The following is a 56,753-nucleotide window of genomic DNA, read 5'->3' on the forward strand; positions in this document are numbered from 1 at the left end:
TTCGATATAGTCATCAGAAACATCATCAATTTCATCACGTACGGTACCAAACAGTTCTTCATAAATATCTTTGTCAGTAATTAGTCCAGAAGTACCACCATATTCATCAACAACAATTGCAATAGGAGAACGCTTTATAATCATTTCATCCATGACATCATGTAAATCCATATTTTCTGGAACAGCTGGAATATCACGCATAATTTTGGAAACTGGATCAGATGACTTAATACGTGCTTGTCGTACTAAATCATAATTGAAAACATAGCCCAAAACTTTATCTTTATCGTTATCTGCTACAACGGGAAAACGTGAATATCGTTCTTGTAAGTATAAGTTGAGTCCATCCGCAATTGAGGCCGTAACATCGATGATGGTCATGGATGTACGATCGATCATTATGTCCACAGCGACTTTATCATTCATTTCAAACGCACGTTGCATGAAAGTAAGGTCTTCTTCATCTAGTTCACCAGCTGCTGCTGCATTCTTAGACAACGACAAAATTTCGGTTTGAGAATAAATGTCCTCTTCACCGTCTGTCCGGAAGCCAAGTAAATGGGTAATACCGTTTGACAAGTGATCTAATGTCCAAATCAAAGGAAACAAAGCAATATGGAAGAATCGTACAGGACGTACAATAAAGAGTAACACCTTGACCGGTGACTCAATTGCAATGTTCTTCGGTACTAAGTCGGTAAATACAGCGTGGACAATCGTGAAAATGATCATAGCGGCGACAGAAGCTACCGCGTGAGCATATTCAGCTGGGATAATCCCAGATCCAAGTATGATTTCAGCAACGGTTTCTTCACCAATCCAACCTAAAATCAAACTTGTTAACGTAATTCCGACTTGTGCAGTTGAAAGATATTCAGTTAAATGTGTTGTCATATAAATAGCATTGCTAATGTTACGTGAAGGCTTTTCACGAGTTTCTTGCAATGCCTTTAATGCACTTAAACGTACTTTTACTAATGAATATTCTGTTAAAGTAAACAAAATAGCTAGTAAAAGGACCACCAAAATAATGAAAAAATTGATGATCATAGACGGACCAGAATCCAAATTCGTAAACCTCTTTTCATATTATAACTAATACACATTATAACAAAGATCGTATGAGGACGTTGGATTTTATAACTTTCTTAAGGGTGACTATTGTCAGCATTAGACGTTTCTATGAAGTTAATGGGAAGGGAACAAACATATGGTTCTTGCGAGCAATTCAATATGATTTATAAAAAAAGTATGGTATTATAGAAATCTAAACAACATGCATGCATCAATGGAAATCCTTGATATAATAGGATTCTTTCCTTTTTATTGTCCTTTTATTTTCTAGCAGCCTTTTTTAAATAGGTTATTCAATTCATAAGAACATGCGTTCGCTGAGACAAAATTAGGGCTTGAAGAATTAATTAAAAAGGGTAAACTTAAAGTCAGTAGTTATTAGATTCAAAACAGAGGAAATAAATATAAAAGAGGTCGGTATCATGGAAAAAGTTACAGTATATACAAAATACAATTGTGTGCAATGCAAGATGACCAAAAAGTTTTTAGAAGCGCAAGGTATACCTTTTAAAGAAATTAACATTGAAGAGGAAACACAATTTGTTGAGGAATTGAAGGCTAATGGTCATCGCCAAACACCGGTTGTGGCGGTGGAAGGCCTACCAGCATTTTCCGGATTCCGTCCTGATGTGCTAAAGAAAATTTCTGCTTGATTTTCGTTAACATCGTGCGGTGCAAAGCTTAGCGGTGTTTTTTATTACATTTTTTCTAGTAAGAGTGTTGATAAATTGCAGAAGTTTGTTGTCAATCAAAGGTAGTTCAAAATATAAAGTGTCAACACGGCAATCGATCACATTCAAAACCAAAGGACAATAAACTGATGTCATTAAAAGAGTTAGATTTAGAAAACGTAACATATTTTGATTTAAACAATCAAGTAAATATTCCAAAGAACAATGAAATTCAGCTTGATAAAGATCAAGAGGCATTGAACGCTTTTTTGGATGAGAATGTTTTGCCTAATGTGATGCATTTTGATTCCTTGCAAGAACGTCTGGATTGGATGTTTGATCATCGCTTCTTGGAACGTGAATTTATTCAAAAATACAACATAACATTCATTGAAAAGTTATATACATATTTAGCGGGTGAACATTTTAAGTTTAAATCCTTTATGGCGGCCTTCAAGTTCTATAATCAATATGCGCTTAAAACTAATGATGGTGCATATTATATTGAAACATATGAAGATCGTGTTGCCATGAATGCTTTATATTATGCAGATGGGAATGAGAATTTGGCACTGCGTTTGGCTGATGAAATGATACATCAACGCTATCAACCAGCGACACCATCTTTCTTAAACGCGGGCCGAGCTCGACGCGGAGAATTGGTATCATGCTTTATTATTCAGACTTCAGATGATATGAACTCAATTGGGCGGACCATCAATTCAGCGTTGCAACTATCCAAAATGGGTGGTGGCGTTGGTATCAATCTTTCAAATGTGCGTGAGGCTGGTGCACCAGTCATGGGTATCGATAATGCTGCCGGTGGTGTAGTGCCAATTATGAAATTGTTAGAGGACTCGTTTACATTTTCATCACAAGTTGGTGCTCGTCAAGGAGCCGGCGTCGTTTATTTATCAGTTTTTCACCCTGATATTTTATCTTTCTTATCAACTAAGAAGGAAAACGCTGACGAAAAGATACGAGTAAAAACATTATCTCTTGGGTTGACTGTCCCAGATAAATTTTATGATTTAGTCAAGCAAAATGAGACAATGTACTTGTTTAGCCCAGACGATGTTGAGAAGGTTTATCAACAACCGTTTAATTACGTTGATATCACTGCCGAATATGACAACATGGTCGCTAACGATAAAATCCGCAAGCAACGTATCGACGCGCGATCCCTTGAAGAAGAAATATCTAAGTTACAACAAGAATCGGGTTACCCGTATATCATTAATATTGATACAGCTAATCGAACTAATCCAGTTCCTGGTAAGATTGTATCTTCTAACCTGTGTTCAGAGATATTACAAGTACAAACGCCGTCCGAAATTGACAATGAACAACATTATACAAAATTAGGTTCGGATATTAGTTGTAACTTAGGGTCGATTAATATCGTAAACATGATGAACACGAATGATTTCGGTGGATCTGTGGATACAATGGTCCGGGCACTAACCTTTGTATCCGATTCGTCTAATTTGGATGTTGTTCCTTCAATCGATTTAGGTAACAAAGAAAAACATGCCATCGGCTTGGGTGCTATGGGACTAGCAGCATATTTTGCACAAAATAAGATGTACTATGGAGATGAAGAAGCATTAGACTTTACATCAACATTTTTCATGATGCTGAATTATTATTCTATTAAATCTTCAATGGGCATTGCAAAAGAACGGCATGAAACGTTTTATCAGTTTGATCAATCGGGTTATGCGGATGGAACATACTTTGACAAGTACGTTGAAAAGAATTGGACGCCAAAAACCGAAAAAGTGGCAAAAGCCTTTGCTGGTTTTGATGTGCCAACAGAACAAGACTGGGCACAGTTAAAAGAAGACGTAGCAAAATACGGTATGTATAATGCCTATCGTCATGCAATCGCGCCAACAGGTTCTATTTCTTATGTTAACGATGCAACGGCCTCTTTGTTGCCAATTGTTAACAAAATTGAAGAACGTCAAGAAGGTATGATTGGTAAGGTTTACTATCCAGCACCGGGATTAAGCAATGAAACAATGCCATATTATGTTTCAGCGTACGATACAGATATGCGTAGAGTAATCGATGTATATGCTGCTGCACAAGAACATATTGATCAAGGAATGGCGTTGACATTATTTATGCGTTCTACATTGCCTGAACATTTGTACGAATGGAAAAATAATCGTACAAATAAAATGACGACGCGCGATTTGACCATTTTGCGTAACTATGCCTTTAACAAGGGGATAAAATCGCTTTATTATGTCCGTACGTTCACAGATGACAACCAAGAATCAGGTGTTAATGAATGTGAAAGTTGCTCAATTTAATGTAAAAGAGCGCTTAGCTATGAAATGAAGGAATGAATGACAACTATAAATATTCTTTATGCCTCTACTGAAGGTAATACAAAAGCGTTTATTGAAAAGTTAGCAGCTGTTGCTGAATCTAATGGTGATGGATTTTCCGCGCGTTTAATTGGTGATGAAACAGAATATGCAAATGAAACACAACCCTATGTTGCTTTCGTGCCGACTTATCTAACAGGCGGTACTGGAACAGGACCGGAAGTTAAAGAAATTTTTACAAATGCCTTGGGCGATTATATTGCATTTGGTAATAATGCGCGATACTTAAAAGGTGTGGTTGGTTCAGGAAACCGAAACTTCAACATCCAATTTAACTTGACAGCGATTCGCTATGGAAAAAACTTTGATGTTCCAATGATTGCAGCCTATGAATTGCGAGGTAGCAAGTTTGATGCAGAAAAGATATATAATAAGATAAAACCTTATTTTGGAGAATGACAATGGCACATATAAACAACGGTTCATACACAGCGATTAACTGGAATAACATTGAAGATGAATTAGATAAGGCGACATGGGAAAAGTTAACACAACAGTTTTGGCTAGACACGCGAATTCCTATTTCAAATGATTTACGTACTTGGCGTGGTAACATGTCCGAACAAGAACGCCAAACAATGAACTTGGTCTTTGGCGGCTTAACAACTTTGGATACGTTACAATCACAAGATGGTATGGCGCAATTAAAGTTAGATGCCACGAATCAAAAAGAAGAAGCGGTATTGAATAATATTCAATTCATGGAATCAGTTCATGCCAAGTCATATTCATCAATTTTCGAAACACTAAATGAAAAAGTTGAGATTGAAAAGATTTTTGAATGGGCAGATTCTAACGAGTTTTTACAATATAAGGCGAATAGAATTAACGATATTTACCATAATGGTTCAGCGTTACAGAAAAAAATTGCTTCGGTTTTCTTAGAAACTTTCTTATTCTACTCAGGTTTTTACACACCATTGTATTTCTTGGGGCATAATAAAATGTTAAATGTGGCGGAGATTATTAAACTAATTATTCGTGATGAATCGGTTCACGGTACGTACATTGGCTATAAGTTCCAAATTGGGTTTAATAAAATTTCGGCTGAAGAACGTACAGAACTACAAAGCTGGATGTATGATCTGTTATATGAATTGTACGAAAATGAAGAGAAATATACACACGAGTTATATGATGACTTAGGTTGGACTGAACAAGTGCTCACATTTTTACGGTATAATGCTAATAAAGCTTTGATGAACTTAGGCCAAGAGCCAATGTTCCCTGACGGGGCTGAAGATGTTAACCCGGTTGTTATGAATGGTATTTCAACTTCTACAGCAAATCATGACTTCTTCTCAGGTGTTGGAAATGGTTATTTATTGGGTGAAGTTGAAGCAATGAATGATGATGATTATAATATTGGATTAGACTAAAAAAGAATCGCAATTGCGATTCTTTTTTATTTAAACTTCATCATGTGAGAAGAAGGATAGTGATGTAAGAAGTTTTGCTAATACTGGGTACAACTTCCCAGCAAATATAATCCAAGCGTATGCAAACAAGACAGCAGCTATTGTATCGCTTAAGTAATGTGCGTTAAAGTATATTCGTGACATTAAAGTCATTACGCCAATAACAGTTATTGCCCAAGAAATTAAGAACTGTTTTCGTGGCGATTCGATGTTAGGAATAACAAGCAAGGAAAGGATGAATATGACTGAAAATATACCAAACACATGACTGCTAGGGAATGAGGACCCTTGGTCGCTGAGTAAATGACCAACCGGACGGCTCCTATCGACGCTAAGTCGAATAATGGTATTGAAAATATTTCCTAGAATAATTGTGGTAACCGCCCAAATGGCTGGAATACGCAAATTAGCAAGTAGTAAGATGGCCGCTAGAATCAACACATAAATGACATCAAGGATGGGTGAACCTAGAAAGGAAAATACAGTCATCAAGATATCATTTAGACCAGTTTGAATGCCTGCCATGAATGAATGAATGCTATTATCAATGATGGTTGGAAATATAAACTTTATTTTGACAAAAACACTAATAATAAGGGCAGATATAAAGCAGATAATCGCATAACGCAATTGCTTATTTTTTACGGAAATAATCATTGTACTGATCTCCAGAAAGAGTTTTTTTAACTCCTTCTAGTATAAGGGATTCGCTATAGAAATTACAATACTATCATTTCTGCAATGCACAATCTTTATCTTCCAACGATGGAAAATTAGTTGCCTTTATAATCTGGGGCTAATTTGTTTACGGGTGGAGTGAACTTACGCATCGATTCAGCTAGATGTACAAAATTTGTTACTAAATGTTGGTTAGGTGCATTAACACCGTTTTTATCAGCCAAGTCTGCAATCCAACCGTTAATATAGTCCACTTCAGTTGGGCGTCCCTTGACAAAATCCTGATACATTGATGGGAAATGAAGCGGGTTACCAATATTTGAAACATAATCAACCTGCTTGACCATTTCATCGCGTGTTTCAATTAGTGTAATGCCTGCTGCCTCAGCAGCATCGTAAGCTTCATTAATTAATGGGCGAGCAATACCTTCAAGGAAGTTATCGTAGGCCATTAGCTGACCCATTCGTGACTGAAACATTGTGGCGATGGAATTTTCAACTGCGTTGAAAAATACTTTAGTCAATAGTGTACCCATAAAGTTTTCCGTATAAGAGGGGTTTAAGTGCGCTGCCTTGAAATCTTCTTGGATCTTATCCATAACCGTTGATGGTTTTTCGGTTAGATTAGCATAAACAGAGCTACCCATACTTTCTCCGCCCATGAAATCAACGTCGCCGTAATCATTTAAGACGGTGGCGATCATTGCTGTACCACCAATAATGTGTTCATCATCAAAATATTTTTGCAACTTTTCAATATGACCCATGCCGTTCATTGCACCGAGGGCAGTCTGTCCAGGTTTGAATTTTGGTGAAAGACGATCCAAGGTATCTTGGAGTTGCATTTGCTTCATGAAGAAAATCCAAACATCAGGGCTACCTTCATATTCTTCAGGAGAAAAAATGTTAATTTTAATTTCGTGACGGTCTTTGTGATCACGGGATTTCCAAACTTTATCACCTTGTTCGTGAATCTTATCGAGGCTTGCTTGCGTTGGTTCGACAAAATCAACGGGGACACCGGCATTTTCCTGAAGCAAAATGCCGTAACGAAGACCCATTGCACCGGCACCAACAACTGTGTATTTCATAATTATAATAACCTCCAAAGACTTGATGAGATAATACTAATCCTTTTATCACAAAAAGTCAATGTGATGGATGTATCAAATGGGAACTTTATTGACATCATGATGGCGTTTTTAATTTAAAGTAATCAATTAGCAAATCATATAACGTTCATTTAGCCTAGCTGATATAATATTAATGTATGCATATCGTATACTTAAACAATCAACAATATATCGCTCAAAGTGTTCACGCAACAACAATAGTTTCATTATTGTGTGTGTATATTTTGTTACGTCACACATTAAAGTCACTGCGCAATAAAAGCTTTTCATGGCGGGGTCTACTGGGGCGGGCTATTCTCTCGGTATATGCAACGTTGGTTGCTGCTTTTACACTAACCTTTTATAAATGGCCATCATTTGCAACATATTTGGCAGTGATAAAAGGATATGGCGGTTTTGGTCAGTACTCATTCGTCCATTTATCGCTGTTTAATGCAGATAATGTTGCCCTCAGCTGGTACCAGCTGACTGGTAATTTTATGTTACTGCTGCCGTTAGGGTTTATAGCTCCGTTCTTATTTCCAAAATGGCGGGGATTGCTTCGTATTGTGCCAAGAATATTTTTAACAACGTTAACTATTGAAATCATTCAGGGAACTAGCACATTCTTTTATCTTTCAAATCGTATCTTTGATATGAATGATCTTGCTGTAAACACAGCTGGGGGTGTGGTGGGCTATGTTATCTATCTGATAACAATTTTCGTTATGAAAAAAGATAAAAATTTTGTTCCAAACCATGTTGAGAAAGGCAATTTAAATGAGCACAATCTTTATATTAAGTCTTAATCTTGTATGTATTTATTTTTTCTTTTGGCTAATTAAACCAATAAACTTTGCCAGATTTATGCCATATACACCGCGTCAAGCAGCTTTTTTGAAAGTGGTACTCTCCATCATAGGGGGATATCTTTTGGCTAGCTTTTTTGTTTCAGCAACAAATTGGGTTATTCAAATACCAAGCACAATATTGGGAAATTAGCTTTTTTAAATTATTAAAGATATTTTTAGGTGAGCATCCCACTTGTATGAGAATCAAGCGTAAAAAGGTCTTTACAATATGTTATAATTTAATAGATTGTATATGAAAATAATTAACATTAATAAAAGTTAAAGTCTCGGAGACATGAAATGGCAAAAGATATTGGAATTGATTTAGGAACAGCCAATGTTCTCATTTACGTAGAAGGAAAAGGTATTGTACTAAACGAACCGTCAGTTGTTGCGGTTGATGATAAAACAGATCGAGTTTTGGCTGTGGGATCAGAAGCTTATCGTATGGTAGGACGCACACCAGGTAATATTCGTGCGGTGCGACCACTTAAAGATGGTGTTATTTCGGATTTTGATGTCACAGAAGCAATGCTAACCTATTTTGTTGACAAACTTAACGTTAAAGGATTCATGTCGAAGCCTAACATTATGATTTGCGCACCTACTAATATCACAGAGATTGAACGTAAAGCGATTATACAGGCTGCTGAAAAAGCAGGTGGGGCAAAGGTTTATCTTGAGTATGAACCTAAAGTTGCTGCAGTTGGTGCAGGACTGGATATTTTCAAGCCAATTGGTTCAATGGTGATTGACATGGGTGGTGGTACCTCTGATATTGCCGTATTATCATTAGGAGACATTGTTGTTTCTGAGTCCATTCGAATTGCCGGTGACAAAATGAATTTTGATATTGTTAACTTCTTAAAGCGCCGTCACAATTTAATTGTTGGTGAGCGTACTGCGGAAACAATCAAAATTCAAATCGGTTCTGCGCTGCAGGCTGATGAACCATTAACAATGGAAGTGCGTGGCCGTGATAATTTTGAGGGTATGCCTAAAACTGTAACGATCAACTCAAACGAAGTTGAAGATTCATTACATGATACGTTGCAACAAATTGTTCGTGCTGCACATTCCGTTTTGGCTAAATTACCACCTGAATTAGCATCTGACATTATTGACCGTGGTATCATGCTGACTGGTGGTGGCGCATTACTGCATGGCATGGATCAATTGCTTTCAGATGCACTGGAAGTACCGGTGGTAGTATCAGATTCACCGCTAGATAATGTTGCTAAAGGAGCAGGAGCCCTACTTGAACACATGAAATCAGGGCGCCGAGGATTATAATGAGAAGAAAAAATCAGAACTTTGACGTTGAATTAATTGTAAATGACCAACAAACACAAGTTTTAGTTGATAAGAAACAAATTGGATACATTGAAAAAGCTGATCGTGGTTTTGTTGGATTTTTTGGTCAACAAGCGATTATTAATCAAGCCAAAGACGAAGCCGAAGCCTTGCAAGCTATCTTGGCAAGCTTTAATCTAAATCACTAAAAATAAGGCACGTTGTGACTAATCATGACGTGCTTTGTACATAATTTTTTTAAAGAAATAAAGCGGCTTAACAAAAATTGAATTGATATTTTTTTCTTTCAGTGTGCCGTTTTATATACTGGAGATGCTATGCAACAGACACGACAAACTTCAAGACGAACATCTGGATCAGAGCTTGATTGGGGAATCATTCTAGCTTTGTTGCTATTTATGATTATCGGCTTGAGTTCATTATATGAAGCAGCGACACATATGCAGGGTGCGACAACCTTAAGTGCTGTAAAAGTAGTGATGAACCAGGGCATATTCTGGTTTATAGGCGTATTATTAATTGTTTTTTTAGTCAGGTTTGACGGATCACAATTGTGGAAATTAGCACCTATTACCTATGGATTAGGCATCTTTTTGTTAGTAGCAGTGCTAATATTTTATAATCGAGCAATGTATGATTCTACGGGTGCTAGATCATGGTTTGTAATTGGCCCCTTATCATTCCAACCTTCTGAAGTTGTTAAACCGGCGTTCATTTTGATGCTGAGCCGTGTGGTTGCGCAGCATAATAGAAATTATCCGAATCATGCACTATCAACAGACTGGTTGTTGTTAGGTAAAATGGCGGTTTGTTTTATACCTGTTGCGGCATTAATTGCTTTGCAAAATGATTTGGGAACTTTATTGGTTTTCGTTGCTATTTTTGGTGGTGTTGCACTGGTTTCTGGGGTAACCTGGCGAATCCTTGCTCCGGTAATTATTTTGGGTGCGACCGTGGGCACAACGTTGTTAACTTTGGTTATTTCTTCAGCTGGTCGGACTATATTGAGCAAGTTGGGATTCCAATCTTATCAATTTTCTCGTATTGATACATGGTTAAACCCCGCAAATGATACGTCAGGGAATGGATATCAAACTTATCAAAGTTTAAAAGCTATAGGTTCTGGTCAATTAACAGGCAATGGATGGGGAAGTCTTAAGGTGTATGTACCTGTGCGCGAATCAGACATGATTTTTTCTGTTATTGGGGAAAGTTTTGGCTTTATAGGTGGTGCGTTCCTAATAGCGTTATATTTCGGTTTAATTTATTTATTAATTCGTGCCACTTTTAGAGCACAAAGTGCCTTTTATGCCTACATTGCCACTGGTGTTGTAATGATGGTATTGTTTCACGTCTTTGAAAACATTGGTATGAGTATTGGATTATTACCACTGACAGGTATTCCATTACCGTTTGTTTCACAAGGTGGTTCCTCATTGTTAGGAAACATGATTGGTGTAGGATTGATTCTTTCTATAGGTTACCAGCGTCAAAATAGCACGTTTACAGAAACGACAGGTTTTTTTATTTGATGATAGAATTAGATGAATTAAAAAAAGAATTTATAACATTGCGTCAAAAGGTGCGTAATGGGGATGTGTTCCAATCATTAGGAGAATTAATGAAGGAATCACTACATAAAATGCCCCCGCAATCTTTAACAACTGTGTCGTTGCCTGTTGATGGTGAATTTGCATTAAAACGTATGCAGAACTATACGCAACGGGCAGATCAAATGACCGAATCAGAAACAGCGACGGAAGATTTTGACTTTCAAGTGAAGGACACAGATTTGGCGTTGATTGTTGAACAGTTAGCTAGTCCGTTGCCAAAGTATCGAGATACGGGAGCATTCTTTTTCTTAAGTGATATGATTCAAAATGATTTGCTGTCAGAGGAGCAATTGCGTTGGCTAACAGATTATCTTGTTTCGGATGAGCAATTATTCGCTCATATCTTAGAACCACAGAATGACGCCATTTATCGTCGTTCCTTTAGTGTGTTAGTTTTATCTTTGTTATTATTTTCAAACCGTATAAAGACACCTTTTATGTCTGAGACGCAATTAAATCATGTTATCGATCAAGTTGCATTATATGCCGCTTTGGAACGTGATGGACGTGGCTTTATTGATGAAAATGGTTGGGCGCATGCTTTTACGCATATTGGAAACGCTGTCGCAGAGATCTTCTTAATGCCTGATTTAGTAAGGGCTGATAAGGTATTTGTTCTGGGTGCGGTTCTCGCTGGTTATCATGAATTATCACAGCCGTTGACTTTTGGCGAAACAGAACGTTTGGTAGAAGTGATTACCCATATCTCCAAGCAACATGAGTTGTATGCAGATTATCTATTATTAACTTTAAAAATGTGGCGAAAAGATTTAGTGACCCAAACGCCACCAAAGACACAACAACAATGGCAACAATTGTATAACCGATCACAGTTTTTCCATGAAATTTTGCTACGTGGAAAAAATGAAGTACCAGAGGCGGTATTTGATTATGTGAGCGTTACAAAAAACTATTTAGCATAATAATTTAAAATGTTTATTGCACATACAAGGTGAGGACGGAAAGATGACTAAAAAAAGAGTAGCGCTTATTTTTGGAGGTAATTCCTCTGAGCACGACGTATCAAAGCGTTCAGCGCAAAATTTCTATAATGCAATCGAAGCAACTGGTAAATATGAAATTATTGTTTTTGCAATTGCCCAAAATGGTTTCTTTTTAGATACGGAAAGTTCTAAGAAAATACTTGCGTTAGAAGATGAACAGCCCATTGTGGACGCCTTCATGAAAACTGTCGATGCTAGTGATCCATTGGCGCGCATTCATGCTTTAAAGAGTGCGGGTGACTTTGATATTTTCTTCCCTGTAGTTCATGGTAACTTAGGAGAAGATGGTACACTGCAAGGTTTATTTAAACTATTAGATAAACCATATGTGGGGGCACCGTTACGTGGCCATGCGGTAAGCTTTGACAAAGCTTTGACTAAAGAACTATTGACGGTAAATGGTATTCGCAATACTAAATACATTGTGGTGGACCCTGAGTCAGCAAACAATTGGTCGTGGGATAAGATTGTGGCTGAATTAGGCAACATTGTGTTTGTTAAAGCTGCTAATCAAGGATCTTCAGTGGGAATTTCACGTGTAACCAATGCCGAAGAATATACTGAAGCATTATCAGATTCATTCCAATATGATTATAAAGTTTTGATAGAAGAAGCAGTCAATGGTGCCCGAGAGTTGGAAGTTGGTGTGATTGGTAACGATCAGCCGCTTGTCTCTGAGATTGGCGCACATACAGTGCCAAATCAGGGTAGTGGGGACGGTTGGTATGATTATAATAATAAGTTCGTTGATAATTCCGCTGTTCACTTTGAAATTCCTGCTCAGTTATCCCCAGAAGTAACAAAAGAAGTTAAACAAATGGCTTTAGATGCTTATAAAGTATTGAATTTACGTGGCGAAGCGCGAATGGATTTTTTGTTAGATGAAAATAATGTTCCCTACTTAGGTGAACCAAACACGTTACCAGGGTTCACGAATATGTCGTTATTTAAACGTTTGTGGGATTATTCTGATATTAACAACGCCAAGCTAGTTGATATGTTGATTGACTACGGGTTTGAAGATTTTGCACAAAATAAAAAATTGAGTTACTCATTTGTGTCACTTGGAGAAGAAAAGATAGGGAAGTTTAACTAATAGAATTTAGTATTAGTAGCATTTCCACTTAGATTTATTTAAAAAATTTATTAATAAATACTTTAGCCCTGCAATGGAGAAGTTCATGGTACAAGTAATTTCACAAAATGAACATCGTCGTCAACAGATTATTGAAGCGGCGACAACAATCTTTTTATCAAAGGGTTTTGAGCAAACAACAACGCGAGATATAGCAAAGAAAGTAAACATTAGCCAACCCGCTTTGTATCATCATTTTGGTGATAAGGAGTCATTATTTGTTGAAGTAATTTCACGTGTTGGCGAGTCGACCTATACGGATATGCAAAGTATTTTATCACAAACGTATGCTGAACCAATCGATCAACTGGTTGATTTAACACAGGTTATTGTACTTCGGCATCCACGTGATGTATTTAGATTAATACATGACAGTTTTGATTCATTATCAGCAACGCATCGAAGTAAACTGGGCATGATTTTTGGACGGGATTACGTCGGTCCAATTGCACAATTTTTTGAAAGTATACAGTTGCGTGATAATGTTGATGCACAAATAGCTAGCTCATTTTACATTACTAGCTTATCGCCACTGTTTGGTGAATTTCATTCACTGGGTGAACAAATAACAATGCGTGAAAGAATTCAACAATTGTTGGACCTCATTTTATATGGGGTAGAAAAAAAATAGTATCAATGGTATGATACTAGAAGAATATGGAGGCTGTCCGATGGCTAGTCACAAAGTATCATTAGCGTGCACAGTTTGTGGATCACGCAATTACACAGTAACATTATCAAAAGATCGAACAGAACGTTTGTCAGTAAGTAAGTTTTGTCAACACTGTGGCAAGCATACATTACATCAACAAACAAAATAAGGGATTCAAAATGATTAACTATTTTAAAAACGTTGCACAGGAAATGAAAAATGTCACTTGGTTAACAGGTGAACAGACATCTAAGGAAACAATTACAGTTATTACTGTATCGATTATTTTTGCGTTGTTCTTAGGTGGCGTAGATTGGCTATTGCAACAAGGATTTAACTTCTTACTGGCGAAATAGTTTTTTTTTTGATATACTAATAATTACTGATACCAAGGACTCTGATGGGTTCTTTTTTATTTTGAAAAGGGGTAAACAATGTCTGAAGAAATTGAAAAATCATGGTTCGTTGTGCATACATATTCAGGGTATGAGCACAAGGTTAAGGCTAACCTAGAATCACGTACACAAACAATGGGAATGTCAGAGCAAATATTCCGTATCTTGGTTCCCGAACAAGAAGTTACAACCATCCAAGACGGTGAAGCTAAGCAAACTGTTGAAAACGACTTTCCAGGTTATGTATTAGTAGAAATGGCGACGCCATATGAAGATAATATGACAGACGAGGCGTGGTATGTTGTCCGTAACACACCAGGTGTTACTGGTTTCTTAGGCTCCCATGGTGCCGGATCAAAGCCAAATTCTTTGCTTCCTGAAGAAGTCGATTTGCTTATGAAGCGTATGGGTATGGTTACACGTGAGCAAGTTGATTTGGATGTTGCAGTAGGACAAACAGTTAAGATTATCTCTGGACCGTTTTCTGGTATGGAAGGCGTAGTAACCTCTATTGATCAAGAAAAGCAAACTTTGGAAGCTACTGTAGCAGTGTTTGGACGTGAAACACCAACAGAACTAGACTTTTCAGATGTTGATACAACGTTAGATTCTTTATAATTAGAAAAGACGACTAAAAGCATTGAGTTTTTGGTCGTTTTCTGTTATGATGTTATGGTATGTCATTGACATGCGTGGGAGCAGCACTAAAGCTGTGTTTCACCACAACACGAGGAGGAAAATATCGTGGCTAAAAAAGTTGTAAATGTAGTTAAGCTACAAATTGCCGCCGCTAAAGCAACGCCGGCACCACCAGTTGGACCCGCATTGGGACAAGCTGGTATTAACATTGCGCAATTCACTAAAGAATTTAATGCGCGTACTGCAGACCAAGCTGGATCAATTATTCCAGTTGAAATCTCTGTTTTTGATGACCGTTCATTCGAATTCGTCACAAAGACACCACCTGCAGCTGATCAATTACGTAAGATTGTTGGTAAGGGTTCAGGTGAACCTAACACAAAGAAGGCTGGAAACGTTACTCTTGACCAAATCCGTGCTATTGCGGAAAACAAGATGTCTGACTTGAATGCTAACGATATTACAAACGCTATGCGTATGATCGAAGGTACAGCACGCTCAATGGGTGTAACTGTTGACGGTGTTGACTTGACTGTTGAAGGTACAGCAATCAAGGAGGACGCAGAATAATGACTCAAAAGCATGGTAAAAATTATGTAGCAGCAGTTGCAAAGGTAGAAGCTGAAAAAGCTTATGCTTTAAACGATGCTGTTTCATTGGTAAAAGAAATTGACTTTGCTAAGTTCGATGCTTCTGTTGAAGTAGTTTTCAAGTTGAACGTTGACACACGTCAAGCAGACCAACAATTGCGTGGTGCTGTTGTGTTGCCAAACGGAACAGGTAAAGATAAGACAGTCGTTGTCTTCGCGCAAGGCGATAAGGCTAAAGAAGCCGAAGCTGCTGGTGCCGATGTTGTCGGTGCTGCTGATTTGGTACAACGTATCCAAGGTGGATGGTTAGACTTTGATGTAGCTGTTGCTACACCTGATATGATGGCTCAAGTCGGTCGCGTAGGTCGTGCATTGGGTCCTAAGGGATTGATGCCAAACCCTAAGACTGGCACAGTTACAATGGACGTTACTAAGGCTGTTTCAGATGCCAAGGGCGGACAAGTAACATACCGTACAGATCGTGACGGAAACGTCGCAGTTCCTGTTGGTCGTGTATCATTTGAAGAAGGTAAGTTGGCTGAAAACATTAAGTCAATCGCCGAAACAGTTCTTAAGGCTCGTCCTGCTGCTGTTAAGGGTACTTATGTACAACACGTGTCAATTTCATCAACATTTGGTCCAGCCGTAACGTTGGATATTAATACATTGTAATTTGACATTATCAACTTCGTTTGGTAAAATTTATTAAGTAATTGAATCCATTTTGCCTAAGACTCAGGTGATGCTTGCATCTTAATATCCTGCCGAGGAAGTTTAAAAAAACTTTTCCCGTGTGTCTTCTAGCGCACGGGATTTCTTTTGCAAAATAAATTTAAAGAAAGGAGATATATCATTATGAGTGAAAAAGCTATTGCAGTTAAAGCACAAAAAGTTGAAGAAATTGCTGACCAATTTAAGGCAGCTGCTTCTGCCGTTGTTGTTGATCCTCGTGGATTGACAGTTGCTCAATCTACTGAATTACGTCATCAATTGCGTGAAGAAGGTGTTGTTCTTGAAGTTATCAAGAACAAAGTTTTGACACGTGCTGCTGAGAAAGCTGGTTACGCTGAATTGAACGACATTTTTGCCGGACCATCAGCAGTTGCCTTTTCAAACGATGATGCAGTTGCACCAGCACGTATCTTGAAAAAGTTTGCTGATGAAAACGAAGCCTTGGAAATCAAGGGTGGTGTCGTTGACGGCACTATCGCTAATATCGATGACATTAACAAGTATGCATCATTGCCTTCACGTGAAGGTTTGCTTGGTCAATTGATGGCAGAATTCCAATTCTCAATTCGTTCATTTGCATATGCTGTTAAGGCAGTGCAAGACAAGTTGGAAGAGGAATCTGCAGCTCCTGCTGCAGAAGCATCAACGGATGCTGAATAATATTTAACTAAAAAACATAAAAAATCATTTGGAGGATTTAGATCATGGCTTTTGATAAAGACGCGATCATCGCATCATTGAAGGATGCAACGATCTTGGACTTGGCTGACTTGGTTTCAGCTATCGAAGAAGAATTTAACGTTTCAGCAGCAGCTCCAGTAGCAGCTGCTGGTGCTGCTGACGGTGCTGCCGCAGCAAAGTCAGAATTTGACGTAGAATTGACTTCAGCAGGTACTGCTAAGGTTAAGGTTATCAAGGCAGTTCGTGAAGCAACTGGCTTGGGCTTGAAGGAAGCTAAAGACTTAGTTGACAACGCACCTTCAGTTGTTAAAGAAGGCTTGAGTGAAGACGATGCCAACGCATTGAAGGAATCTTTGGAAGCAACTGGTGCTTCAGTTACTGTGAAGTAATCTTTCTCAACATAAAAAAAGGAGTACTTTTGTACTTCTTTTTTTGTACATAATACATATTATAGGCAGCTATTATTTTAATCTAAAGGAGCTAGTACAATGACAGAAAAGAACATTTCTGGAGAACAGTATTTTACAGCTAATCCCAACGCAGAACATCATTATCAAAATTTTGATTTTGACTTGCTAGGGCATGAATTGCATTTTACAACGGATAGTGGCGTGTTTTCAAAATCTACCGTTGATTTTGGGACAAGAACAATGTTGGATGCTTTAGAAAAAACAAGTATACCTATTGGGAAGGTACTGGATTTAGGAACAGGCTATGGTCCTGTAGGTCTTACTGTGGCAAAAGCATATCAGCGTCATGTAGATATGGTTGATGTTAATGAAAGAGCGTTAGATTTAGCACGCAAAAATGCCCAACAAAACGGTGTTGCTCAACGAGTGAATATTTTTAAGTCGGATGTTTACGCAAGTATTAGTGATAAATATGCACTGATTTTGGTTAATCCACCAATTCGCGCTGGAAAGCAAGTTGTGACTGCAATGCTTCAAGAAGCAGCTAACTATTTACAAGATGGCGGAAAGCTAATTGCGGTGTTGCAAAAGAAGCAAGGCGCACCTTCGGCTCAAAAAAATATGTCACTTGCTTTTGGTAATGCTAAGGTGATTCATAAAAACAAGGGATATTACATTTTGGAGAGCACTTATGGCACAAATACCAGCATTTAGTGACGAACAAATTGATTATTTCATGCAAGAGGCGTTGAACGAAGCTAAAATTGCTCAAAGTGAAGGTGAAGTGCCAATTGGTGCTGTTATAGTTTATGAAAACCAGATGATTGCGTGTGCGCACAATCATCGGGAGGCGGATCAGTTAGCCACTGCCCATGCAGAATTACTAGCAATCGAGTCTGCCAATACAAAGCTTAAGTCTTGGCGGTTAGAAAACACAGCATTATTTGTGACGTTAGAACCTTGCATCATGTGTGCTGGCGCAATTATTAATGCACGCATTCCGGTTGTTTATTATGGTGCTAATGACCCTAAAGGTGGTGCTACGCGCTCCCTATATTCTCTATTAGAGGATAATCGGTTGAATCATATGGTTAAAGTGTACGAAGGCATACGTGGTGAAGAATCTGGTCTATTATTGCAGCGTTTCTTTAGCAACATCCGTGCGAAACGTAAAATTCGTAAAGCAATTGCAAAGTAAATAATTGCTATTTAACATAAAAAAAGTTTATAATAGCATGTAGAAAATAAAAGAGGCAAATGAATGCAAAATCCGAACGCATGGCGTACTGATAAGGACTATATAAATATTATTGATGATTTGTTACAGCATGAAGAAGTGCAACAACTGGCACTCTATACACAACATCATTTTTCTAACCGTTTAACTCATTCAATTTCTGTATCATACCAATCATATTTAATCGCAAAGAAGATTGGTGCTGATGAAGTGGCAACTGCACGAGCAGGTTTACTTCATGATTTGTTTTACTATGATTGGCGCGTAACAAAGTTTGACGAGGGATCACATGCTTATGTTCATCCACGTATTGCGTTGAAAAATGCGCGTAAAATTACAAATATCAGCGATAAAGAAGCTGATATTATTGTAAAACACATGTTTGGTGCAACAATTGCCTTACCAAAGTATCGGGAAAGTTGGATTGTTTCATTGGTTGATGATTTTGCGGCAGTTAATGAATACCTAATTCCTAAAACTTATCTGACTTATTTTAAGTGGCAAGAAAAATTGGCAACGAAATTTGTATCTGTATTTGCTTAAAGTCACAAAATTAGATATAATATAAAAGCAGGCAAATGTCGGCTCTCGAACCGGGTCAGGACAGGAATGTAGCAGCCCTAAGGTTGTTCGATGTTGTGCTTGTGTACATAAGTGGCCGCTTAGCGGTCTTTTTTTATAAAAACAAATGTTATAAATCGGTGGTTTTATGCAAACTAAGAACCCCAATATGATATAAAACATATAGCCGACAAGTAGCACCAAACATGTTTACCAATGATATATGGAGGTGATGAAATTGGCATATCAAGCATTGTATCGCGTCTATCGACCACGTTCTTTTGATGACATGGTTGGTCAAAAAATCATTACACAGACGCTAAAAAATGCAATAGCGACGCAACAAACAGGACATGCGTATCTATTTAGTGGTCCTCGTGGAACTGGTAAGACATCAGCTGCTAAAATTTTTGCACGTGAAGTTAATGGTATAGCGCCGGAAACTGATGATTCACAAATTCCTGATATTATTGAAATAGACGCTGCCTCAAATAACGGTGTTGACGAAATTCGAAACATTCGAGACGGGGCAAATTATGCGCCAATAGAATCTGAATATAAAATTTATATTATTGACGAGGTTCACATGTTATCCTCGGGCGCTTTTAATGCACTATTGAAAACATTAGAAGAACCGCCAGCTAACGTTAAGTTTATTTTAGCAACGACGGAGCCACAAAAAATACCAGCAACTATTTTATCTCGGACGCAGAGATTTGAATTTAAACGCATTGATAATGACACTATTCAAGCTAGGATGGCTGAAATTCTGCAAAAAGAGGGCATCTCGTTTGACGATGATGCGCTCCATATTATTGCAAATGTTGCAGAAGGTGGGATGCGTGACGCTTTGTCAATTTTGGACCAAGTGTTAGCTTTTGGCGCTGATCATGTAACGCTTGAAAATGCTTTGCAAGTTACCGGATCCACAACAGCATCACAGTTAGTGACCTATTTGCAGCAAGTAAGTAATTACGATACAGAATCTGCCCTTCAGACACTACACGATATATTGTTAGAAGGAAAAGATGCAGTACGTTTTGTAGCAGATTTGTTAGGTGTGTTGCGTGATGTGATGTTAGCGGAAGTTGCCCCAAATTTAATTAAAACGACGGCACCATTGGCTGATTTGAAGGCCTTAACAATCAAGTTGGGTACTTCCCGTATTCAGCAAATGATGGTCACTTTGGATGATATTCAAAAACAGTTGTTACAGACTATGCAGAGTGATGTATATTTGGAGCTACTCACTGTTAAACTGTCTATGCCAGAACCCGAACAAACTGTACCCGCAAAACAATCCTCCAATGTGATTAAAGAAAAACCTCAAAATATTGATGATATTGTTAAAGCGTCAAAAAATACAGAAGTTCATGAGGAACAAGTTGTTGAACCAGCAATAGAAAAAACACCCGTAGAAGTGCCTGCTGTAGAGAATGCTGAATACGAGGATTTGTTAGTGCGTACTGGACAAAATGCAGTATTTGCAGTCTTAATTGCTGCGAAACGTGATGCCTTAGCACGAGTTAAAAACGCTTGGTCCGACTTATTGCGACAATTTAATGTTACGCAACAGGCAATGCTGACCATAGCCGAACCCGTTGCAGCAAGTGAACAGGCTGTAGTCTTGGCTTTTGATTATCCTGTGTTATTAGAACAGGCGCTACACGATGCTACATTACAAAACCACTTGGTGCAGCAACTACAATCACAGAATTTACCAAGCGAACTAGTGTTTATTTCACAAGACGAATGGACCTCTGATCGTGCATCGTATGTGAATAAATTAAAAACTGGCGAAACACCTCAAATTCAATTAGAAGATGTGCCTCGAGTGAAAGCTGCCAATTTATCAGCGATTCCTACAAAAACTCCGCAAGAATCAAGCAATAAGGAGTTAAAAATTGTTAGTGAGGCTAAAGAATTATTCGGCGAGGATCTCGTGAATATCGTTGACTGATTAATATAGGAAGGAAATATGTTTAACGCAGTGCGCGTGAGGCATTTTGAAAATATGCAATACCCTGAACCTATCGCTAAATTAATAGATAGTTACACGAAGTTACCTGGCATTGGTCCCAAAACGGCCACAAGGTTAGCTTTTTATACATTAGGTATGAATGAAGAAGATGTGCAGGATTTTTCTAAGGCATTGATTTCCGCAAAAACTGATTTAACTTTCTGCTCTATTTGTGGTAATATTACTGCAACTGATACCGATCCATGCGTTATTTGTCGCGATCAATCACGTGATCAGTCAACTGTTTTTGTTGTCGAAAATTCACGTGATGTAATGGCGATGGAGAATACGCGAGATTATCACGGCCTATATCATGTTTTAAATGGTGTTATTTCTCCTAGTGCAGGAACAGGACCAGAGGATATTAATTTACCAAGTTTGATTCGACGTTTGTCTGAGCATGAAGAAATTAAAGAAGTAATTGTCGGCACTAACGCGAATGCTGAAGGAGAAGCTACTGCTATGTATTTAGCACGTTTACTGAAACCGGCTGGTATCGCAGTTACCCGTTTAGCACATGGTTTAGCTGTTGGATCTGATATTGATTATGCTGATGAACTAACACTCATTAAAGCAGTACAAGGACGGACAAAATTATGATATTTGGCAAGAAAAAAACTGGATTGCGCAAAGAGTATGATAGAGCACTTGTATTTCAAATTGATAAAGCAAAAATTGACTGGGATACGGCAAGAAACTCTGAAGCAGCATTACTTGATGGACAAGTAAATTTACGGCTCATACAAGCGCAAACGGCACTGGCACGTGCTAAATTTAATTATTTATATCGTGAAGCACGTCGTCGTAAAACAGTTGGGCACATGCAAACCCATGTTTTAAAAACAGATCGTATTTAATCATTAGACAAATTACTCATAAGGACTGTTATGCCAAAACCAATATTTATATCATTCGAAGGACCTGAGGGCGCTGGAAAAACAAGTGTTCTTGAGGCATTGATTTCAGAACTAAAAACTAAACTTGGCGATGATTTGGTAACTACACGTGAGCCAGGTGGAAATCCAATTTCTGAAGCAATTAGATCGATTTTACAGCCAGAAGAAGATAATGGCATGGATAAAAGAACTGAGGCGCTCTTATATACAGCTGCTCGACGTCAACATCTCGTGGAAAATATTAAACCAGCATTAGATCAAAACAAAATTGTGATATCTGACCGCTATGTTGACAGCTCACTTGCTTATCAAGGGGGCGGTCGTGGACTTGGGATTGACAATATTTGGGAAATTAATCAATTCGCAATTGATGGTCTATTGCCCGACATGACAATTTATCTTGATGTGCCTGTTGAAATTGGTTTGGCACGCGTAAATGAGAATCGTCAGGGTAAAATTGATCGACTAGATAAAGAGAGTATTTCCTTTCATCAGAAGGTTCGAGAGACATATTTAAAACTTCAAAGTGAATTTTCTGATAGAATTAAGATAGTAGATGCTACGCAACCACTTAACAAAGTCATTGATGACACGCGGATACTCATCAACCAAATTCTGGAGGACAAATCATGAAATTAGTTACAGCAATTGTGCAAGATAAAGATACAACAAAACTCAGTAATGCTTTTGTGAAGGCAAATATTCGTGCGACACGTTTAGCCACATCAGGTGGTTTCTTAAGATCAGGAAACACAACGTTTATGATTGCCATTGAAGATGAACGAGTACCAGATGTTATGGAAATTATTAAAAAGGTTTCACAGAAACGTAAGCAATTTATGGTGCCACCTATCAGCCTGGATGCTAGTGGTGACCACGCGGGTGCTTATCCAATTGAAATTGAAGTTGGTGGTGCGACGGTATTTACTCAGAGTATTGATTCATTTGAACAGTTCTGATGTTACCAGATTTTGCAACAATTGCACAAAAAAATTATCCAGCGCAACTCGCTCATTTTAATGATTTACTGCAACAAGATAAGTTGAGTCATTTATATTTGTTTGTTGGTCCAAGCCAGTCCGCAAAACTGGCTTTTTCGCGTTATATAGCTTGGCAAGTTGTTCATGCTGATGAACGCAATGCCTTACGAATTACTGAGAATGAACATCCAGACGTACATATCACAGCGCCTATTCCGCCAGCTACTTCACTAAAAGTGGCTCAAATTCGTGATTTAACACCTGAATTTGTAACAACAGCCACTGAAAGTCCACGGAAAATATTTATTTTAGATGCGGTTGAAACACTCACAGCAAGCGCAGCAAATTCCTTGTTAAAATTCATTGAGGAGCCTGCTGGACCACAATTAATTATGATGCTTACGGAAAACATGTCCGATGTTTTACCGACGATTAGATCGCGCGCGCAAGTAGTTCAGTTAGCATCAGCTATTGCCAGTGATGATGATGGTTTAATGGACGGTGATTGGCAAAAGCAGACCCAATTAGTATTGTTTAAGTGGTTTGAGCTTATGATGCAGAGACGAATTGAAGCATTTGCATTTGTGCAGACAAAGATTATTAGTCAATTAAACGACACGAAGCAACAGCAGTTATTTTTAAATTGGTTACATGAGTTGGCCAGAGATACAATTGTTTATGGCCAGATTCCCGATGATCGATTAGCTTTTCCCAATCTAATTGGGCTATATAAAACATTACGACAGCGCTATGATATGTATCGATTGGTTAAAGCAAGTGATGAAGTATTTGCTGACGATAAATTGCGCAAAGTGAACCTATCGTTACAAGCACGGTTAGAAAAAATGACACTAGACGTCATAATCGCTCTGGGGGAATAAAATGCAGCAACAAAAAAGTTTTGAAAATCAAGAGACAGGAACACTTTTTTTAGTTCCAACACCTATTGGTAATTTGCAAGATATGTCGCCAAGAGCTATTGATACATTGCGCGATGTAGATATAATTGCTGCTGAAGATACACGCCACACACAACAGTTACTAAATCATTTTGCAATCACGACAAAACAAACTAGTTTCCATGAACACAACTGGCAGGCGAAAATCCCTGGCCTTATTGCAGATTTACGAAATGGGAAAAATGTAGCACAAGTTAGTGATGCGGGGATGCCTTCTATTTCTGACCCAGGTAAAGAATTAGTTGCGGCAGCTGTGGCTGAAAACTTAGCCGTCGTACCGATTCCTGGTGCAACGGCTGGTGTGACAGCATTGATTGCCAGTGGTTTAGTGCCGCAACCGTTTTATTTTTATGGGTTCTTACAACGTAAAAATAGTGAACAATTGGCAGAATTACAGCAGTTATCCACAATGCGGGATACAGTCATTTTTTATGAATCACCACATCGATTAAAGCAAACTCTAGTAAATATCCAAAAAGTAATGGGTGATGAGCGTCGTATTGTTTTAGCACGAGAGCTAACAAAACGCTATGAAGAATTTATTCGTGGAACTATTGATGAACTAGTTTCGTGGTCGCAATCAAATGAAATTCGTGGTGAGTTTGTAGTAATGATTGATGGCTTTCATGGAGAAATTTCTGAACCAGATAACAGTATTGCACTGACTGTCCAAGAAGCAGTATCAGCACTGATTAAAAAGGGCTTAAAGCCTAACGCAGCAATAAAACAAATAGCAAAGGAACGAGGCCTTGATAGACAAGCAGTATATGCGGACTATCACGAGATAGAGTAGTATGAAAAAGTATGAAATAAAAAGACGTGTTGAATATTATGAAGCTGATACAACACAAAAATTATCTTTACCAATGATTTTAAATTATGCTGTCTTAGCGTCTAAATGTCAGAGTGATGAACTTGGCGTGGGGCAGGACTTCCATTTAGGTCGTGGCCTTGGCTGGATCATCTTACAATATGAAGTAATAATTAAGCGACGTCCTAAAATTGGTGAAATAATTCGTATTCAGACCTTTGCTACACAATACAATCCTTTTTTTGTTCGTCGACCATTCGTCTTTTTAGATGAAAATGATAATGAAATTATTCGTGTTGATTCTATTTGGACTATGATAGATATGACAAATCGTCGCATGGCACGTTTACCACAAGATATAATTGATCAGTATGATGCCAAAAGAGTTAAGCAAATTTCACGAATCCCTAATCCTGAGAAGTTTTCAGATGATGATCAATATACTGAAAGGGACTATCATGTGCGATACTTAGATATTGATGGTAATAAGCATGTGAACAACTCGAAGTATTTTGAATGGATGCAGGACGTTATCGCACCAGAGTATTTGTTAACCCATGAAATCACGTACATTAATCTAAAATTCGAAAATGAAATTCGGCTTGGACACACGATTTTATCGCAAGTAGTTCAAAATGATAATAAATCCAAACATCGCATTATGATGGAAAATGTAATAAGTGCAGAAGCAGAGTTCAAGTGGCGGAAAATTTGATATAATAGTGTGTAGAGGAAAAAAAGATATGGCTATTTTAGTTCTTGGTGGAGCCGGTTATATCGGTTCACACATGGTTAAGCGTTTGATAGAAGCGGATCGCGACGTCGTTGTTGTTGATGCATTGTTTACGGGGCACCGCGAAGCGGTTAATCCAAAAGCAAAATTTTATCAAGTTGATATTCGTGATAAGACAGCATTGTCGGAAGTGTTTGACAAAGAAAATATCGAACAAGTTGTTCACTTTGCAGCCTTTTCAATTGTTCCAGAATCTGTAGCAAACCCACTAAAGTACTTTGATAATAATACTAGTGGTATGATTACTTTGCTAGAAGTGATGAAAGAACACGATGTTAAACAAATTGTGTTCTCGTCAACGGCAGCTACTTATGGTAATCCTGTTAATATTCCTATTAAAGAAACAGATCCGCAACGACCAATTAATCCTTATGGTGAGTCAAAGTTAATGATGGAAAAAATCATGGCTTGGTCTGATCAAGCGGATGGTGTTAAGTGGGTTGCATTGCGCTACTTTAACGTAGCTGGTGCTGCCGAAGATGGTACAATTGGAGAAGATCACGCGCCTGAAACACATTTAGTACCAATTATTTTGCAAGCCGGTTTAGGTCAACGTGAATATATTGAGATGTTTGGTGATGATTACAATACTCCTGACGGTTTCAATGTTCGTGATTATGTCCATGTGTTGGATTTGGCTGATGCTCATATTTTGGCATTGAAGTATTTAGCCGATGGAAACGATTCAAACCAATTTAACTTGGGATCTGCTACTGGATTCTCTGTTAAAGAAATGGTAGAAGCAGCTAGATCAGCTACTGGTGTTGATATTCCCGCCAAGATTGGTCCCCGCCGAGCTGGTGACCCTGATATTCTGATTGCTAATTCAGACAAAGCACGTGATGTGCTTGGCTGGGCTCCTAAGTATGATAATGTACAAGATATTATCAAAACAGCCTGGAATTGGCACAAAAACCATCCATCAGGATATAATGACAAGTAACATAATTCTTAAATATAATCCTATCAAGAGAAGTGATTCTAAGTTATTTAGAATCTTCCTTGATAGGATTTTTTTATTTATTCGAAAATAAGATGAGTTTATTGTAATTTAAAATTAATGATTGATTAATCTAAAGGGAAGTAATATACTTGTAAGTACGTAAAAAATTACAATTTAAAGATAAACGAGAAATAAATATGCAAATGTTATCTGAAATAGCTGGAAAAGGGACTTACATCATTAGAGAATTGACTGGTAGCCGGCGCTTAACCAAACGACTAGCAGAGATAGGGATTAAAGCGGGGAAAAGTATTGAAGTAATTTCTTTGCCTGATCATACTTCAGGGCTGATTATCTATTTTCAAGGGCAACGTTTAGCGGTGAGCAATGATATTGCTAGTCAAATTAGTGTAGCACCAGTCAGTGAAATTACCACGGATCATTTTAAAACGTTATCCGATATGCCCATCAATAAACCAGGCGTAGTAGCCAAAATACTTGGTAATAAAGCACTGCGTAAGCGCTTGATGGATATGGGCATTACAAAAAATACCGTTGTTAGAATTGACCGTGTAGCGCCTTTAGGAGACCCGATAGAGTTGGTTGTCAGGGGCTATAAGTTAAGCTTAAGAAAAAGCGACGCACAACTAGTAGTATTAACAGAGATTTAGTCTATGAATAAACAATGTACAGTAGCCTTAGCAGGTAACCCAAACAGTGGGAAAACAACACTCTTTAATTTATTAACAGGTTCGCATCAACACATTGGAAATTGGCCAGGCGTTACTGTTGAAAAAAAGTCAGGTCGTTTAAAAAATAATCCTGACATCATTATTCAAGATTTACCTGGAACTTATTCCTTATCAGCATATAGTCCAGAGGAAGTAATCACTCGTAACTTTTTAATTAATGATAAACCTGAACAGATCATCAATGTGCTCGATGCTACAAATATTGAACGTAATCTTTATTTTAGTTTGCAATTAATGGAAACTGGTGTACCAATTATTTTGGCTTTGAATATGTTGGATTTACTAGTAAAGCAAAGGCAATATCGAATTGATACCAAAAAATTATCTTATTTGCTTAATGTACCGGTTGTTAGTATTAGTGCGTTAAAAAAGAAAAATATCAATCAGCTGACTAAACAGGTTATTGCTAACACTGACCAGCCACAAACCTATCCACATCCAGTTTATGATAAGCGGTTGGAATCGGCATTATCCATGATTGAAGAACAGATTGATGGCATTATCGAAGCAGATCAGTTGCGATGGTATGCGATTAAGCTCTTTGAGCGTGATGAAGCAGTTGGACATTTAAAATTAACGGCACAGCAGCAAACTGAAATTGACAATATAATTGATACAGCAGAAAAATTATTTAATGATGACAGTGATAGCATAGTTGTTAATGCACGCTATGACTATATAGAACGCATCATAAACATGTGTGTAGTACGAACAAGTGATTTTTCAATGAGCATGAGTGATCGTGTTGATATGGTAGTCACTAACCGGATTCTTGCATTACCTATTTTTATATTTGTCATGTGGATTGTGTATTTCTTATCGATCCAAACCATTGGAACAATAGGAAGTGATTGGGTGAATGATGTATTATTCGGGGACTTTATTCCGAATAGTGCTAATGCAATTTTAACGTATTTGCATGTTTCAGTATGGTTGAAGAGTTTAATTATTGACGGTCTTATTAATGGTATTGGGTCTGTGTTAGGTTTCTTACCACAAATTATGATGCTCTTTTTGTGCTTAAGTATTCTAGAAGACTGTGGTTACATGGCGCGAATTGCGTTTGTTATGGACCGCATTTTTCATCGTTTTAATCTTTCAGGGAAATCATTCATCCCCATGTTAATTTCAACAGGCTGTGGTGTACCAGGCATCATGTCGACACGAACGATTGAAAGTAAAAGTGATCGCCGTATGACAATTATGTTAACGACTTTTATGCCATGTTCAGCTAAGTTAACCGTTATTGCGCTGGTCAGTGGGACATTTTTTCCAGAAAATTCATGGGTTGCACCAACATCATATTTTATTAGTATTTTGACAGTTGTTGGCTCAGGTATTTTTTTGAAAAAAACAAAGCTCTTTTCAGAACCGCCAACGCCATTTGTAATGGAACTGCCTGCTTATCATTTGCCTAGTATTGGTAACGTTAGCCACAGTGTGTGGATTAAAGCACATGCCTTTATCAAAAAAGCAGGGACTATAATTTTTGCGTCATGTGTTGCCATCTGGTTTTTGTCCAATTTCAATTTTCACTTTCAAATGGTCGATCAAAACGACAGTATCTTAAGAGACATAGGTATGGTTATAGCACCTATTTTTGCACCATTAGGATTTGGTGACTGGCATGCGACCGTTGCAGTGATTGCTGGTCTAATTGCTAAGGAAAATTGTGTTAGCACATTAAACATTACTTTTGGTTCATCAAGCACTGCCTCATTTATGAGCACCTTAAGACAAACTTATTCCCCTATGGCGGGTTATTCGTTTCTTGTCTTTAACTTATTATGTGCACCTTGTTTTGCTGCCATCGGTGCTATGTATAAAGAATTTGGTGATGCACTTTGGACTTGGCGCGCGGTAATCTATCAAACCGTTGTGGCTTATATGTGTGCGCTCAGTATTTTTCAAGTGAGTGAAATCATTCAAGGTAATGTTTCGGGGTACTTTGTTGCGTTATCGTTCATCGCTATTGGGTTGATGCTATATGGTATTTTTATCAAACGTGAGCGCCCGCAACAACTAGAATTGTATTAGAAAGGTCAGTCAATATGTCAACATTTATCATAGCTGCTATTATTTTTATCTTGTTTGCGTTGGTCATATACAATAAATTTTTTAAGAAAAATGCTAGTGGTAGTTGTCATGATTGTGTCGACATTGGTTGTCCGCTTGCCGATCAATCAAAAATGTTAAAAAACAAAAAAAGCCATCATTAAAACACGAAACCCCGATGAACTAACGCGTTCATCGGGGATTTTTTATTATGAGAGAATATTTGAGAGAGAAGAGAATAGTATATTCGGGAGAGAATATAAGTTTGTTTATAGTCGCGGGGAGAGCGCGACTTGGCTCCCTTTTACCATGGGGTTTCGTGTTTCTGATGTGATTGCCATCAGTCATACTGCTTATGTTTTTCAGTCCTCCAAAAATTTAGATTTTTTATTTGTTATATTTTAATTCAACTAGGCTTGTTGTTTGAGATAACTTGCTTTGTTGATGTTTATAATATAACGTTCTAAAATTAAATTCATGTAAACTGAAGATAAAGTGAACATTAAATGATTATTTCTCTGTTGAATCACGCACAACGAGTTCACCATCTAACACAGTACGTATAGTGTTAGATGGGTTGGTATCGCGTACAGTACAAAACAGTTCATAAATTTTTTTCCCAGTTTGGTAAAAATCATATTCAAAGCTAGTTAAGTTTGGTGTAACGGTCGTACTTAAATCGGATCTACCAAATCCAATATATTGGGCATTTTGTCCAGTTGCTAAACCAGCTTGAAGAGCACCGATTGTGATGCGATCAGTCGCGCCAATAATTAAATCAAAATTTTGGGACTGCATCGCTTGTTGTGCGGCTATTTTTGCTTCTGCTATGCTGAACTTTGAATCAACGACAGTCACCTTGCTAGTTGACAGTTTTTTTCTAATATTGAGAAAACGATCATGACCAATGGCCCAATCCATTGTTTCATCAATTTTTAACAGTAAAGTATTTTGAGGATGCAGTGATGCAGCAAATTCACCGACAACAGTTCCGGCTTGCAGATCGTTCATGACTACGCGATGAAAGTTAGGTTCTTCTTGTCCTTGGATAACTACTGGTGCATCAAATTCAGTTAATGCGTTACGTAACTCGTCGTTTAAATTAGCTGTTAAAACAATCAAGCCACCAACATTTTGTGTACGTAATTTTTCAATAGCAGCGAGCTCACGTTTAGTCGATTGATAGGTATTGACGATCAAGAAAGTATCATTTTCGTTTGCATCATCTAGCCCACGGAGCATTTCAACTTGGGCGGATGAATCGAGCCGAGGCACAATCACACCTATCGTGTGATTGACTTTCTGTTTTAAACTTTGCGCAAAGGTATTGGGCTGGTAATTATTTTCGGTAACAACTTTGTTTATTTTTTCACGTGTTTTAGCACTGACCGGTCCGCCATTCAAATAGCGGGAGACAGTGCTTTTTGCTACTTGAGCCATATTAGCAATATCAGTTATTGTCAATTTTTTTTCCATAGACACATATTACCATGAACGCAATGAAAGCGTTGTCATTAACTTGTAATATTTAACTTAAAAAGGAGGTTGCAATTATTTTTGAAAGCGGTTACAATTAGTTTATAAATAAATGGAAACGGTTCCAAAAAACTTAAAGAAATTTAGAGGAGCAGCAAAATGGATCATAATAAAGTAGCAAAGCGTATTGCCGATGCTGTCGGCAAGGACAATATTGTAGCCGCTGCACATTGTGCTACGCGTTTACGATTGGTGATCAAAGATGTTAAAAAGATCGATCAGGATGCCTTGGACAACGATTCCGATCTTAAAGGAACATTTAACGCTAACGGACAATATCAAATTATTGTTGGACCAGGCGATGTTAATGGTGTTTACGATGAATTTGTTAAAATTACCGGTGTTGAGCAAGCTTCAACTGCTGATTTGAAAAAAATTGCAGCACAATCAGGAAAAAGAAATCCTTTGATGGATTTGGTTAAAGTATTGTCAGATATATTTGTTCCTTTGATTCCAGCTCTGGTTGCCGGCGGTCTATTGATGGCATTGAATAACATTCTAACTGGTGAGGGAATGTTTGGCGCCAAATCTTTGGTTGAAATGTTTCCGCAAATCACAGGTTTAGCAGAAATGATCAATCTGATGGCTTCTGCACCGTTTGCATTCTTGCCGATTTTGATAGGAATTACAGCAACAAGACGTTTTGGAGGAAACGAAATTCTCGGAGCAGCTGCTGGTATGATGTTAGTTATGCCTAGTTTAGTCAACGGATATAATGTTGCCGAAGCGGTTGCCACTGGGAAGATGCCAACATGGGACTTGTTTGGTTTGTCAGTTGCGCAAGCTGGTTATCAAGGTCAAGTGTTACCGGTGATCGGTGTGGCATTCATCTTAGCTAACTTGGAAAAGTTTTTCCATAAGCACTTGAAAGGTGCTATTGACTTTACGTTTACACCGATGTTGTCTATCATATTAACTGGGTTTATCACATTTATTGTTGTGGGTCCGGTATTACGAATTGTCTCTAATGGTATTACTGATAGCTTGACATGGTTGGTTACGACGTTTGGCTTTATTGGTTACGGGGTCTTTGGTACATTCTACTCTGCTATTGTTATTACTGGTTTACATCAGAGTTTTCCGGCAATCGAAACACAGTTGTTGGCAGATGTTGCTAAAACAGGTGGTGATTTCATTTTCCCTATTGCCGCTGCATCTAACGTGGCACAAGGAGCTGCAACATTTGCTATTTATTTCTTAAGCAAAGGGGATGAAAAAGTACGGGCATTGGCTTCATCATCAGGTGCTTCAGCCATGCTGGGTATTACTGAACCAGCAATGTTTGGTGTTAACTTAAAATATAAGTTTCCATTTTTCATCGCTCTGGGATCAGCAGGAATTTCAAGCTTAGTAATGGGATTGTTCCAAGTGATGTCATCGTCGCTGGGACCAGCTGGTATAATTGGCTTTATTGCTATTCCAGCTAACAAATGGGTAGGATTCTTCATCGCCATTGCGTTATCATTCGTGATTGCTTTTACAGCAACCCTAGCTTACGGTCGTTCACACATGCCAGTTTCTAAGTCAGGTAATAGACTAGCAAATCCAGTAGTTACTGAACATGAAGCAGGTTTTGAGGTCGATGCACCTGTTTCAGGTCATTTAATACCGTTAGCTGATGTCCCAGATAATGTTTTCTCAACTGGAATGATGGGCAAGGGTGTAGCAATCGAACCGAGTGATGGTACGATTTACGCGCCGGCCGATGGTGAAATTACAGTAGCTTATCAAACAAAACATGCCTATGGATTGACGACGGATGATGGGGTTGAGATATTAATTCATATTGGCTTAGATACGGTTAATCTTGAAGGTCAGGGATTTGAAAGCTTTGTAACGCAAGGACAAAAAGTTAAAAAAGGTGATAAATTAGGTACCTTTGATACGAATACTATCAAAAAAGCTGGATATCCTGTTACAACTATGGTCATTATCACGAACACAAAAGCATTTAATGATGTTGCGGTAGATGAAGCTTTCGATAATGATATCCAAGCAGGCCATCAGATTATAACGGCCATACCAAAAACTAGTGATTCAGCTGTTGGTGCGCCAGCATAAATACAAAAAAGGGGAAAACGTATTTATCAAGAATACGCAACTAAAATAATTCATGTTTATTAAAGATGACATCAATCATTTTGAAAAATATCATTTATATCCAACACAAGGATTATTGAATGATCCAAATGGACTTATATATTTTAAAGGACAATATCATGTGTTTTTCCAATGGAATCCACATGCTTGTAACCACAAATATAAGGAATGGGGACATTTTGTTTCAAACGACTTGAAAACATGGACTCGTTTAGAAACAGCTTTAAAGCCTTCACTTCCAGACATGGACTCAGCTGGAATATATTCTGGTACAGCATTTGTTAAAGATGATAAGTTATATGTCTTCTATACAGGTAATGTTCGCGATGAATCTGGCCGGAGTGTGGCGTCTCATCAAATGTGGGCCGTTAGTGAGGATGGGATTCACTTTGAAAAACTTGGTGAACTATTCCCTCATCCAGAAGGTTTTACAAAAGATGTTAGAGATCCTAAAGTTTGGCAGGGGAGAAACGGGCGATACTATTTGATGGTAGGTGCACGATCAAATGAAAATATAGGTGACATTCTTATTTATGAATCGGAAAACTTTAGTCAGTGGCAATTACATGGTTCGTTAATTGAAGGTGAATTAACTGATATTCGTGGCTATATGATTGAATGTCCAGATTTAATTGAGATAGATGGTAAGCAAATTTTAATGTTTTCACCGCAAGGATTACCAGCGGATGAAGAGAACTATCGCTATCAAAACATTCATAACACAGGTTATGTTGTCGGTACTTTTGATGAAGAGACGTTACATTTTAAACCAGAAACTTCCTTTAAGGAAGTTGACAAGGGATTTGAATTTTATGCGCCACAAACCATGCATACCAATGAGGGCCGTAAAATAATGTGGGGATGGGCTGGTATGATGACACCAGAACGTGAAGCTTCGACTCCAACGATTGCTAGCAACAATTGGGTTCATGTGTTAACGATTCCACGCGAATTACACGTGACGTCGGACAATCTTTTGACACAGACACCTATTTCAGAAATTTTGCATACAAAACCTTTGACGAACTTTGGTGCTATTAATGTAGGTCAATATACAATTGATTCTCACGACAATTGGACATTATCTTTTGGTGAAAATATGACTTTAGTTCGAAACAAAAATCAACTTATATTATCACGTCGGCAGTGGGAAAATGGTGAAATTGAAAAAAGGCTGGTTGTAGGAGATATTAATCACACATTATTAATTGTTGACACAGATATTATTGAAGTGTTTACAAACAATAATCAATCAGTCATGACGGCACGTTATTTTTAAGCATTGAAAATATTTGTGTAAACGATTACAATGTAATTGTAGTAACTGGTTAACGTCTAACACAAACACGATAATTTCGTGAAGAAGGAGCAATTAAATCATGGGTTTATTAGGAGCAATTGAAGCAGGTGGAACGAAGTTTGTGGTCGCTGTTGCGGATCACGATTATAATATTGTTGAGAGAACATCATTCCCTACACTTGATGGTCAAAAAACAGTAGAGCAAGTCATCGCTTTTTTTGATAAGTTTGACGACATCGACGCAATTGGTATTGCAGCTTTTGGACCAATTGACATTGTAGAGGGATCAACAACATATGGTCACGTTCTAGATACACCAAAACGCGGGTGGTCAGGATATGATTTTCTGGGTGCAATGAAAGACTGGCGTGATATTCCTTACTATTGGACTACTGACGTTAATGGCGCAGGATGGGCTGAGTTTGAAACTGGTGCAGCTAAAGATGTTAATAACATGGTTTATTTGACAGTTGGTACTGGTGTAGGTGCAGGAATTGTCTCTGGTGGCAAGTTAGTTGCTGGATATGGACATCCTGAAGCAGGACATATTTTCTTACAAAAGCATCCTCTTGATAAATATGAAGGTCATTGCCCATTCCATGGCGATAATTGTTTGGAAGGCTTAGCTGCTGGTCCAGCAATTGAAGAGCGTTGGGGACGTAGTGCGAAGGAAATTCCAGATGATGATGTTGCCTGGAAGATTGAAGCCTTCTATCTTGCGCAAGCAGCCCTTGATTATACAATGATTTTACGCCCTGAAAAAATTGTTTTTGGTGGCGGTGTACCTCATCGTGAAATCTTATTCCCATTAATTCGCGAAAGTTTTGCTGAGCAAATGAGTGATTATTTAGCAGTTCCTGATTTGGATGAATACATCGTACCCGTTGCTAATGGCGATAATGCCGGCATCTTGGGTTGCTTCTATTTGGCAAAAACATTACTTTAATTTTCAATTTATCCTCAGTTTACGTGAGTTTAATTTTAGAACGTTATATTATAAACATCAACAAAGCAAGTTATCTCAAACAACAAGCCTAGTTGAATTAAAATGTAACATTCGATAAATTTATGATCTGGAGGATTGGACAGTATAAGCGGTATAACTGATGAGCATCACATCAGAAACACGAAGCCTCACGGCAAAAGGGAGCCAAGTCGCGTTCTCCCGCGCGACTATAAATAACTCATATTCTCTCCCGAATATACTATTCTCTTCTCTCTCAAATATTCTCTCTCATAATAAATATCCCCGGTGAACGCGTTAGTTCATCGGGGCTTCGTGTTTCTAGTAGAATTTTTATGATAATTAGATATTATGTTGCACGATATTTAAAAATATGATAATATATTTTATGTTGTGAAATACGAAAAATGGTCAGCTAGCTCAGTTGGTAGAGCAACGGACTCTTAATCCGTGGGTCCAGGGTTCGAGCCCCTGGCTGACCACTATATGAAACCAGCAAACTTTGTTTGCTGGTTTTTATTTTAATTTTAAATATCGAGGAGAGGAAGAATGCAACGGAATGTCGGGAAGAAGCTTAAAAAGCATCTGCTTTTAATTGTGTTGGTTATTATGCTGATTGTTGTGGTTGTTATTTGTTTTTTTAATACTAAACAACCAATCAAGAACACTGGAAAGATCGCTAAAACGTCTTCTGTAAAAAAAGTAGATGATTTACCAAAAGGTGTAAAAACGACAGATTGGAATTTAGTATTAGTCAATAAAAATCATTCCTATCAGACAGAATTGAACTTTACGAAGGTTACTGTCGATAGTAAACAAATTGATCAACGAATCGCACAAGCCCTTGCAAATTTTCGTTCAGCAGCTCAAAAGGCTGGTTACGCGACAACCTTAGTATCGGGATATCGTTCCATTGCATATCAAACCACTGTGTATAACAATTCAATTAGTCAATATGAATCAAATGGGATGAGCGCGACAGAGGCCAAAAGACTGACTGAGTCCGTAATTCAGGTACCAGGATCCTCGGAACACCAAACGGGACAAGCAGTTGATTTAGCAGGTAATGACGCCTTGGCTGCATATCCCTCTTTAGAAGCAGGTATGGATAAATTCAAATCACAGCAGTGGTTGATGAAACACGCACCGGAATATGGATTTATCCTACGTTATCCGAGTGATAGTCAGTCTATAAAGGAGACGGGGATTGACTATGAATCTTGGCACTTTAGATACGTTGGTGTGTCCAATGCAACATATATTACTAATCATCACCTCACGCTAGAAAAATATATTCAAACTTTGAAAAAGGCGGGTAGATGATACAATATTTGACCATCAAAACAATTGCTCAGCAGGAATAATGTAATTTTGATATACTATATTAGTAATATTTTTATTTGAAACTAAGGAGAAATGGCATGATTGTACTATCAGGCACCATCGGCGCTGGCAAAACGAGTTTAACGAAAATGTTGGCAAAACATTTAGATTCACAGGCGTTTTATGAAAGTGTTGATGATAATCCAATTTTGCCATTATTTTACCAAAACCCTAAAAAATATGGTTTTTTGCTGCAAATTTATTTTTTAAACAAAAGGCTAGAACAAATAAAAAGAGCCCAAGTGGATGCCAAAAATATTTTAGATCGTTCTATTTTTGAAGATGCTTTACTATTCCAATTGACAGCTGATTTGAATCGCGCAACGCAAACTGAGGTAGATATATATCAGTCATTGGTTAATAATATGATGGCTGAAATTCCTGGTAGTGCAACGTCTAAGGATCCTGATTTATTAATTCATGTTCGTGTTAGTTTTGATACTATGCTCGCAAGAATCAAAAAGCGTGGTCGTTCATTTGAGCAAGTTGAAGCAAATCCGGGATTATATGACTACTACAAAGAACTTAATTCACGTTATGATGATTGGTTTGCGGCGTACGACCGATCACCAAAAATCCAGATTGATGGTGACCATTTTGATTTTGTGGAAAATGAAGAGTCAGGTGCAAAAGTCTTGGACATGATTGATGCTAAACTAGCACAAACTGGTGTACTATCATTTTGAGAAATCCCGAAACTTTTGAAGTTAGGGATTTTTTTGATATAATAATTAAAATTAACTAAGGAACATATAATGAATAGTTGGCATAGAATTGTTGTTAAAGTCGGCACGAGCACAATTGTTAATCGTGATGGGCAAATTAATTACCCAGTCGTTAATCGGTTGGCACAAACACTTTCCAGTTTACAAAAATCTGGTCACGAAATTTTATTAGTTACATCCGGGGCAATTGGTGTGGCATTGGATCAGATGAATCTAGAAAAACGACCACAAGAAATTCCACAACAGCAAGCATTAGCTGCCATTGGTCAGGGATACTTGATGTCATTGTACAATCAAAGTTTTGCATTCTATCAACAATTAATTGGACAAGTTTTATTGACGTATGATGTGTTCGACAATAAAGCGATGCTTGAAAACACAATGAATGCCATTGAAATGATGTTTTCACAGCACATCATTCCCATTGTTAATGAAAATGATGTGATTGCAGTTGATGAGCTTGACCATCAACATTCATTTGGCGATAATGACCGCTTAGCTGCTATTGTGACACGTGAAATTGGTGCCGATGGATTAATTATTTTGAGCGATGTCGACGCGTTGTATACGGCTAATCCTAATATTGATGAATTTGCACAAGCCATTGATAAGGTAACGAAAATTACCGATGATATTCGTATGAGCGCCACCGGATCAACTTCTGGTTTAGGAACAGGTGGGATGAGCACAAAACTTGCTGCTGGTGAATTTGTGATGAAAAATGGTGGTAAAATGGTGTTAATTAATGGTAATAATCCAGCCTTGATTTTAGAAGTAATAGCTGGTAAAACGGTGGGAACATTATTTCAAGGAGAATGAGTCTATGAACGCAGTGGAAGAAATTGGTAAGCGTGCCAAATTAGTGACTTCTGATGTCGCTAATTTGGCAGTAGATATTCGTAATCAAATATTATTGGATATGTCGTCAGCCTTGGTAGCTAACTGGCAAGAAATTGTGGCAGCTAATAAAAAAGATTTGGACGCGGCTACGCAGCTCTCGGGGCCAATGCGTAATCGATTGACGCTTGACCAAAAAACAATTGGCGGTATTGCAGCGTCGCTGTCAGCGGTCGCTAAGTTAGCTGATCCTTTGGCAGGTCCATATGACAATTGGAAAAATCATACAGGATTTAAAATTGTTAAAAAAACAGTGCCACTAGGGGTTGTGGCGATGATATTTGAGGCGCGCCCGAATGTGACCGTAGATGCTGCCGCATTAACCTTTAAATCAGGTAATGCAGTTATTTTACGCGGTGGTAAAGAGGCTATCGAGTCAAATATTATCTTAACGAATATTTTGCGTAATGTGTTACGTAAACACAATTTAAACCCAGATATAATACAGTTAATCACGGATACAACACATGATTCAGTCAACACATTACTAAATTTGCGTGACTATGTTGATGTATTAATTCCGCGTGGTTCAGGTCAGTTTATTGATTTTGTTGTAAAAAATGCAACGGTACCGGTTATTGAAACTGGCGCAGGTAACACACATATATTTGTGGACGAGAGTGCCAAGCAGGATGAGGCTATTCGTGTCATTCATAATGCCAAAACACAAAAACCAGCAGTTTGTAATGCTGCCGAAAAACTATTAATTCATGAGGCAATTGCGGGTGAATTTTTACCAAAAATTGTCGATGATTTATTGGCTGCTGGTGTAGAGTTGCGCGGGGACCAAAAAGCCCGTAGTATAGATAGTCGAGTAATTGGCGCAAGTGCTGAAGATTGGGATACTGAGTATAACGATTTAATTATGGCTATAAAAATTGTTCACAATAACGATGAAGCAATTACCTGGATTAATGACCACACAACCCATCACTCAGAAACAATTATCAGTGAAGATCTTAATCATGTTACTGATTTTATGAATACTGTTGATGCTGCTGTTGTTTATCAGAATGTTTCAAGCCGATTTACTGATGGTTTTGAATTTGGATTTGGCGCAGAAATTGGTATCTCTACACAAAAGCTTCATGCGCGTGGCCCAATGGGACTAAGTGCGTTAACCACAATTAAGTATGAAGTATTCGGTGAAGGACAAATTAGAGAATAAGCACAGTATTTTTGACCCAAAAAAATGATCCACGATACGGACAACTAGGTTTGGTGTCGTATCGTGGATCATTTTTATGTTATTGAAGCACAGTTAGCATTAGATTTTGAAAATCATGAACAAATCTTTTTGAATCAACTAAAACAGCAGCTTTAGTAGTTGTTGGGACCAAAAGTTTCTCTTTATCACCGATTGTGCGGCCATAATCGCCACTTTCTTTATCGTATGTTACCCGCATTGCTAAGGCAATTGATGTAACATAGCTAGGATCGATTCCAACAGCAACTGCTAGTGGATCGTGGAGGGCAGCACCATTTTTATTGATGTTTAAGTTAGCATACGCATCAATATAGAAATCCATTAAGTCAGCAAATTTTTCTCCGGCTAAGGTTCCTAGTGTACGCCATGCTGCAGTTTCTTTTTTCGTTAGCAGCGTGCGGAGGGTAACATCAAGGCCAACCATTGTTAGGTTTTGCTGATGAACGAAAGCAAAGTCAGCCGCTTCAGGGTCTTGGTGAATGTTTGCTTCGGTAAAAGGCGTTAGGTTACCTGGTACAGTTAAAGCACCGCCCATTAGCGTTGTATTACCAATCAAGGTAGCCACGTCATTATCTTTTTCAATCGCTGCAGCCAAATTGGTGAGAGGCCCAGTTGGAATAAAAATTAGGTTTTCTTTATATTGATGAGCAGATTCAATTAAAAAATCAACAGCTGATTGGGTTTCGATTTGTCTTGGTGAAGTTTCTAAGGTGATTTCACCTACGCCATTTTTACCGTGAATAAGCTGTGAAATAGGCATAACTTCAAAATTATTGGTTGTACTTGAATGACTAGCACCAATAAATACAGGGACATCGTCAGCACCAAGTAAATGTAATAAATTCAGTGAGTTTTGTGCGGCCGTTTCAACAAGTGTGTTACCATAACTAGAGATAATACCAATCAAATCGACATTTGGATCAGCTACAGCGTAGGCGAGCGCCAGAGCATCATCCACGCCAGTATCCAGATCAAGAATCATTTTTTTAGTAGCCATAAATTGTAATTATGTGCAGACGCACATTTCCTCCAAATTGTAATATATATTAATTATAACGGACGAAAACTATTTTTGTTTTAAATTAACGCAATGTTAGAATGACGTTGCAATAAAGTAAAATCGGAGAATATTTAAATGACAGAGTTATATGATGTAGCAATCATAGGTGGTGGACCAGTTGGTATGTTTACAGCTTTCTATGCCGGATTACGTGATACTAAAGCAGTTCTAGTTGAAAGTTTAGCAACACTCGGCGGACAAGTGACATCGTTATATCCTGAGAAAAAAATTCTTGACGTTGCTGGATTCACAGGAATTAAAGGATCAGCATTGATTGATTCATTGGATGAACAAATGAAGTTATTTCCAATTGATATCAAAACCTCAACAACTGTGACTAATGTGACGAAAACAAACGACTTATTCACAGTGACCATCAACAATGGTTCGTCATTTCAGGCTAAAACAATCATCATCACAACAGGTAAAGGCTCTTTTGAACCACGCAAGATGCAGGTGTCCGGCGTTGATCAATTGGTTGGCCAAGGTATTCACTATTTTGTAACGAATAAACATGATTTTGATAACCATGATGTAGCGATTGCTGGTGGTGGTGATTCAGCTATTGATATGGCTACGATGCTTAATGAATTTACCCATTCTACAAGAATTATTCACCGCCGGGATCAATTTCGTGCAATGGAGCAAAGTGTGAAACAACTGAGCCAATCATCCGTTATCAAAGAAACGCCGAAAAAAGTATCACAGATTGAAAAACAAAGTGATGGTAAATTGAAAATTACGTTAGCGCAAGTGAAGAATGATCAGGTAACTAATGATATTTGTGTTGATGATTTAATTATTAATTATGGTTTTATTTCGGAAAATAAAATTGTGCATGGTTGGGATATACAACCAGAAAATGAAGGACAAGCGTTTTCCGTCGACCAAGCAATGCAGACGACGATACCCGGCGTTTTTGCTATTGGGGATGCTAGCCACTATGAGGGGAAAGCAGATTTAATTGCTGTTGGATTTGGTGAAGCGCCAACAGCAGTTAATGCTGCAATTCGATTTTTTGATCCACAGCGACGTGGCCCCGGCCATTCGAGTTCAATGGTTATTCAAGATGGAAAACTTATATAAGTAAAAAAGTAGTAGATGAGTATATCATCTACTACTTTTTTAAAAGCTACTTAGCGGAATCTAAAACAGTTGCTTCTCCTGTGGCATAATCAATTTGAATGCCTGGCTGTACGTTGAAAATCCAATAGTTTAAGTTCAGTGTTTTGCCGTTGTCTTCAACTGATTTAGCCATATAGTGAACACCACGAGCAAGACGTTCGTTGCCAACATAAAGTGGCGTGACCTGTGCACGGACCGTAATAGTTGGATTGTTTTGGATAGCATTGCGAATATCATTTTCAGGGACGAGCTGACCTGGATAGGCATTTTCAACACGTGTACCCGTAATCATATTTTCTGTGACCATAGTGGGTAACCCGAAAAATTGATAGCCCACAATGTGAGATTTATTCCAAAGCGCTTGCATACCATTGCCCAATTTAACGTTAGGGTTATCATGATAACCACCGACCCACTTAGTACCATCGTAGCGATCGTTAATAAACCAACCGGATGGGCGGACAGTGTAAGGAATACGATCCGGCCGTTTAGTAACTTTTGATATGGCCGACTTACTGGCCACGAAATTTCCTTGTTGCGAACGGCCTAACGAATCAAGAGCTGAGAGGCTTAACCCATCAACTGGATTGAGCTTAGATGCTTGACTTGGGAAAGTTTCTTTCATTTGGTCGTCTGTGAAGGTTGCTTTATTGTTGTTGACATGAACGATGTCACCATCTAGCGTTCCATCCCATTTTAAGTTGAGCAGGGCCTGATCAGATTGGGCAGTTACTGTTGGATGAGATGTTTCAGTAGAAGTATTTGTCGATTCGTAGTTTTGCCACAAATAAAATCCGGCAACAACAACTAGAATCAGAAGGGATAGTATCTTATTTTGTGGTTTGCTTTTGCGTCTATAAGTGCGTTTTCGTGCCATGATTCTCTCTCTTTCAAGTTCTTATATCATAACATTTATGCTACGCCAAAACATCAACAAAAACGATAATAGAAATCAGCGTTCCAGTTCCCACTCGGCTTTGAATTGCGCTAAGAATGATAGCATGAACTGTTGACGACTTTCAGAAATTGTGCGTGCTGTGTCTGTATTTAATTTGTCCTGAATAAGTAATAATTTTTCATAAAAATGGTTAATTGTCGTACTTTTTTGATTGCGATAATCAGTTTTATTTTGTGGTAAATGTGGTTGAATTTCTGGATCATATAATACACGATTTTTTACCGCACCATAAGTAATTGCTCGTGTGATGGCGATAGCTCCCATAGCCTCTAAACGATCAGCATCTTGTACAATTTGTCCATTGATATTGAGCTCTTGAGTACCTTCTAGTGACTTAGACCAAGACATATTGTCGATGATATAGGTGATTTCTTCTATCATTTCTGGATGAACGCCGATAGATAGAAGAAACGAAATCATATTATTTTTTGCTGCAAGAATATCTTCTTGACTATCGTATAATTTATCATCATAGACGTCATGCAGCAATGCGGCAGCACGTACAACAAAAGCATCTGCTTTTTTCTCATGGGCAAGAATCTTGTTAGCTAGTGCAAGGACGCGATTAATGTGATCAATGCTGTGTCCAGTATTATCTTTAGTGAGTGCGTCTTTCATATAACGATTAATCATTTCAAGTTGATCCATTTTAATTTCCTTTAAGTTTTATTTCGATTGCTTATTAATTAGTTTAAACTAATTAATAAGCAATCGCGTTTAAAAGTTGGATTAATTCGTAAAAGTTTCAATATATCATAAATAATAACTTGAGTCTCTATGAAAAATTATTGATTTTAGTTATAATTATTTTAATATAACTTTACCTCATACGGTAAAAATCATGCTTAACGTAGAAAGAGACGATTCTTTTTATTGTGAGTGTTTTAAAGAAAGAGGAAGACTCATATGTCAGAACCAAATAATATTTTGTTTAATACCGGAAATCACACTGATTCGGCTGTCATTTATGACAAGTTTTCAAAGGCAGAACAGCAATTTTCAGTAAAAAAGGATAAGACCTTTTATATTACCACGCCAATTTACTATCCGTCTGGTAAGTTGCAGTTGGGAAACACTTACACAACGGTGCTTGCTGATGCAGCAGCACGATACCACCGCTTACTGGGTGAAGATGTTTATTTTTTAACAGGTACAGATGAACATGGATTGAAAATTCAACAAAAAGCTGAGGCTGCGGGTATATCTGAAATAGATTTTCTTGATGGTATGGCGAAGCAAATTAAAGACTTGTGGAAGCTAATGGATATTTCATATGACGATTTTATTCGCACTACAGAAGATCGCCATGAAAAAGCAGTCGCTAAAATCTTTACGCAATTACTAGAAAATGGGGATATTTATAAAGGTGAGTATGAAGGTTGGTACTCTGTTTCTGATGAAGAGTACTTTACAGAATCTCAATTAGCCGAAGTCTATCGTGATGACGCAGGCAAAGTAATTGGTGGGAAAGCACCATCAGGGCATGAAGTTGAGTTAGTTAAAGAAGAAGCATACTTCTTCAAGATGAGTAAATACGCTGATTGGTTACTTGATTATTACAAAACACATCCAGAGTTTATTCAGCCAGAAGCTCGAATGAATGAGATGATTAATAATTTCATTGCACCAGGTCTGGAAGATTTAGCGGTAACACGTACATCATTTGACTGGGGTATTTCAGTACCAGGGGATGAGAAGCATGTGATTTACGTTTGGATTGACGCATTAGCTAACTATATTACTGCTCTAGGTTATAATTCGGACGATACAACCCTATTTGATAAGTTCTGGCCTGCAAACGTTCAACTTGTTGGAAAAGAAATCGTTCGTTTCCATACTATTTATTGGCCAATTATGTTGCATGCATTGGGATTAGAGTTGCCTAAATCAGTTGTAGGTCATGGTTGGCTTGTGATGAAAGACGGTAAGATGTCTAAATCAAAGGGTAATGTAATCTATCCTGAAGTGCTTGAAGAACGCTATGGTCTAGATGCAGTTCGCTATTATTTATTGCGTTCAATGCCATTTGGTAATGATGGTGTATTTACACCTGAAGATTTTGTGGCGCGTGTTAACTATGATTTAGCTAATGATTTAGGTAATTTGTTGAATCGTACAGTAGCCATGATTAATAAGTATGTGGATGGGGTTATTCCCGAGCTACTAACAGGTAAGACTTCTTTTGATGAAGACTTGGTTCGAACTGTAGAAGATGCCATTGTTGAATACAACAAAAACTTTAAAGAATTACGTACTGCTGACGCACTTGAAAGTGTTTGGAAAATCATCCGTCGTGCAAATAAGTATATTGATGAGACACAACCATGGGTGTTGGCAAAAGATGAAAATGAAAAGGAAGTTTTGTCTAGCGTAATGGCTCATTTAGCTGGTGCATTACGGGTTACTGCTGTTTTGTTACAGCCAGTATTAACACAAGCACCAAAGAAGATTTTTGATCAATTAGGCTTAGATTATTCTGACAAAGGTGTTGCTATTGCAGGTTTGACTTTCAGTAAGTTACCAACTGGCGGTCATGTTGTCAAGAAGGGTGAACCAATTTTCCCACGCCAAGACGTTGAAGAAGAAGTGGCCTTTATTTCAGGACTAGTTTCAAAAGATACCAAAGGTAAAGGGCGTGCGGTTAAAGAGGCAGCAAAAGAAGCAGCTCAGGTGGCGCCATCTAAGGATTTGATTACTTATGATGATTTCGATAAAGTTGAAATCTTGGCTGCTAAAATTACGGCAGGAGAAATTGTTGCTAAATCTGAAAAATTGTTAAAGTTTACGCTTGATGATGGATCAGGGAAGCCACGCCAAATTTTGTCGGGTATTCGTAAATGGTATTCAGACCCTGCTGCTTTGGTGGGTAAAACGGTTGCTATTGTTGCCAATATGAAGCCACGAAAAATGGCTGGTGAACTTTCTGAAGGGATGATTTTGTCGGCTGAGAAGAATGATATTGTTACTGTAACGATATTGCCGGATTCAATTGAACCGGGTTCAGGAATTGAATAATAAAAGAGCAGCTCTTCGGAGTTGTTTTTTTATTTGATTTGACGAAAGGACAATTGTTAACTAAAATTAACTATAAAGTAAACATTGTGATAATAGTGGAGGAAAGTGATGAGTACAGCTGATAAACTGTTAGCTTTGTTGGTTAATACAGCAGGCGATTGGGTGTCTGGTGAAGCAATTGCGCAACAGTTAGGGATTACCCGAACTTCTATATGGAAGTCTGTTAAAAAGCTTGAGTCTCAAGGACATCTCATCGAGAGTGTTCGTGGGCAAGGATATCGATATGTAGAGGGCGCTAAAATTTCTGCTGTTGGCATTAAAAAGTATTTAAAATCAGATGTGGATCTGAAAGTCTTTGACACGATTGACTCGACTAATGTGTATGCTAGAGAGAAGCTTTCTTCTGGCGAAATTACTAAAAATACGGTTATTGTTAGTGAAAGCATGTCGGCGGGAATTGGTCGATTAGGAAGAAAGTTTTTTTCGCCGAAAAATACGGGTATGTACGTCACTTTTGCTTTGCCACTACCTGTGGAGACGATAGTAAACCCCGGCCGATTAACTACTAGTACCGCAGTAGCTGTCTCAAAAATGGTTAAAGAAGTATTTGATATCGATATTCAGTTTAAGTGGGTCAACGACTTATTGTACAACAACAAGAAAGTTGGTGGTATTTTGACCGAAGCCATTACGGACTTTGAAAGTCAACAGTTTTCATCTTTAGCTGTGGGTATTGGTATGAATCTTGCCACGCCTGATGGTGGATTTCCAGATGAAATTTCTCAAAAAGCAGGTGCGCTGACTGATGAAATGGCTGTATCAGGAAATGAAGTTGTCGGTTCTTTAATTAATCACTTTTTTGATATGTACCAGGATTATCAGGACGGGCATTATATACCGCAATATCGCAAAAAGGTGGTTGGTGTTGGACAATCAGTAGAACTAAAGCGTGGTCAGGTGAACTTAACGGGGATAATTAGAGAAATCGATAATGATGGTTGCCTCGTGCTTGATACGAAGCGGGGCATAGAGCGCATTAATTCTGGTGAAATTACTAAATTACTGTTGCCAAATAATGAATACCAGGGTTAGACACTAAAAAAGCAACTACACAGACTGTAGTTGCTTTTTTAGTGGATTCTTTTGATAATTTGTAACTCTACTAAGGTTACAAAAAAGATTAAACCAACATCAATTAAAAAATCAAGTAAACTGGTAAAACCTAGTATACCAGTGACGTTAATTATGTTACCTATGTAAAATTTAATAATAAAACACTTATATGCAAAACCAATTAAATGAACCATAATTAAGCAGAGATAGTTACTGACCAGGGTATTCAAAAATTGGTGATGGCTAAATAGTTTGTTGCCCTTTCTAATGATAGCAGCAAAAAATGGCATTAGTGTAAAAGCGATTAAGAAACCAAACGTTGTCTTGAATATATAGCCTAGTCCGCCACCAGATGCAAATATGGGTAAACCGAGTAATCCGGAAACAAGGTAAAGCACTGTCAACCAAGAACCATACTTGGCACCGAGAATCGGATAAACTAAAAAGATAAAAGCCGTTTGTAGCGAAATGTAGTCGTAAAAAGGAATCGGAATAGCTACTTTGGCAGAAAGCACCAATAGAGCAAAGTAAATACCTATTTTACAGATAGTTTGTGCACTAACGCTAACGTTCGTCTGTTGATACATAATATATAATCCTCTCAATATTAGATGTTACCCTTTTTTATTAAAATGGATAACAAAAACAATTTACTATAAATGCATTTCTTTGTCAAATATGTTACCTTTTATATATGATTTGGTTAACAAAAATCTGGAGGAAAGCATGCATTATAAGAAACGTAGTCAAGAAGTATTATGGTTGCCATTCACGCAAATGAAAACGTTGTTCCTGGTATTTTGGCTGCTGGGAAGATGTTGACGGGAGGATACTTACCATTAGCCATCACTATGATATCTGAAGCGATCTATCAAGTTTTTTATGATGATTACGATGAAATAACATTGTTTCGCGGTCATTCTTATACGGGTAATCAATTAGGTTGTGCTGTGGCATTGAATTGGTTAGAAATAAAGAGAAGCGACAACCTTTTGACCCTGATTTAAGAGCAGTTTGGTGAGCAACATTAACCATGCGAAAACTTGGCTTGCTCACAAGACCATTGGGGGACACAATTGCATTCTTGCCGCCATTGATTGCAACAAAAGAAGAAATGAAGCAAATAATTGTCATAATTAAAGAAGGCATTCAAACTGTCATGGAAGAAATGAATCATGAAGAATAAGGGCTATTTTATTACAGGAACTGATACGGAAATTGGTAAAACCTTTGTAACGGCCAGGTTGGCACGTTATTTCAATAAGCACAATCAAGATATTGGTGTCTTTAAGCCATTGATGAGTGGTACACGTAGAGAAAACCCTTGTAGCGATGCCTATATTTTAAAATCCGGTGCAAAGGTTTTGGATGGTTTAGAAGAAATTAACCCTTTTCAATGGGATGAAGCGCTCGCACCAGCCTTAGCTCAAAAGCGTGCAAAAACAGACTATTCATTAGATGATGTACTGAAAAAATATAATGTATTAGCTCAGAAACACAAGGGCATGTTGGTTGAAGGAGCAGGCGGCATTACAGTACCATACGGCGATGATTTTACCGTCACGGATTTAGCGTGTGCGTTGAATTTACCGTTGATTATTGTGGCACCAAACAAACTAGGTGTGATTAATCATATTATATTAACCATTGAATTTGCTAAAAACCATGATTTAACAATAGCGGGGATAATTTTTAATGGTGTCAAGCACAAAGGTGTGGTAGAAGATACGAATTTAACACTATTAAAAGAGATGACTGATGTACCAATAATTGGTGAATTACCATGGATTACCAATCAGATAAACGCAGAATTACCTTTGGAAAAGTACTTGGATATAAATCTGTTAATGTGATTTATTGATCATAGTGGATAATCAGATTAAATAACAAATAATACTATAAATTTTGAGATTAATGAGAGTACTATCTGCACTCATGTTAAGAAAAAAACAAAATGTTATATTAAGCAGCTACATTCGCTCAAAACTGCACTTTGTGCTATAATAATGGTGTTGACTAAAGTCAAAAATTTTTGGAGGATCTAAAACACATGACTGTTAAGATTGGTATTAACGGATTTGGACGTATTGGTCGTTTGGCCTTCCGTCGTATTCTTGAGTTGTCAGACAAGGCTTCAGATATTGAAGTTGTTGCCATCAACGATTTGACAAGCCCAGATATGTTGGCATACTTGCTCAAGTATGACTCAATTCACGGTACTTTGAACGCTGAAGTTTCATCTGACGACACAGGTATTGTTGTTAACGGTAAGCACTATGCTGTTTACTCAGAACGTAACGCTGCTGACTTGAAGTGGGTTGCTAACGATGGTGTTGATTACGTATTGGAAGCTACTGGTTTCTATACATCAGCAGAAAAGTCACAAGCTCACTTGGATGCAGGTGCTAAGAAGGTATTGGTTTCAGCTCCAGCCGGTGCAGTTCCTACAGTTGTCTACGGTGTTAACCAAGACATCTTGACTGCAGATGACAAGATTGTTTCTGCTGGTTCATGCACAACGCAATCATTGGCTCCAATCGCTAACGTATTGGAACAAGAATTCGGTGTTAAGACTGGCTTGATGTTGACAGTCCACGCTTACACAGCTTCACAAAGCTTGCAAGATGGTCCTAAGTCAGCTAAGTTTGCAAAGCGTCAAGCTAATCGTGACGCAGCTTCAAACTCATTGCCACATTCATCTGGTGCCGCAAAGGCAATCGGAATGGTTGTTCCTTCATTGGATGGTAAGTTGACTGGTTCAGCTATCCGTGTTCCTGTTCCTGATGGTTCAATTACGGAATTAACTGCAGTCTTGAAGAAGGACGTTACAGTTGAAGAAGTTAATGCAGCTATGAAGAAGTACGAATCAGATTCATTTGGTTACAATGGTGACGGATTGGTATCTACTGATATCATCAACGACACACATGGTACTGTCTTCGATCCAACACAAACTGAAGTTGTTGCTGGTGAAGGACAACAATTGGTTAAAGTTGCTGCATGGTATGACAACGAATACGGTTTCACTTCAAACATGATCCGTACATTGTTGCACTTCGCTACTTTGTAAGATAGATTATTCTGTTTTACCTGTTAGTGTACTAAATCATAATATTAGAAAACACACTTCGGTGTGTTTTTTTATTGTAAGGTATTCTATTATGTATATTTTTTGAAAAGAGGCAAGCAAATCTTAAACAAATGGCTACTTGTAGGTACTTATAGTAAAAAATATGATATACTTTATTCAAATATCGAACAGGAGTTCTATTTGTGAAAGTTGCATTTTCATCTGATAATCATTTTGATTTAAATAAAATTAATGTTGAACGCGCTATGCGGGCACAAGCGCTCTATTTGTTGAACAAAAATGTGAACGTTTACGTTATTGCTGGCGATTTGTTTAATGACTTTAAGCAATCCTTAGCATTTGCGCGTAATATGCAAGACTTAGTAAAAAACAAATTAACCATTCGTTTTTTGGCTGGGAATCATGATATGGGTAAAAATGTTACATATGAAGAACTTGAAAGTGATATCGACGAGTTATATTTTCATAACAAGTACATTGACTTAACTGATGATATCCGACTTATTGGCAACAATGGTTGGTATGATTATAGTTTCGTCGGTAATGATTATACAGAAGAAGAAATTCAATCGTTTAAAAATAGCTATTGGTATGACCGACGCATTAAGCAACCAATAACTGATAAAGAACGTTTTGATATTAACCTAAAACAAATTAAGGATCAGCTCTTGGCTGCGGGCAACAAACAGACTATAGTTGTGAGCCATTTTGTGCCACGTGAAGACTATATTAAACGTTTTCCAAATGGGAACACACGATTGGATATAGCAAATGCGTTCCTTGGCAGTTCGAAAATTGGTCAAGCTGTCGATCAATCATATACCATTGCAACAATTACAGGGCATTTGCATTTACATCCCGCACCGTTAAAGTTCGGTAACAATGTTTATTATAATGCTGCTGTGGGTTATAGTACTGAACGTGTTCACGAATGGTCAAGTGATGATTTTCTAACAGAATGGCAAAAAAGACTAGTTGTACTTGAATTTTAAAACACCGGATAGGTGTTTTTTATTTCTTAAGGAAACACTATGATTTTAGAATACTTTGACAATCGAAATAAATTATGATAATATTTTGACTATCAGATATTTCGATTATCAAAGTATTTTAAAAAAGGAATCAATTATGCCAGTTCTTACAACAACAGAAATTATGGACTTAATTCCCAATCGTTATCCTATTCTTTATATGGATTACGTGGAAGAAATGGTCCCAGATGAATCAATAGTCGCTGTCAAAAATGTGACCATTAACGAACAGTTTTTCCAAGGTCACTTCCCTGGAAATCCAGTGATGCCAGGTGTTTTAATCATTGAATCACTAGCCCAAGCAGCATCAATTTTGATTTTGTCATCACCGCAATTTCAAGGTAAGACAGCTTACATGACAGGAATTGATAACGCTAAATTTAAGAGAATGGTTAAACCAGGCGATGTATTGAAGTTACATGTCACATTTGGTAAGCTACGTGCTAACATGGGCAGTGTGTTAGTTGAAGCCAAAGTCGATGGTAAAACAGCTACATCAGCCGAGTTGATGTTCGTTGTGGCGCCAGATGAAAAAGATGAATGAAGCAATTACAACTGATTTTGAACAAATAAATACTGAACTGGTTGGTGTATTTAATAATGTCATGTGGATAGAAGAAGCTGCTTTAAAACGCAGTTACTTCTCTGATATAACCTTAAAAGACATGCACACCATTGAAGCTATTTCAATGTATGATGAAAAAAGTGCTTCACAGGTCGCAAAAATTATTCATTTGACACCAAGTTCTATGACAGCAGCCATTGATAAATTGGTTGAAAAGGGTTATGTTGAGCGACGTCGTTCCAGTAAAGACAGGCGTGTGGTACGATTAGGCTTAACGCATAAGGGGCGTGTCGTTTATCGCGCTCATCAAGAATTCCACAGGGATTTAACGCACAATCTGGTAAAAAATATGTCACCAAACGACGTGAGCGTTGTCAAACAAGCGATCCATAATTTGGTTAGCTATTTAGCACAGATAATTAATCATTAAAGAGGGGAATTATGGAACAATTGAAAATCGTTGCTTCAGCACGTCAAATTCCAGATCGACAAGTGACGAATCAAGAGCTCAGCACAATGATGGAAACTGATGATGAATGGATCTATACTCGGACAGGTATTCATCAGCGTAATGTCGTGACAACGGAAAACACTAGTGATTTAGCCAGTGAAGTGGCAAAGAAAATATTGGCGAAAAGTGGTGTTTCACCAGACAGTATTGACTTTATCATTGTTAGCACGATGTCACCAGACAGCCTATCACCAAGCACGGCAGCAATTGTCCAGGCTAACATTGGTGCCACTAATGCATTCGCATTCGACTTAAGCGCAGCTTGTTCTGGTTTTGTTTATGGATTGAGTGTCGCCTCGAGTCTGTTAATGTCACGCTATCAACGTGGATTGATTATTGGTGCAGAAGTGTTATCGAAATTAGTTGATTGGAAAGATCGAACTACGGCAGTTTTGTTTGGTGATGGAGCTGCAGGGGTACTTGTGGAACGAACACAGGATAATGTTGGACTTTTAGGTGAAGAACTTAGGACTTTTGGTGAAAAGGGTGACAATTTAGTAGCTGGTAGGTTTGCGAACACAAACCCATTTTCGGAAAATATTAGCCCGTTAGACCCTTATTTTCATCAAAATGGTCGGGAAGTATACAGCTTTGCAACTCGTGAGGTTCCCGAAGCACTCCAAGCAGCCTTAGAGACAGCTCAAGTTACGGCTGACGATGTTGATTATTATCTATTACATCAGGCAAACGCACGTATTGTATCTTCCATTGCTAAACGGTTTGGGCAGCCCGTATCTAAGTTCCCAACCAACATGGCTTCAAATGGTAACACTAGTGCAGCAAGTATCGGTATTTTATTAGATGAATTGATAGAGTCTAATACAATTCATGCTGGTCAAACGATTGCCTTTGCTGGTTTTGGTGGTGGTTTAACTGTCGGCGCACAAATTTGGAAAATTTAAATCTATCGGTGTAGTCGGCTGCACCGCAAAAATCTAACGAAAATACATAAAACGGATTTTAGGAGAAAAACACTCATGACAGACGCAGAAATTTTTGACAAGACAAAAGAAATTTTGGTTGATCAATTTGATTTAGAAGAAGATGAAGTTTCATTAACAACCGATTTAACAAATGATATTGACGCTGATTCATTGGACTTGTTTGAAGTTTTGAACCGTGTTGAAGATGATTTTGATATTAAGTTGGCTGTTGCTGAAGATATCAAGACTGTTCAAGATTTGGTTGATAAGATTAAAGAACAATTAGCAGCGTAATTTAGGTGACATTTTGTCACGTACATAACATAATTTTTAAGGATGAGAACATGACAGTTAAAACAATGAACCCTATTTTTGAAAAATTAGGCATGAAATACCCAATTGTTGAAGGTGGGATGACATGGGCTGGAACAGGTGCGTTGGCAGCTGCTATTTCAGAGGCTGGTGGACTTGGCTTTATCGGCACAGGTTATTGGCATGGTGATGACGTTCGTAAAGAAATCAGACGTGCAAAAGCTCTGACAGATAAGCCTTTTGGCGTTAACGTAATGTTATTAAGTCGTCATATTAGAGAAGTTTTTGATGTCATTATCGAAGAAAAAGTTGCTGTAGTTGCAACTGGAGCAGGAGACCCATCGCCATTTTTGGATGAGTTACATGCTGCTGGTATTATAGTAATGCCTGTCGTTCCCTCAGTTTCATTAGCACGTATGATGGAAAAAAAAGGGGTTGACGCGGTTATTGCTGAAGGTATGGAATCAGGTGGGCATATTGGTATGCTGACTACGATGACATTAGTACCGCAAGTAGCCGATGCCGTTAATATTCCAGTAATTGCTGCTGGTGGTATTGGTGATGGACGTGGTGTTGCCGCTGCGTTTATGCTTGGTGCGGCTGGTGCACAAATGGGTACAAGGTTTCTGACAGCTACTGAATCAGAAGTTCACCCTAACTTTAAGTCAAAAATACTTAAAGCTAAAGATATTGACACTATCGTTACGGGTAATTTGCTTGGTAATCGTGCCCGTGTTTTGAAAAATAAAATGGCAAAGTCATTTGTTAAAAATGAAGTAAACGAATTACAAAAAGAAAAGCCAGACGCTGCAGCCATTGAAAAACTTGAATCTGGTACACTACGTCGTGCTGTTCAAGAAGGTGATAAAGAAGGCGGTGCATTCATGGCCGGTCAAATTTCTGGTTTGATTAAGGATGAGAAGCCTGCAGCTGATATCTTGTCCGACATTTGGGCGCAAGCTACCGATTTAATGGGTATTGAAAACACAACATTGTAAGTAAAGAATCCGATTGGTTTCGGTTTCATTGTTTATATATAGTATATGGGGTTTAACATGAAAATTGGATTATTGTTCAGCGGGCAAGGCGCACAGCAAGCCGGCATGGGCACAGATTTATATGAAGCACTTCCTGAATATAAATCAACAATCGATCGAGCTTCTGAAGTTTTAGGATATGATTTATCTGACGTGATGAAGAATGCTGATAAAATTGCACAAACGCAATATGCACAACCTGCTATCTTATCTATGAGTAATGCCATTGTGAATGCTTTGGGTAGTGCTTTGCAACAGCCAGTTGCAGCTCTAGGATTGAGTTTAGGCGAGTATTCGGCGTTGACTGCAGCTGGGGCCATGAACTTTGAACAAGCTGTTGCTATTATCAAAGATCGTGGGCGATATATGCAAACGGTTGGAGACGCAAATCCTGGTAAGATGGCGGCAATAATGGGCGAAGATCAAAAGCTCATTGAAGCTGTTTTAGCTCAATTGCAGGCCAAAGGAAAGCAAGTTTTCCCAGCAAACTATAATACGTTTGCTCAGCTGGTCATTGGCGGAATTGCTGCTGATGTTGACGAGGCAAAAGCGACATTAACAGCGGCTGGCATCAAACGTACGATTGATTTGCCAGTCTCTGGTGCATTTCACACCCCATTATTGAAAGACGCTGCTGTTCAGTTATCTGAACGGTTGGCAACTGAAGCATTTACAGATGTGAATTATCCTGTTTATTCCAATACAACAAGTGAACCGTTTATTATCGCGGATCTCCATGAAACGTTGACTAAACAAATTGTATCGCCAACATATTTCGCGCAAGCGATGAAAAAAATGTTAGATGCAGGTGTTGATACATTTATTGAAGTTGGTCCTTCGGATACATTGATTAAGTTTGCTAAAAAAATTGCTCCCAAGGATGTGAAACGATACGCTATTAAAGACTTAAAAAGCTTTAATGAAGTAAAAGAATTGCTCACAGCAGAAGAGGTATAACATGGCAGATTTTACAGATAAAACTGTTTTAGTAACAGGCTCATCACGTGGTATAGGACTTGCAATTGCAAAGGCATTTGATGCTGCAGGAGCAAACGTCATTTTACATGCACGTTCAGAAATTAGTCCTGAAACTTTAACAGAGTTTAAGTCAGAACCAAAAACATTACAGTTTGATATTGCTGATGCAGAAGCAGCAGAAGACAGTTTGAAAGTATTATACAAGCAAGAAAACTTTTCAGGTATTGACATATTAATCAACAATGCCGGTATTACAAAGGATCAGCTAGCTATTGCAATGACACCAGCAGATTTTGCACAGGTTGTTAACGTAAACTTAAACGGTACTTTTAATGTGACACAACCTGTATTTAAAAAGATGATTCGACAAAAGCATGGGGCGATTATTAATCTAGCCTCTGTTGTTGGATTAATGGGTAACATGGGTCAAGCGAATTATTCTGCATCAAAAGCTGGTCTGGTCGGATTGACAAAGACTCTAGCTAAAGAAGGTGCACGTCGCCACATCCGAGTAAATGCGATTGCCCCTGGTATGATTGTTTCAGATATGACTGGTGCTTTGCCAGAAAAGACACAGGAAGAGATTCTAAAAAATATTCCATTATCTCGTTTTGGTGAAGCTTCGGAAATTGCAGATGTAGCATTATTCTTGGCAGGTAATGATTATATTACCGGTCAAACAATCACAGTTGATGGTGGGTTATACATTTAACGCACAATTTATTGATGTGAGGCACTGAGAACATAAAGAAAGGAAATGCGTCCTCGGCCATTTGATTTAAATTCATTAGTATAATGTCTTTTTAATCAGTGTCCGTCCACGCTCTTAATATTATGACACGCGTAGTAATTACAGGACTTGGCGCAGTAACGCCATTAGGAAACGATACACAGTCTTTCTTGGACGGTATTTTCAATGAAAAAATTGGTATTAAACCAATTACAAAATTTGATGCATCAGAGACGGGAATCACCGTGGCAGGACAGGTTGATGGTTTTGATCCCGCAGCTCGTGTTGGTAAGCGTGATGCACGTAAGATGGATTTGTTTTCACAGTATGCGGTTGATGCTGCAGATCAGGCTTTGACTAATGCTGGATTAAAGGCAGAAGAAGGTGCTGAAGCACCAACCACTGTTGCTGATCCTACTCGATTCGGTGTAATTTTAGGTAATGGTATTGGTGGGTTGACTACTATACAAGATCAAGTAATCAAGATGCATGATAAGGGGCCACAACGTGTTAGTCCATTGTTTGTGCCTGAATCAATTCCCAACATGGTATCAGGAAATGTTTCGTTACGTTTTGGTGCAAAGGGTATTAATTCAACAATTGTTACGGCTTGTGCTTCAGCAACAAATGCGATTGGGGAAGCGTTCTGGCGTATTCAATCTGGTAAAGCCGATGTCATGTTAACTGGTGGTTCAGAAGCAACGGTTAACGAAATTGGTATTGCTGGTTTCGCAGCCTTGACTGCGTTATCAAAGGAAGAAGATCCAACACAAGCTTCAAAGCCTTTTGATAAGAATCGTCATGGATTTGTTTTGGG

Annotated in this window: 65 protein-coding genes, 1 tRNA gene, 1 other RNA gene and 1 other annotated feature (2 of these 68 cut by a window edge); of the genes, 59 read left to right on the forward strand and 8 right to left on the reverse strand. The window is 38.1% G+C overall.

The window, feature by feature from the left end:
• Nucleotides 1-1,068, reverse strand: the 5' portion of a protein-coding gene (locus tag LEUM_RS01215) for a hemolysin family protein (protein WP_011679157.1). 333 nt of this gene lie to the left of the window's left edge; only the first 1,068 of its 1,401 coding nucleotides appear in the window; it begins with the start codon at nt 1,066-1,068; the stop codon falls past the left edge of the window.
• A 428-nt stretch (nt 1,069-1,496) separates the two neighbouring features.
• Between LEUM_RS01215 and nrdH the strand changes: the two genes are divergently transcribed.
• The 4 genes from nrdH to nrdF all read left to right on the forward strand — a co-directional run bounded on the left by nrdH (nt 1,497) and on the right by nrdF (nt 5,523).
• A complete protein-coding gene (gene nrdH, locus LEUM_RS01220; RefSeq protein WP_002815957.1) occupies nt 1,497-1,727 on the forward strand; it encodes a glutaredoxin-like protein NrdH in 231 nt (76 codons plus the stop codon).
• A gap of 167 nt (nt 1,728-1,894) precedes the next feature.
• On the forward strand, nt 1,895-4,066 hold the full coding sequence (gene nrdE / locus LEUM_RS01225; protein ID WP_011679158.1) for a class 1b ribonucleoside-diphosphate reductase subunit alpha: 2,172 nt from the start codon (nt 1,895-1,897) through the stop codon (nt 4,064-4,066).
• A gap of 36 nt (nt 4,067-4,102) precedes the next feature.
• A complete protein-coding gene (locus LEUM_RS01230; protein WP_002815955.1) occupies nt 4,103-4,543 on the forward strand; it encodes a class Ib ribonucleoside-diphosphate reductase assembly flavoprotein NrdI in 441 nt (146 codons plus the stop codon).
• 2 nt (nt 4,544-4,545) lie between these two features.
• The gene (gene nrdF, locus LEUM_RS01235) at nt 4,546-5,523 is read left to right on the forward strand and encodes a class 1b ribonucleoside-diphosphate reductase subunit beta (RefSeq protein WP_010290839.1); all 978 of its coding nucleotides are present in this window, start codon (nt 4,546-4,548) and stop codon (nt 5,521-5,523) included.
• 30 nt (nt 5,524-5,553) lie between these two features.
• Here nrdF and LEUM_RS01240 read toward each other — a convergent pair whose 3' ends face one another.
• Nucleotides 5,554-6,219 carry a phosphatase PAP2 family protein gene (locus tag LEUM_RS01240; protein ID WP_010290837.1) on the reverse strand — a complete coding sequence of 222 codons (666 nt, stop codon included), beginning with the start codon at nt 6,217-6,219 and terminating at the stop codon, nt 5,554-5,556.
• A 116-nt stretch (nt 6,220-6,335) separates the two neighbouring features.
• A complete protein-coding gene (locus LEUM_RS01245) occupies nt 6,336-7,331 on the reverse strand; it encodes a ketopantoate reductase family protein (protein ID WP_011679159.1) in 996 nt (331 codons plus the stop codon).
• Between the two features lie 179 nt (nt 7,332-7,510).
• On the opposite strand from LEUM_RS01245, the gene LEUM_RS01250 reads away from it, so the two are divergent.
• From LEUM_RS01250 to LEUM_RS10990, 31 genes are all read left to right on the forward strand, one after another.
• The gene (locus LEUM_RS01250; RefSeq protein ID WP_010290835.1) at nt 7,511-8,161 is read left to right on the forward strand and encodes a VanZ family protein; all 651 of its coding nucleotides are present in this window, start codon (nt 7,511-7,513) and stop codon (nt 8,159-8,161) included.
• On the forward strand, nt 8,133-8,354 hold the full coding sequence (locus LEUM_RS10430; protein WP_010290833.1) for a DUF1146 domain-containing protein: 222 nt from the start codon (nt 8,133-8,135) through the stop codon (nt 8,352-8,354). The genes LEUM_RS01250 and LEUM_RS10430 overlap by 29 nt, the downstream gene beginning before the upstream one ends.
• Before the next feature lie 149 nt (nt 8,355-8,503).
• Nucleotides 8,504-9,496 (forward strand): rod shape-determining protein, encoded by a 993-nt coding sequence (gene mreB, locus LEUM_RS01255; RefSeq protein WP_002815948.1) that lies wholly within the window; start codon nt 8,504-8,506, stop codon nt 9,494-9,496.
• Entirely contained in the window at nt 9,496-9,705 is a 210-nt protein-coding gene (locus LEUM_RS01260) for a DUF2969 family protein (RefSeq protein WP_002815947.1), read from the forward strand. Before mreB ends, LEUM_RS01260 begins: the two co-directional genes overlap by 1 nt.
• A gap of 129 nt (nt 9,706-9,834) precedes the next feature.
• A complete protein-coding gene (locus tag LEUM_RS01265) occupies nt 9,835-11,049 on the forward strand; it encodes an FtsW/RodA/SpoVE family cell cycle protein (protein ID WP_011679160.1) in 1,215 nt (404 codons plus the stop codon).
• Entirely contained in the window at nt 11,049-12,053 is a 1,005-nt protein-coding gene (locus tag LEUM_RS01270; protein WP_011679161.1) for a DUF2785 domain-containing protein, read from the forward strand. The genes LEUM_RS01265 and LEUM_RS01270 overlap by 1 nt, the downstream gene beginning before the upstream one ends.
• Nucleotides 12,054-12,096: 43 nt before the next feature.
• A complete protein-coding gene (locus LEUM_RS01275; RefSeq protein WP_011679162.1) occupies nt 12,097-13,230 on the forward strand; it encodes a D-alanine--D-alanine ligase family protein in 1,134 nt (377 codons plus the stop codon).
• 85 nt (nt 13,231-13,315) lie between these two features.
• On the forward strand, nt 13,316-13,900 hold the full coding sequence (locus LEUM_RS01280; protein ID WP_011679163.1) for a TetR/AcrR family transcriptional regulator: 585 nt from the start codon (nt 13,316-13,318) through the stop codon (nt 13,898-13,900).
• A 40-nt stretch (nt 13,901-13,940) separates the two neighbouring features.
• Nucleotides 13,941-14,090 (forward strand): 50S ribosomal protein L33, encoded by a 150-nt coding sequence (rpmG, locus tag LEUM_RS10435; RefSeq protein ID WP_071951773.1) that lies wholly within the window; start codon nt 13,941-13,943, stop codon nt 14,088-14,090.
• Nucleotides 14,091-14,100: 10 nt separating this feature from the next.
• On the forward strand, nt 14,101-14,277 hold the full coding sequence (gene secE / locus LEUM_RS01285; RefSeq protein ID WP_010293347.1) for a preprotein translocase subunit SecE: 177 nt from the start codon (nt 14,101-14,103) through the stop codon (nt 14,275-14,277).
• A 78-nt stretch (nt 14,278-14,355) separates the two neighbouring features.
• Nucleotides 14,356-14,934 (forward strand): transcription termination/antitermination protein NusG, encoded by a 579-nt coding sequence (gene nusG / locus LEUM_RS01290; RefSeq protein ID WP_002815941.1) that lies wholly within the window; start codon nt 14,356-14,358, stop codon nt 14,932-14,934.
• A gap of 126 nt (nt 14,935-15,060) precedes the next feature.
• Nucleotides 15,061-15,525, forward strand: coding sequence for a 50S ribosomal protein L11 (rplK, locus tag LEUM_RS01295; protein WP_010280693.1), 465 nt, complete (start codon nt 15,061-15,063; stop codon nt 15,523-15,525).
• Entirely contained in the window at nt 15,525-16,217 is a 693-nt protein-coding gene (gene rplA / locus LEUM_RS01300) for a 50S ribosomal protein L1 (RefSeq protein ID WP_002815939.1), read from the forward strand. The genes rplK and rplA overlap by 1 nt, the downstream gene beginning before the upstream one ends.
• A gap of 37 nt (nt 16,218-16,254) precedes the next feature.
• Nucleotides 16,255-16,373: a sequence feature (ribosomal protein L10 leader region), on the forward strand.
• 27 nt (nt 16,374-16,400) lie between these two features.
• On the forward strand, nt 16,401-16,937 hold the full coding sequence (rplJ, locus tag LEUM_RS01305; RefSeq protein ID WP_011679164.1) for a 50S ribosomal protein L10: 537 nt from the start codon (nt 16,401-16,403) through the stop codon (nt 16,935-16,937).
• Nucleotides 16,938-16,981: 44 nt separating this feature from the next.
• The gene (gene rplL / locus LEUM_RS01310; protein ID WP_002815934.1) at nt 16,982-17,347 is read left to right on the forward strand and encodes a 50S ribosomal protein L7/L12; all 366 of its coding nucleotides are present in this window, start codon (nt 16,982-16,984) and stop codon (nt 17,345-17,347) included.
• A gap of 99 nt (nt 17,348-17,446) precedes the next feature.
• Nucleotides 17,447-18,082, forward strand: coding sequence for a class I SAM-dependent methyltransferase (locus LEUM_RS01315; protein ID WP_011679165.1), 636 nt, complete (start codon nt 17,447-17,449; stop codon nt 18,080-18,082).
• Nucleotides 18,060-18,566 (forward strand): tRNA adenosine(34) deaminase TadA, encoded by a 507-nt coding sequence (tadA, locus tag LEUM_RS01320; protein ID WP_011679166.1) that lies wholly within the window; start codon nt 18,060-18,062, stop codon nt 18,564-18,566. The genes LEUM_RS01315 and tadA overlap by 23 nt, the downstream gene beginning before the upstream one ends.
• A 63-nt stretch (nt 18,567-18,629) precedes the next feature.
• A complete protein-coding gene (locus tag LEUM_RS01325) occupies nt 18,630-19,148 on the forward strand; it encodes an HD domain-containing protein (RefSeq protein WP_011679167.1) in 519 nt (172 codons plus the stop codon).
• 23 nt (nt 19,149-19,171) lie between these two features.
• An RNA gene (gene ffs, locus LEUM_RS10440) (signal recognition particle sRNA small type) lies at nt 19,172-19,258 on the forward strand.
• 140 nt (nt 19,259-19,398) lie between these two features.
• On the forward strand, nt 19,399-21,126 hold the full coding sequence (gene dnaX / locus LEUM_RS01330) for a DNA polymerase III subunit gamma/tau (protein WP_011679168.1): 1,728 nt from the start codon (nt 19,399-19,401) through the stop codon (nt 21,124-21,126).
• A gap of 54 nt (nt 21,127-21,180) precedes the next feature.
• Nucleotides 21,181-21,786, forward strand: coding sequence for a recombination mediator RecR (gene recR, locus LEUM_RS01335; RefSeq protein WP_010280652.1), 606 nt, complete (start codon nt 21,181-21,183; stop codon nt 21,784-21,786).
• Nucleotides 21,783-22,043 (forward strand): YaaL family protein, encoded by a 261-nt coding sequence (locus LEUM_RS01340; RefSeq protein WP_011679170.1) that lies wholly within the window; start codon nt 21,783-21,785, stop codon nt 22,041-22,043. Before recR ends, LEUM_RS01340 begins: the two co-directional genes overlap by 4 nt.
• A 30-nt stretch (nt 22,044-22,073) precedes the next feature.
• Nucleotides 22,074-22,715 carry a dTMP kinase gene (tmk, locus tag LEUM_RS01345; protein WP_002815927.1) on the forward strand — a complete coding sequence of 214 codons (642 nt, stop codon included), beginning with the start codon at nt 22,074-22,076 and terminating at the stop codon, nt 22,713-22,715.
• The gene (locus tag LEUM_RS01350; protein ID WP_002815926.1) at nt 22,712-23,041 is read left to right on the forward strand and encodes a cyclic-di-AMP receptor; all 330 of its coding nucleotides are present in this window, start codon (nt 22,712-22,714) and stop codon (nt 23,039-23,041) included. The genes tmk and LEUM_RS01350 overlap by 4 nt, the downstream gene beginning before the upstream one ends.
• Entirely contained in the window at nt 23,041-23,943 is a 903-nt protein-coding gene (locus LEUM_RS01355; RefSeq protein ID WP_011679171.1) for a DNA polymerase III subunit delta, read from the forward strand. Before LEUM_RS01350 ends, LEUM_RS01355 begins: the two co-directional genes overlap by 1 nt.
• A 1-nt stretch (nt 23,944) precedes the next feature.
• Nucleotides 23,945-24,814 carry a 16S rRNA (cytidine(1402)-2'-O)-methyltransferase gene (gene rsmI, locus LEUM_RS01360; RefSeq protein ID WP_011679172.1) on the forward strand — a complete coding sequence of 290 codons (870 nt, stop codon included), beginning with the start codon at nt 23,945-23,947 and terminating at the stop codon, nt 24,812-24,814.
• 1 nt (nt 24,815) lies between these two features.
• Complete coding sequence (locus LEUM_RS01365; protein ID WP_011679173.1) at nt 24,816-25,547, forward strand: acyl-[acyl-carrier-protein] thioesterase; 732 nt, start codon at nt 24,816-24,818, stop codon at nt 25,545-25,547.
• A 28-nt stretch (nt 25,548-25,575) separates the two neighbouring features.
• Complete coding sequence (gene galE / locus LEUM_RS01370; RefSeq protein WP_002815920.1) at nt 25,576-26,568, forward strand: UDP-glucose 4-epimerase GalE; 993 nt, start codon at nt 25,576-25,578, stop codon at nt 26,566-26,568.
• Nucleotides 26,569-26,765: 197 nt separating this feature from the next.
• Nucleotides 26,766-27,239: a ferrous iron transport protein A gene (locus LEUM_RS01375; protein ID WP_010286710.1), complete on the forward strand. Its 474-nt coding sequence runs from the start codon at nt 26,766-26,768 to the stop codon at nt 27,237-27,239.
• A gap of 3 nt (nt 27,240-27,242) precedes the next feature.
• Nucleotides 27,243-29,357: a ferrous iron transport protein B gene (feoB, locus tag LEUM_RS01380; protein ID WP_011679174.1), complete on the forward strand. Its 2,115-nt coding sequence runs from the start codon at nt 27,243-27,245 to the stop codon at nt 29,355-29,357.
• A 14-nt stretch (nt 29,358-29,371) separates the two neighbouring features.
• Entirely contained in the window at nt 29,372-29,539 is a 168-nt protein-coding gene (locus tag LEUM_RS10990) for a FeoB-associated Cys-rich membrane protein (RefSeq protein WP_002815916.1), read from the forward strand.
• Nucleotides 29,540-29,885: 346 nt separating this feature from the next.
• Here the strand turns inward: LEUM_RS10990 and LEUM_RS01385 are convergent, their stop codons facing one another.
• The gene (locus LEUM_RS01385) at nt 29,886-30,851 is read right to left on the reverse strand and encodes a LacI family DNA-binding transcriptional regulator (RefSeq protein ID WP_011679175.1); all 966 of its coding nucleotides are present in this window, start codon (nt 30,849-30,851) and stop codon (nt 29,886-29,888) included.
• A 159-nt stretch (nt 30,852-31,010) separates the two neighbouring features.
• Between LEUM_RS01385 and LEUM_RS01390 the strand changes: the two genes are divergently transcribed.
• From LEUM_RS01390 to LEUM_RS01425, 8 genes are all read left to right on the forward strand, one after another.
• Nucleotides 31,011-32,972 (forward strand): sucrose-specific PTS transporter subunit IIBC, encoded by a 1,962-nt coding sequence (locus LEUM_RS01390; protein WP_011679176.1) that lies wholly within the window; start codon nt 31,011-31,013, stop codon nt 32,970-32,972.
• Between the two features lie 52 nt (nt 32,973-33,024).
• On the forward strand, nt 33,025-34,290 hold the full coding sequence (locus tag LEUM_RS01395) for a glycoside hydrolase family 32 protein (protein ID WP_011679177.1): 1,266 nt from the start codon (nt 33,025-33,027) through the stop codon (nt 34,288-34,290).
• A gap of 100 nt (nt 34,291-34,390) precedes the next feature.
• On the forward strand, nt 34,391-35,257 hold the full coding sequence (locus LEUM_RS01400) for an ROK family protein (protein ID WP_010292015.1): 867 nt from the start codon (nt 34,391-34,393) through the stop codon (nt 35,255-35,257).
• A gap of 427 nt (nt 35,258-35,684) precedes the next feature.
• Nucleotides 35,685-35,757, forward strand: a tRNA-Lys gene (locus LEUM_RS01405).
• Between the two features lie 67 nt (nt 35,758-35,824).
• Complete coding sequence (locus LEUM_RS01410) at nt 35,825-36,598, forward strand: M15 family metallopeptidase (protein ID WP_011679178.1); 774 nt, start codon at nt 35,825-35,827, stop codon at nt 36,596-36,598.
• A gap of 98 nt (nt 36,599-36,696) precedes the next feature.
• The gene (locus LEUM_RS01415; RefSeq protein WP_002815908.1) at nt 36,697-37,344 is read left to right on the forward strand and encodes a deoxynucleoside kinase; all 648 of its coding nucleotides are present in this window, start codon (nt 36,697-36,699) and stop codon (nt 37,342-37,344) included.
• 69 nt (nt 37,345-37,413) lie between these two features.
• A complete protein-coding gene (proB, locus tag LEUM_RS01420) occupies nt 37,414-38,202 on the forward strand; it encodes a glutamate 5-kinase (protein ID WP_002815906.1) in 789 nt (262 codons plus the stop codon).
• Between the two features lie 4 nt (nt 38,203-38,206).
• Complete coding sequence (locus LEUM_RS01425; protein ID WP_011679179.1) at nt 38,207-39,448, forward strand: glutamate-5-semialdehyde dehydrogenase; 1,242 nt, start codon at nt 38,207-38,209, stop codon at nt 39,446-39,448.
• Between the two features lie 79 nt (nt 39,449-39,527).
• Here the strand turns inward: LEUM_RS01425 and LEUM_RS01430 are convergent, their stop codons facing one another.
• Complete coding sequence (locus LEUM_RS01430) at nt 39,528-40,484, reverse strand: nucleoside hydrolase (protein WP_011679180.1); 957 nt, start codon at nt 40,482-40,484, stop codon at nt 39,528-39,530.
• A gap of 138 nt (nt 40,485-40,622) precedes the next feature.
• On the opposite strand from LEUM_RS01430, the gene LEUM_RS01435 reads away from it, so the two are divergent.
• Nucleotides 40,623-41,633 (forward strand): NAD(P)/FAD-dependent oxidoreductase, encoded by a 1,011-nt coding sequence (locus tag LEUM_RS01435; RefSeq protein WP_011679181.1) that lies wholly within the window; start codon nt 40,623-40,625, stop codon nt 41,631-41,633.
• A gap of 46 nt (nt 41,634-41,679) precedes the next feature.
• Here the strand turns inward: LEUM_RS01435 and LEUM_RS01440 are convergent, their stop codons facing one another.
• Complete coding sequence (locus LEUM_RS01440; protein WP_011679182.1) at nt 41,680-42,549, reverse strand: DNA/RNA non-specific endonuclease; 870 nt, start codon at nt 42,547-42,549, stop codon at nt 41,680-41,682.
• A 75-nt stretch (nt 42,550-42,624) separates the two neighbouring features.
• Nucleotides 42,625-43,278 (reverse strand): HD domain-containing protein, encoded by a 654-nt coding sequence (locus tag LEUM_RS01445; protein WP_011679183.1) that lies wholly within the window; start codon nt 43,276-43,278, stop codon nt 42,625-42,627.
• Nucleotides 43,279-43,536: 258 nt separating this feature from the next.
• Here LEUM_RS01445 and metG point away from each other — a divergent pair, with 258 nt between their 5' ends.
• Both metG and LEUM_RS01455 read left to right on the forward strand, forming a co-directional pair.
• Nucleotides 43,537-45,645, forward strand: a complete 2,109-nt coding sequence (metG, locus tag LEUM_RS01450; protein ID WP_011679184.1) for a methionine--tRNA ligase — start codon at nt 43,537-43,539, stop codon at nt 45,643-45,645.
• 108 nt (nt 45,646-45,753) lie between these two features.
• Entirely contained in the window at nt 45,754-46,737 is a 984-nt protein-coding gene (locus LEUM_RS01455) for a biotin--[acetyl-CoA-carboxylase] ligase (RefSeq protein ID WP_011679185.1), read from the forward strand.
• 38 nt (nt 46,738-46,775) lie between these two features.
• On the opposite strand, the gene LEUM_RS01460 is transcribed toward LEUM_RS01455, so the two are convergent.
• On the reverse strand, nt 46,776-47,345 hold the full coding sequence (locus LEUM_RS01460) for a biotin transporter BioY (protein ID WP_011679186.1): 570 nt from the start codon (nt 47,343-47,345) through the stop codon (nt 46,776-46,778).
• A 171-nt stretch (nt 47,346-47,516) separates the two neighbouring features.
• On the opposite strand from LEUM_RS01460, the gene LEUM_RS10785 reads away from it, so the two are divergent.
• The 13 genes from LEUM_RS10785 to fabF all read left to right on the forward strand — a co-directional run.
• Nucleotides 47,517-47,765, forward strand: a complete 249-nt coding sequence (locus LEUM_RS10785; RefSeq protein ID WP_025267725.1) for an aminotransferase class III-fold pyridoxal phosphate-dependent enzyme — start codon at nt 47,517-47,519, stop codon at nt 47,763-47,765.
• Between the two features lie 26 nt (nt 47,766-47,791).
• Nucleotides 47,792-47,944 (forward strand): hypothetical protein, encoded by a 153-nt coding sequence (locus LEUM_RS10790; RefSeq protein ID WP_174221737.1) that lies wholly within the window; start codon nt 47,792-47,794, stop codon nt 47,942-47,944.
• Nucleotides 47,934-48,611 carry a dethiobiotin synthase gene (bioD, locus tag LEUM_RS01470; RefSeq protein WP_011679187.1) on the forward strand — a complete coding sequence of 226 codons (678 nt, stop codon included), beginning with the start codon at nt 47,934-47,936 and terminating at the stop codon, nt 48,609-48,611. Before LEUM_RS10790 ends, bioD begins: the two co-directional genes overlap by 11 nt.
• A gap of 197 nt (nt 48,612-48,808) precedes the next feature.
• Complete coding sequence (gap, locus tag LEUM_RS01475) at nt 48,809-49,828, forward strand: type I glyceraldehyde-3-phosphate dehydrogenase (RefSeq protein WP_002815892.1); 1,020 nt, start codon at nt 48,809-48,811, stop codon at nt 49,826-49,828.
• 203 nt (nt 49,829-50,031) lie between these two features.
• Entirely contained in the window at nt 50,032-50,841 is an 810-nt protein-coding gene (locus LEUM_RS01480; RefSeq protein ID WP_011679188.1) for a metallophosphoesterase, read from the forward strand.
• Nucleotides 50,842-50,977: 136 nt separating this feature from the next.
• Nucleotides 50,978-51,424, forward strand: a complete 447-nt coding sequence (fabZ, locus tag LEUM_RS01485) for a 3-hydroxyacyl-ACP dehydratase FabZ (protein WP_014324248.1) — start codon at nt 50,978-50,980, stop codon at nt 51,422-51,424.
• Nucleotides 51,417-51,875 carry a MarR family winged helix-turn-helix transcriptional regulator gene (locus LEUM_RS01490; RefSeq protein WP_011679190.1) on the forward strand — a complete coding sequence of 153 codons (459 nt, stop codon included), beginning with the start codon at nt 51,417-51,419 and terminating at the stop codon, nt 51,873-51,875. The genes fabZ and LEUM_RS01490 overlap by 8 nt, the downstream gene beginning before the upstream one ends.
• Nucleotides 51,876-51,886: 11 nt before the next feature.
• On the forward strand, nt 51,887-52,858 hold the full coding sequence (locus LEUM_RS01495) for a beta-ketoacyl-ACP synthase III (RefSeq protein ID WP_011679191.1): 972 nt from the start codon (nt 51,887-51,889) through the stop codon (nt 52,856-52,858).
• A 75-nt stretch (nt 52,859-52,933) separates the two neighbouring features.
• Nucleotides 52,934-53,173: an acyl carrier protein gene (locus LEUM_RS01500; protein WP_002815886.1), complete on the forward strand. Its 240-nt coding sequence runs from the start codon at nt 52,934-52,936 to the stop codon at nt 53,171-53,173.
• Between the two features lie 50 nt (nt 53,174-53,223).
• Nucleotides 53,224-54,189, forward strand: coding sequence for a nitronate monooxygenase (locus LEUM_RS01505; RefSeq protein ID WP_002815884.1), 966 nt, complete (start codon nt 53,224-53,226; stop codon nt 54,187-54,189).
• A 57-nt stretch (nt 54,190-54,246) separates the two neighbouring features.
• Nucleotides 54,247-55,185, forward strand: a complete 939-nt coding sequence (locus LEUM_RS01510) for an ACP S-malonyltransferase (protein ID WP_011679192.1) — start codon at nt 54,247-54,249, stop codon at nt 55,183-55,185.
• A 1-nt stretch (nt 55,186) separates the two neighbouring features.
• Nucleotides 55,187-55,918 (forward strand): beta-ketoacyl-ACP reductase, encoded by a 732-nt coding sequence (locus LEUM_RS01515; RefSeq protein ID WP_011679193.1) that lies wholly within the window; start codon nt 55,187-55,189, stop codon nt 55,916-55,918.
• A gap of 122 nt (nt 55,919-56,040) precedes the next feature.
• On the forward strand, nt 56,041-56,753 hold the 5' portion of the coding sequence (gene fabF, locus LEUM_RS01520; protein ID WP_011679194.1) for a beta-ketoacyl-ACP synthase II. The gene runs 550 nt beyond the window's last position; 713 of the gene's 1,263 nt are visible here — the first part of the coding sequence; it begins with the start codon at nt 56,041-56,043; its stop codon lies beyond the right edge, outside the window.

The sequence above is a fragment of the Leuconostoc mesenteroides subsp. mesenteroides ATCC 8293 genome, assembly GCF_000014445.1.
GTDB lineage: Bacteria > Bacillota > Bacilli > Lactobacillales > Lactobacillaceae > Leuconostoc > Leuconostoc mesenteroides.

Excerpts from the sequence above, each read along its gene's own strand:
- nrdH (WP_002815957.1), top strand. The coding sequence starts at position 1,497 with ATGGAAAAAGTTACAGTATATACAAAATACAATTGTGTGCAATGCAAG.
- nrdE (WP_011679158.1), top strand. The coding sequence starts at position 1,895 with ATGTCATTAAAAGAGTTAGATTTAGAAAACGTAACATATTTTGATTTA.
- LEUM_RS01230 (WP_002815955.1), top strand. The coding sequence starts at position 4,103 with ATGACAACTATAAATATTCTTTATGCCTCTACTGAAGGTAATACAAAA.
- nrdF (WP_010290839.1), top strand. The coding sequence starts at position 4,546 with ATGGCACATATAAACAACGGTTCATACACAGCGATTAACTGGAATAAC.
- LEUM_RS01240 (WP_010290837.1), bottom strand. The coding sequence starts at position 6,219 with ATGATTATTTCCGTAAAAAATAAGCAATTGCGTTATGCGATTATCTGC.
- LEUM_RS01245 (WP_011679159.1), bottom strand. The coding sequence starts at position 7,331 with ATGAAATACACAGTTGTTGGTGCCGGTGCAATGGGTCTTCGTTACGGC.
- LEUM_RS01250 (WP_010290835.1), top strand. The coding sequence starts at position 7,511 with ATGCATATCGTATACTTAAACAATCAACAATATATCGCTCAAAGTGTT.
- LEUM_RS10430 (WP_010290833.1), top strand. The coding sequence starts at position 8,133 with ATGAGCACAATCTTTATATTAAGTCTTAATCTTGTATGTATTTATTTT.
- mreB (WP_002815948.1), top strand. The coding sequence starts at position 8,504 with ATGGCAAAAGATATTGGAATTGATTTAGGAACAGCCAATGTTCTCATT.
- LEUM_RS01260 (WP_002815947.1), top strand. The coding sequence starts at position 9,496 with ATGAGAAGAAAAAATCAGAACTTTGACGTTGAATTAATTGTAAATGAC.
- LEUM_RS01265 (WP_011679160.1), top strand. The coding sequence starts at position 9,835 with ATGCAACAGACACGACAAACTTCAAGACGAACATCTGGATCAGAGCTT.
- LEUM_RS01270 (WP_011679161.1), top strand. The coding sequence starts at position 11,049 with ATGATAGAATTAGATGAATTAAAAAAAGAATTTATAACATTGCGTCAA.
- LEUM_RS01275 (WP_011679162.1), top strand. The coding sequence starts at position 12,097 with ATGACTAAAAAAAGAGTAGCGCTTATTTTTGGAGGTAATTCCTCTGAG.
- LEUM_RS01280 (WP_011679163.1), top strand. The coding sequence starts at position 13,316 with ATGGTACAAGTAATTTCACAAAATGAACATCGTCGTCAACAGATTATT.
- rpmG (WP_071951773.1), top strand. The coding sequence starts at position 13,941 with ATGGCTAGTCACAAAGTATCATTAGCGTGCACAGTTTGTGGATCACGC.
- secE (WP_010293347.1), top strand. The coding sequence starts at position 14,101 with ATGATTAACTATTTTAAAAACGTTGCACAGGAAATGAAAAATGTCACT.
- nusG (WP_002815941.1), top strand. The coding sequence starts at position 14,356 with ATGTCTGAAGAAATTGAAAAATCATGGTTCGTTGTGCATACATATTCA.
- rplA (WP_002815939.1), top strand. The coding sequence starts at position 15,525 with ATGACTCAAAAGCATGGTAAAAATTATGTAGCAGCAGTTGCAAAGGTA.
- rplJ (WP_011679164.1), top strand. The coding sequence starts at position 16,401 with ATGAGTGAAAAAGCTATTGCAGTTAAAGCACAAAAAGTTGAAGAAATT.
- rplL (WP_002815934.1), top strand. The coding sequence starts at position 16,982 with ATGGCTTTTGATAAAGACGCGATCATCGCATCATTGAAGGATGCAACG.
- LEUM_RS01315 (WP_011679165.1), top strand. The coding sequence starts at position 17,447 with ATGACAGAAAAGAACATTTCTGGAGAACAGTATTTTACAGCTAATCCC.
- tadA (WP_011679166.1), top strand. The coding sequence starts at position 18,060 with ATGGCACAAATACCAGCATTTAGTGACGAACAAATTGATTATTTCATG.
- LEUM_RS01325 (WP_011679167.1), top strand. The coding sequence starts at position 18,630 with ATGCAAAATCCGAACGCATGGCGTACTGATAAGGACTATATAAATATT.
- dnaX (WP_011679168.1), top strand. The coding sequence starts at position 19,399 with ATGAAATTGGCATATCAAGCATTGTATCGCGTCTATCGACCACGTTCT.
- recR (WP_010280652.1), top strand. The coding sequence starts at position 21,181 with ATGCAATACCCTGAACCTATCGCTAAATTAATAGATAGTTACACGAAG.
- LEUM_RS01340 (WP_011679170.1), top strand. The coding sequence starts at position 21,783 with ATGATATTTGGCAAGAAAAAAACTGGATTGCGCAAAGAGTATGATAGA.
- tmk (WP_002815927.1), top strand. The coding sequence starts at position 22,074 with ATGCCAAAACCAATATTTATATCATTCGAAGGACCTGAGGGCGCTGGA.
- LEUM_RS01350 (WP_002815926.1), top strand. The coding sequence starts at position 22,712 with ATGAAATTAGTTACAGCAATTGTGCAAGATAAAGATACAACAAAACTC.
- LEUM_RS01355 (WP_011679171.1), top strand. The coding sequence starts at position 23,041 with ATGTTACCAGATTTTGCAACAATTGCACAAAAAAATTATCCAGCGCAA.
- rsmI (WP_011679172.1), top strand. The coding sequence starts at position 23,945 with ATGCAGCAACAAAAAAGTTTTGAAAATCAAGAGACAGGAACACTTTTT.
- LEUM_RS01365 (WP_011679173.1), top strand. The coding sequence starts at position 24,816 with ATGAAAAAGTATGAAATAAAAAGACGTGTTGAATATTATGAAGCTGAT.
- galE (WP_002815920.1), top strand. The coding sequence starts at position 25,576 with ATGGCTATTTTAGTTCTTGGTGGAGCCGGTTATATCGGTTCACACATG.
- LEUM_RS01375 (WP_010286710.1), top strand. The coding sequence starts at position 26,766 with ATGCAAATGTTATCTGAAATAGCTGGAAAAGGGACTTACATCATTAGA.
- feoB (WP_011679174.1), top strand. The coding sequence starts at position 27,243 with ATGAATAAACAATGTACAGTAGCCTTAGCAGGTAACCCAAACAGTGGG.
- LEUM_RS10990 (WP_002815916.1), top strand. The coding sequence starts at position 29,372 with ATGTCAACATTTATCATAGCTGCTATTATTTTTATCTTGTTTGCGTTG.
- LEUM_RS01385 (WP_011679175.1), bottom strand. The coding sequence starts at position 30,851 with ATGGAAAAAAAATTGACAATAACTGATATTGCTAATATGGCTCAAGTA.
- LEUM_RS01390 (WP_011679176.1), top strand. The coding sequence starts at position 31,011 with ATGGATCATAATAAAGTAGCAAAGCGTATTGCCGATGCTGTCGGCAAG.
- LEUM_RS01395 (WP_011679177.1), top strand. The coding sequence starts at position 33,025 with ATGTTTATTAAAGATGACATCAATCATTTTGAAAAATATCATTTATAT.
- LEUM_RS01400 (WP_010292015.1), top strand. The coding sequence starts at position 34,391 with ATGGGTTTATTAGGAGCAATTGAAGCAGGTGGAACGAAGTTTGTGGTC.
- LEUM_RS01410 (WP_011679178.1), top strand. The coding sequence starts at position 35,825 with ATGCAACGGAATGTCGGGAAGAAGCTTAAAAAGCATCTGCTTTTAATT.
- LEUM_RS01415 (WP_002815908.1), top strand. The coding sequence starts at position 36,697 with ATGATTGTACTATCAGGCACCATCGGCGCTGGCAAAACGAGTTTAACG.
- proB (WP_002815906.1), top strand. The coding sequence starts at position 37,414 with ATGAATAGTTGGCATAGAATTGTTGTTAAAGTCGGCACGAGCACAATT.
- LEUM_RS01425 (WP_011679179.1), top strand. The coding sequence starts at position 38,207 with ATGAACGCAGTGGAAGAAATTGGTAAGCGTGCCAAATTAGTGACTTCT.
- LEUM_RS01430 (WP_011679180.1), bottom strand. The coding sequence starts at position 40,484 with ATGGCTACTAAAAAAATGATTCTTGATCTGGATACTGGCGTGGATGAT.
- LEUM_RS01435 (WP_011679181.1), top strand. The coding sequence starts at position 40,623 with ATGACAGAGTTATATGATGTAGCAATCATAGGTGGTGGACCAGTTGGT.
- LEUM_RS01440 (WP_011679182.1), bottom strand. The coding sequence starts at position 42,549 with ATGGCACGAAAACGCACTTATAGACGCAAAAGCAAACCACAAAATAAG.
- LEUM_RS01445 (WP_011679183.1), bottom strand. The coding sequence starts at position 43,278 with ATGGATCAACTTGAAATGATTAATCGTTATATGAAAGACGCACTCACT.
- metG (WP_011679184.1), top strand. The coding sequence starts at position 43,537 with ATGTCAGAACCAAATAATATTTTGTTTAATACCGGAAATCACACTGAT.
- LEUM_RS01455 (WP_011679185.1), top strand. The coding sequence starts at position 45,754 with ATGAGTACAGCTGATAAACTGTTAGCTTTGTTGGTTAATACAGCAGGC.
- LEUM_RS01460 (WP_011679186.1), bottom strand. The coding sequence starts at position 47,345 with ATGTATCAACAGACGAACGTTAGCGTTAGTGCACAAACTATCTGTAAA.
- LEUM_RS10785 (WP_025267725.1), top strand. The coding sequence starts at position 47,517 with ATGGTTGCCATTCACGCAAATGAAAACGTTGTTCCTGGTATTTTGGCT.
- LEUM_RS10790 (WP_174221737.1), top strand. The coding sequence starts at position 47,792 with ATGCGAAAACTTGGCTTGCTCACAAGACCATTGGGGGACACAATTGCA.
- bioD (WP_011679187.1), top strand. The coding sequence starts at position 47,934 with ATGAAGAATAAGGGCTATTTTATTACAGGAACTGATACGGAAATTGGT.
- gap (WP_002815892.1), top strand. The coding sequence starts at position 48,809 with ATGACTGTTAAGATTGGTATTAACGGATTTGGACGTATTGGTCGTTTG.
- fabZ (WP_014324248.1), top strand. The coding sequence starts at position 50,978 with ATGCCAGTTCTTACAACAACAGAAATTATGGACTTAATTCCCAATCGT.
- LEUM_RS01490 (WP_011679190.1), top strand. The coding sequence starts at position 51,417 with ATGAATGAAGCAATTACAACTGATTTTGAACAAATAAATACTGAACTG.
- LEUM_RS01495 (WP_011679191.1), top strand. The coding sequence starts at position 51,887 with ATGGAACAATTGAAAATCGTTGCTTCAGCACGTCAAATTCCAGATCGA.
- LEUM_RS01500 (WP_002815886.1), top strand. The coding sequence starts at position 52,934 with ATGACAGACGCAGAAATTTTTGACAAGACAAAAGAAATTTTGGTTGAT.
- LEUM_RS01505 (WP_002815884.1), top strand. The coding sequence starts at position 53,224 with ATGACAGTTAAAACAATGAACCCTATTTTTGAAAAATTAGGCATGAAA.
- LEUM_RS01510 (WP_011679192.1), top strand. The coding sequence starts at position 54,247 with ATGAAAATTGGATTATTGTTCAGCGGGCAAGGCGCACAGCAAGCCGGC.
- LEUM_RS01515 (WP_011679193.1), top strand. The coding sequence starts at position 55,187 with ATGGCAGATTTTACAGATAAAACTGTTTTAGTAACAGGCTCATCACGT.